At 71.0% G+C, this 55,747-nt stretch carries 53 protein-coding genes and 3 pseudogenes (2 of these 56 only partly in view); 32 read left to right on the top strand and 24 right to left on the bottom strand.

Features of this window, described 5'->3' with window-relative positions; translation table 11 throughout:
• Nucleotides 1-373 carry the final stretch of an alpha/beta hydrolase gene (locus ABZ915_RS17100; protein WP_361802765.1) on the top strand. 1,226 nt of this gene lie to the left of the window's left edge, so only the last 373 of its 1,599 coding nucleotides appear in the window; the start codon falls outside the window, past its left edge; its stop codon occupies nucleotides 371-373.
• A gap of 7 nt (nucleotides 374-380) precedes the next feature.
• Here ABZ915_RS17100 and ABZ915_RS17095 read toward each other — a convergent pair whose 3' ends face one another.
• Nucleotides 381-956 carry an adenylosuccinate lyase gene (locus ABZ915_RS17095; RefSeq protein ID WP_361802762.1) on the bottom strand — a complete coding sequence of 192 codons (576 nt, stop codon included), beginning with the start codon at nucleotides 954-956 and terminating at the stop codon, nucleotides 381-383.
• A gap of 409 nt (nucleotides 957-1,365) precedes the next feature.
• On the opposite strand from ABZ915_RS17095, the gene ABZ915_RS17090 reads away from it, so the two are divergent.
• From ABZ915_RS17090 to pssA, 9 genes are all read left to right on the top strand, one after another.
• On the top strand, nucleotides 1,366-3,171 hold the full coding sequence (locus ABZ915_RS17090) for a 3-hydroxyacyl-CoA dehydrogenase family protein (protein WP_361802759.1): 1,806 nt from the start codon (nucleotides 1,366-1,368) through the stop codon (nucleotides 3,169-3,171).
• 139 nt (nucleotides 3,172-3,310) lie between these two features.
• A complete protein-coding gene (locus ABZ915_RS17085; RefSeq protein WP_361802756.1) occupies nucleotides 3,311-4,126 on the top strand; it encodes a TetR family transcriptional regulator in 816 nt (271 codons plus the stop codon).
• A 440-nt stretch (nucleotides 4,127-4,566) separates the two neighbouring features.
• Entirely contained in the window at nucleotides 4,567-5,904 is a 1,338-nt protein-coding gene (gene ccrA / locus ABZ915_RS17080; protein ID WP_361803856.1) for a crotonyl-CoA carboxylase/reductase, read from the top strand.
• A gap of 18 nt (nucleotides 5,905-5,922) precedes the next feature.
• Entirely contained in the window at nucleotides 5,923-7,950 is a 2,028-nt protein-coding gene (locus tag ABZ915_RS17075) for a protein meaA (RefSeq protein WP_361802753.1), read from the top strand.
• On the top strand, nucleotides 7,947-8,912 hold the full coding sequence (locus ABZ915_RS17070; protein ID WP_361802750.1) for a CoA ester lyase: 966 nt from the start codon (nucleotides 7,947-7,949) through the stop codon (nucleotides 8,910-8,912). Before ABZ915_RS17075 ends, ABZ915_RS17070 begins: the two co-directional genes overlap by 4 nt.
• Nucleotides 8,913-8,917: 5 nt before the next feature.
• On the top strand, nucleotides 8,918-9,442 hold the full coding sequence (locus ABZ915_RS17065) for a MaoC family dehydratase (protein ID WP_361802747.1): 525 nt from the start codon (nucleotides 8,918-8,920) through the stop codon (nucleotides 9,440-9,442).
• Nucleotides 9,442-10,647, top strand: a complete 1,206-nt coding sequence (locus tag ABZ915_RS17060; protein WP_361802744.1) for an acyl-CoA dehydrogenase family protein — start codon at nucleotides 9,442-9,444, stop codon at nucleotides 10,645-10,647. Before ABZ915_RS17065 ends, ABZ915_RS17060 begins: the two co-directional genes overlap by 1 nt.
• 170 nt (nucleotides 10,648-10,817) lie before the next feature.
• A complete protein-coding gene (locus tag ABZ915_RS17055) occupies nucleotides 10,818-11,474 on the top strand; it encodes a phosphatidylserine decarboxylase (RefSeq protein WP_361802741.1) in 657 nt (218 codons plus the stop codon).
• A gap of 22 nt (nucleotides 11,475-11,496) precedes the next feature.
• Nucleotides 11,497-12,315: a CDP-diacylglycerol--serine O-phosphatidyltransferase gene (gene pssA / locus ABZ915_RS17050; protein WP_361803853.1), complete on the top strand. Its 819-nt coding sequence runs from the start codon at nucleotides 11,497-11,499 to the stop codon at nucleotides 12,313-12,315.
• A 283-nt stretch (nucleotides 12,316-12,598) separates the two neighbouring features.
• On the opposite strand, the gene ABZ915_RS17045 is transcribed toward pssA, so the two are convergent.
• The gene (locus ABZ915_RS17045) at nucleotides 12,599-13,717 is read right to left on the bottom strand and encodes a glycerate kinase (RefSeq protein WP_361803850.1); all 1,119 of its coding nucleotides are present in this window, start codon (nucleotides 13,715-13,717) and stop codon (nucleotides 12,599-12,601) included.
• A 190-nt stretch (nucleotides 13,718-13,907) separates the two neighbouring features.
• Between ABZ915_RS17045 and ABZ915_RS17040 the strand changes: the two genes are divergently transcribed.
• From ABZ915_RS17040 to ABZ915_RS17025, 4 genes are all read left to right on the top strand, one after another.
• Nucleotides 13,908-14,984: an ADP-ribosylglycohydrolase family protein gene (locus ABZ915_RS17040; protein ID WP_361802739.1), complete on the top strand. Its 1,077-nt coding sequence runs from the start codon at nucleotides 13,908-13,910 to the stop codon at nucleotides 14,982-14,984.
• Nucleotides 14,985-15,008: 24 nt separating this feature from the next.
• Nucleotides 15,009-15,503 (top strand): NUDIX hydrolase, encoded by a 495-nt coding sequence (locus ABZ915_RS17035; RefSeq protein ID WP_361802736.1) that lies wholly within the window; start codon nucleotides 15,009-15,011, stop codon nucleotides 15,501-15,503.
• A 128-nt stretch (nucleotides 15,504-15,631) separates the two neighbouring features.
• A complete protein-coding gene (locus ABZ915_RS17030; RefSeq protein ID WP_361802733.1) occupies nucleotides 15,632-16,021 on the top strand; it encodes an SseB family protein in 390 nt (129 codons plus the stop codon).
• A 58-nt stretch (nucleotides 16,022-16,079) separates the two neighbouring features.
• Nucleotides 16,080-16,820 (top strand): Sir2 family NAD-dependent protein deacetylase, encoded by a 741-nt coding sequence (locus ABZ915_RS17025; protein WP_361802730.1) that lies wholly within the window; start codon nucleotides 16,080-16,082, stop codon nucleotides 16,818-16,820.
• Here the strand turns inward: ABZ915_RS17025 and ABZ915_RS17020 are convergent.
• Genes ABZ915_RS17020 through ABZ915_RS17010 form a run of 3 tightly spaced genes read right to left on the bottom strand, consistent with a single transcriptional unit; the run spans nucleotide 16,817 to nucleotide 19,450 of the window.
• Entirely contained in the window at nucleotides 16,817-17,302 is a 486-nt protein-coding gene (locus ABZ915_RS17020; protein WP_361802727.1) for a methylated-DNA--[protein]-cysteine S-methyltransferase, read from the bottom strand. The two genes, ABZ915_RS17025 and ABZ915_RS17020, sit on opposite strands and share 4 nt — an antisense overlap.
• 49 nt (nucleotides 17,303-17,351) lie before the next feature.
• On the bottom strand, nucleotides 17,352-18,833 hold the full coding sequence (locus ABZ915_RS17015) for an AlkA N-terminal domain-containing protein (protein ID WP_361802724.1): 1,482 nt from the start codon (nucleotides 18,831-18,833) through the stop codon (nucleotides 17,352-17,354).
• Nucleotides 18,834-18,883: 50 nt separating this feature from the next.
• Nucleotides 18,884-19,450, bottom strand: coding sequence for a hypothetical protein (locus ABZ915_RS17010; protein ID WP_361802721.1), 567 nt, complete (start codon nucleotides 19,448-19,450; stop codon nucleotides 18,884-18,886).
• Nucleotides 19,451-19,471: 21 nt separating this feature from the next.
• Between ABZ915_RS17010 and ABZ915_RS17005 the strand changes: the two genes are divergently transcribed.
• Both ABZ915_RS17005 and ABZ915_RS17000 read left to right on the top strand, forming a co-directional pair.
• Entirely contained in the window at nucleotides 19,472-20,392 is a 921-nt protein-coding gene (locus tag ABZ915_RS17005; RefSeq protein WP_361802718.1) for a histidine kinase, read from the top strand.
• A pseudogene (locus ABZ915_RS17000) lies at nucleotides 20,380-21,025 on the top strand (response regulator transcription factor). Before ABZ915_RS17005 ends, ABZ915_RS17000 begins: the two are co-directional and overlap by 13 nt.
• 292 nt (nucleotides 21,026-21,317) lie before the next feature.
• Here the strand turns inward: ABZ915_RS17000 and ABZ915_RS16995 are convergent.
• Complete coding sequence (locus tag ABZ915_RS16995) at nucleotides 21,318-21,989, bottom strand: carboxylesterase family protein (protein WP_361803846.1); 672 nt, start codon at nucleotides 21,987-21,989, stop codon at nucleotides 21,318-21,320.
• Nucleotides 21,990-22,023: 34 nt separating this feature from the next.
• The gene (locus tag ABZ915_RS16990) at nucleotides 22,024-22,434 is read right to left on the bottom strand and encodes a RidA family protein (RefSeq protein WP_361802715.1); all 411 of its coding nucleotides are present in this window, start codon (nucleotides 22,432-22,434) and stop codon (nucleotides 22,024-22,026) included.
• A 77-nt stretch (nucleotides 22,435-22,511) separates the two neighbouring features.
• Between ABZ915_RS16990 and ABZ915_RS16985 the strand changes: the two genes are divergently transcribed.
• The 5 genes from ABZ915_RS16985 (at nucleotide 22,512) to ABZ915_RS16965 (ending at nucleotide 25,661) form a co-directional block, all read left to right on the top strand.
• Nucleotides 22,512-22,874, top strand: a complete 363-nt coding sequence (locus tag ABZ915_RS16985) for a helix-turn-helix domain-containing protein (protein WP_361802712.1) — start codon at nucleotides 22,512-22,514, stop codon at nucleotides 22,872-22,874.
• A gap of 479 nt (nucleotides 22,875-23,353) precedes the next feature.
• Nucleotides 23,354-23,977: a hypothetical protein gene (locus ABZ915_RS16980; protein WP_361802709.1), complete on the top strand. Its 624-nt coding sequence runs from the start codon at nucleotides 23,354-23,356 to the stop codon at nucleotides 23,975-23,977.
• 232 nt (nucleotides 23,978-24,209) lie between these two features.
• Nucleotides 24,210-24,434 carry a hypothetical protein gene (locus ABZ915_RS16975; RefSeq protein ID WP_361802706.1) on the top strand — a complete coding sequence of 75 codons (225 nt, stop codon included), beginning with the start codon at nucleotides 24,210-24,212 and terminating at the stop codon, nucleotides 24,432-24,434.
• A gap of 314 nt (nucleotides 24,435-24,748) precedes the next feature.
• Nucleotides 24,749-25,276, top strand: a complete 528-nt coding sequence (locus ABZ915_RS16970; RefSeq protein WP_361803843.1) for a SigE family RNA polymerase sigma factor — start codon at nucleotides 24,749-24,751, stop codon at nucleotides 25,274-25,276.
• Between the two features lie 64 nt (nucleotides 25,277-25,340).
• Entirely contained in the window at nucleotides 25,341-25,661 is a 321-nt protein-coding gene (locus ABZ915_RS16965) for a hypothetical protein (protein WP_361802704.1), read from the top strand.
• On the opposite strand, the gene ABZ915_RS16960 is transcribed toward ABZ915_RS16965, so the two are convergent.
• Nucleotides 25,619-26,167 carry a GAF domain-containing protein gene (locus ABZ915_RS16960; RefSeq protein WP_361802701.1) on the bottom strand — a complete coding sequence of 183 codons (549 nt, stop codon included), beginning with the start codon at nucleotides 26,165-26,167 and terminating at the stop codon, nucleotides 25,619-25,621. The genes ABZ915_RS16965 and ABZ915_RS16960 overlap by 43 nt on opposite strands.
• Before the next feature lie 173 nt (nucleotides 26,168-26,340).
• Between ABZ915_RS16960 and ABZ915_RS16955 the strand changes: the two are divergent.
• Nucleotides 26,341-26,907: pseudogene (locus tag ABZ915_RS16955) on the top strand (FAD-dependent monooxygenase); the annotation flags it as partial.
• Entirely contained in the window at nucleotides 26,873-28,006 is a 1,134-nt protein-coding gene (locus ABZ915_RS16950; protein WP_361803840.1) for an FAD-dependent monooxygenase, read from the top strand. The pseudogene ABZ915_RS16955 and the gene ABZ915_RS16950, both read left to right, overlap by 35 nt.
• Here ABZ915_RS16950 and ABZ915_RS16945 read toward each other — a convergent pair.
• The 6 genes from ABZ915_RS16945 to ABZ915_RS16920 all read right to left on the bottom strand — a co-directional run bounded on the left by ABZ915_RS16945 (nucleotide 27,913) and on the right by ABZ915_RS16920 (nucleotide 34,454).
• The gene (locus ABZ915_RS16945) at nucleotides 27,913-28,878 is read right to left on the bottom strand and encodes a formylglycine-generating enzyme family protein (RefSeq protein ID WP_361802698.1); all 966 of its coding nucleotides are present in this window, start codon (nucleotides 28,876-28,878) and stop codon (nucleotides 27,913-27,915) included. The two genes, ABZ915_RS16950 and ABZ915_RS16945, sit on opposite strands and share 94 nt — an antisense overlap.
• 85 nt (nucleotides 28,879-28,963) lie before the next feature.
• Nucleotides 28,964-30,472, bottom strand: coding sequence for a sulfatase-like hydrolase/transferase (locus ABZ915_RS16940; RefSeq protein ID WP_361802695.1), 1,509 nt, complete (start codon nucleotides 30,470-30,472; stop codon nucleotides 28,964-28,966).
• Nucleotides 30,469-31,470 carry an aliphatic sulfonate ABC transporter substrate-binding protein gene (locus ABZ915_RS16935; protein WP_361802692.1) on the bottom strand — a complete coding sequence of 334 codons (1,002 nt, stop codon included), beginning with the start codon at nucleotides 31,468-31,470 and terminating at the stop codon, nucleotides 30,469-30,471. The genes ABZ915_RS16940 and ABZ915_RS16935 overlap by 4 nt, the downstream gene beginning before the upstream one ends.
• A 32-nt stretch (nucleotides 31,471-31,502) precedes the next feature.
• Entirely contained in the window at nucleotides 31,503-32,336 is an 834-nt protein-coding gene (locus ABZ915_RS16930; protein ID WP_361802689.1) for an ABC transporter ATP-binding protein, read from the bottom strand.
• Nucleotides 32,333-33,202 carry an ABC transporter permease gene (locus ABZ915_RS16925; RefSeq protein ID WP_361802686.1) on the bottom strand — a complete coding sequence of 290 codons (870 nt, stop codon included), beginning with the start codon at nucleotides 33,200-33,202 and terminating at the stop codon, nucleotides 32,333-32,335. Before ABZ915_RS16925 ends, ABZ915_RS16930 begins: the two co-directional genes overlap by 4 nt.
• Complete coding sequence (locus ABZ915_RS16920; RefSeq protein ID WP_361802683.1) at nucleotides 33,189-34,454, bottom strand: ROK family transcriptional regulator; 1,266 nt, start codon at nucleotides 34,452-34,454, stop codon at nucleotides 33,189-33,191. Before ABZ915_RS16920 ends, ABZ915_RS16925 begins: the two co-directional genes overlap by 14 nt.
• 176 nt (nucleotides 34,455-34,630) lie before the next feature.
• Here ABZ915_RS16920 and ABZ915_RS16915 point away from each other — a divergent pair, with 176 nt between their 5' ends.
• The 3 genes from ABZ915_RS16915 to ABZ915_RS16905 are packed head-to-tail and all read left to right on the top strand — an operon-like array spanning nucleotide 34,631 to nucleotide 37,505.
• Complete coding sequence (locus tag ABZ915_RS16915) at nucleotides 34,631-34,963, top strand: hypothetical protein (RefSeq protein WP_361802680.1); 333 nt, start codon at nucleotides 34,631-34,633, stop codon at nucleotides 34,961-34,963.
• Nucleotides 34,960-36,279, top strand: a complete 1,320-nt coding sequence (locus ABZ915_RS16910) for a family 43 glycosylhydrolase (RefSeq protein WP_361802677.1) — start codon at nucleotides 34,960-34,962, stop codon at nucleotides 36,277-36,279. Before ABZ915_RS16915 ends, ABZ915_RS16910 begins: the two co-directional genes overlap by 4 nt.
• The gene (locus ABZ915_RS16905; protein WP_361802674.1) at nucleotides 36,279-37,505 is read left to right on the top strand and encodes a hypothetical protein; all 1,227 of its coding nucleotides are present in this window, start codon (nucleotides 36,279-36,281) and stop codon (nucleotides 37,503-37,505) included. Before ABZ915_RS16910 ends, ABZ915_RS16905 begins: the two co-directional genes overlap by 1 nt.
• Nucleotides 37,506-37,585: 80 nt before the next feature.
• Here the strand turns inward: ABZ915_RS16905 and ABZ915_RS16900 are convergent, their stop codons facing one another.
• From ABZ915_RS16900 to ABZ915_RS16875, 6 genes are all read right to left on the bottom strand, one after another.
• The gene (locus tag ABZ915_RS16900) at nucleotides 37,586-38,233 is read right to left on the bottom strand and encodes a TetR/AcrR family transcriptional regulator (RefSeq protein ID WP_361802671.1); all 648 of its coding nucleotides are present in this window, start codon (nucleotides 38,231-38,233) and stop codon (nucleotides 37,586-37,588) included.
• Nucleotides 38,234-38,330: 97 nt separating this feature from the next.
• The gene (locus ABZ915_RS16895; RefSeq protein ID WP_361802668.1) at nucleotides 38,331-39,833 is read right to left on the bottom strand and encodes a bifunctional 3-(3-hydroxy-phenyl)propionate/3-hydroxycinnamic acid hydroxylase; all 1,503 of its coding nucleotides are present in this window, start codon (nucleotides 39,831-39,833) and stop codon (nucleotides 38,331-38,333) included.
• The gene (locus ABZ915_RS16890; RefSeq protein WP_361802665.1) at nucleotides 39,830-41,719 is read right to left on the bottom strand and encodes an acyl-CoA synthetase; all 1,890 of its coding nucleotides are present in this window, start codon (nucleotides 41,717-41,719) and stop codon (nucleotides 39,830-39,832) included. The genes ABZ915_RS16895 and ABZ915_RS16890 overlap by 4 nt, the downstream gene beginning before the upstream one ends.
• Nucleotides 41,719-42,675, bottom strand: coding sequence for a fumarylacetoacetate hydrolase family protein (locus tag ABZ915_RS16885; protein WP_361802662.1), 957 nt, complete (start codon nucleotides 42,673-42,675; stop codon nucleotides 41,719-41,721). The genes ABZ915_RS16890 and ABZ915_RS16885 overlap by 1 nt, the downstream gene beginning before the upstream one ends.
• Nucleotides 42,676-42,677: 2 nt before the next feature.
• Nucleotides 42,678-43,832: a VOC family protein gene (locus ABZ915_RS16880; protein ID WP_361802659.1), complete on the bottom strand. Its 1,155-nt coding sequence runs from the start codon at nucleotides 43,830-43,832 to the stop codon at nucleotides 42,678-42,680.
• Nucleotides 43,832-44,704 carry an MBL fold metallo-hydrolase gene (locus ABZ915_RS16875; protein WP_361802656.1) on the bottom strand — a complete coding sequence of 291 codons (873 nt, stop codon included), beginning with the start codon at nucleotides 44,702-44,704 and terminating at the stop codon, nucleotides 43,832-43,834. The genes ABZ915_RS16880 and ABZ915_RS16875 overlap by 1 nt, the downstream gene beginning before the upstream one ends.
• 114 nt (nucleotides 44,705-44,818) lie before the next feature.
• On the opposite strand from ABZ915_RS16875, the gene ABZ915_RS16870 reads away from it, so the two are divergent.
• From ABZ915_RS16870 to ABZ915_RS16845, 6 genes are all read left to right on the top strand, one after another.
• Entirely contained in the window at nucleotides 44,819-45,532 is a 714-nt protein-coding gene (locus tag ABZ915_RS16870; protein WP_361802653.1) for a DUF3159 domain-containing protein, read from the top strand.
• Nucleotides 45,529-46,842: an alkyl sulfatase dimerization domain-containing protein gene (locus ABZ915_RS16865; RefSeq protein ID WP_361802650.1), complete on the top strand. Its 1,314-nt coding sequence runs from the start codon at nucleotides 45,529-45,531 to the stop codon at nucleotides 46,840-46,842. The genes ABZ915_RS16870 and ABZ915_RS16865 overlap by 4 nt, the downstream gene beginning before the upstream one ends.
• Before the next feature lie 133 nt (nucleotides 46,843-46,975).
• A complete protein-coding gene (locus tag ABZ915_RS16860) occupies nucleotides 46,976-49,219 on the top strand; it encodes an MMPL family transporter (protein WP_361802647.1) in 2,244 nt (747 codons plus the stop codon).
• 7 nt (nucleotides 49,220-49,226) lie between these two features.
• Nucleotides 49,227-50,552: a histidine kinase gene (locus ABZ915_RS16855; RefSeq protein WP_361802644.1), complete on the top strand. Its 1,326-nt coding sequence runs from the start codon at nucleotides 49,227-49,229 to the stop codon at nucleotides 50,550-50,552.
• Nucleotides 50,549-51,289 carry a response regulator transcription factor gene (locus tag ABZ915_RS16850; RefSeq protein WP_361802641.1) on the top strand — a complete coding sequence of 247 codons (741 nt, stop codon included), beginning with the start codon at nucleotides 50,549-50,551 and terminating at the stop codon, nucleotides 51,287-51,289. Before ABZ915_RS16855 ends, ABZ915_RS16850 begins: the two co-directional genes overlap by 4 nt.
• Before the next feature lie 303 nt (nucleotides 51,290-51,592).
• Nucleotides 51,593-52,060 carry a nuclear transport factor 2 family protein gene (locus tag ABZ915_RS16845; RefSeq protein ID WP_361802638.1) on the top strand — a complete coding sequence of 156 codons (468 nt, stop codon included), beginning with the start codon at nucleotides 51,593-51,595 and terminating at the stop codon, nucleotides 52,058-52,060.
• Nucleotides 52,061-52,155: 95 nt separating this feature from the next.
• Here ABZ915_RS16845 and ABZ915_RS16840 read toward each other — a convergent pair.
• The 4 genes and pseudogenes from ABZ915_RS16840 to ABZ915_RS16825 form a co-directional block, all read right to left on the bottom strand.
• Nucleotides 52,156-52,708 (bottom strand): annotated as a pseudogene (locus tag ABZ915_RS16840) (TetR/AcrR family transcriptional regulator); the annotation flags it as partial.
• A 313-nt stretch (nucleotides 52,709-53,021) separates the two neighbouring features.
• A complete protein-coding gene (locus ABZ915_RS16835; protein WP_361802635.1) occupies nucleotides 53,022-53,531 on the bottom strand; it encodes an O-acetyl-ADP-ribose deacetylase in 510 nt (169 codons plus the stop codon).
• A complete protein-coding gene (locus ABZ915_RS16830; RefSeq protein ID WP_361802632.1) occupies nucleotides 53,528-54,937 on the bottom strand; it encodes an NAD(P)/FAD-dependent oxidoreductase in 1,410 nt (469 codons plus the stop codon). The genes ABZ915_RS16835 and ABZ915_RS16830 overlap by 4 nt, the downstream gene beginning before the upstream one ends.
• Nucleotides 54,938-55,046: 109 nt before the next feature.
• Nucleotides 55,047-55,747 carry the 3' portion of an inositol monophosphatase family protein gene (locus ABZ915_RS16825; RefSeq protein ID WP_361802629.1) on the bottom strand. It continues 157 nt past the right edge of the window, so 701 of the gene's 858 nt are visible here — the last part of the coding sequence; its start codon lies beyond the right edge, outside the window; its stop codon occupies nucleotides 55,047-55,049.

The following is a 55,747-nucleotide window of genomic DNA, read 5'->3' as shown; positions in this document are numbered from 1 at the left end:
CGCGTTCTGGCCGACGGACTCCCTGCGCCCGGTGGACGTGACCAACCGCGAACTGCCGCCCGCCCTGCTGTTCCAGGCGACGCACGACGCGGCCACCACCTACCAGGGCGGCGTGACGGTCCACCGCCTCCTCGCCGGCTCCAGCCTGGTCGTCGAGCAGGGCGGCGGCAACCACGGCATCACGCTGAGCGGCAACACCTGCCTGGACACCTATCTGGCCGCCTACCTCGCCGACGGTGAGGTCCCGCACGGCGGCGGCGAGGCCGACGCGCTGTGCCGGACCCTGCCCGACCCCAAACCGCTCGCCGCCAGAACGGCGTCCACCTCCTCCCGCGGCGCGCGCCTGCACCGGCTGCTCGGCTTCGGACGCTGAGGCGGGCTCACCGCTGCTTGGGGATCCGCGCCAGCGCATGCACCGCGGCCTCGGCGAGCGCCGGGTGCGCCAGGGACTCGTTCAGTACCCGCCTGGCCCGGTCGTCGCCCAGCTCGCCGAGCCCCTCCACGCAGGCGAGGGCCACCCGGCGGTAGGGGTCGTGCGGGCGCAGCCGCCGCTCCAGGGTGGTGATCAGCGCGGGCACGGACTCCGGCGCGCGCAGCTGAACCAGGAGCCGTACCGGGTGCAGGGCGTAGGCGACGCGCAGTTCGTTGGTGGCCAGCGCCGCGGCGGCGCGGGCGGTCCGCGGGTCGCCCAGGCGGGCCAGGGCGTGGGCGGCGGAGGCGCAGCGCGGCGGGTCGCGGTGGTTGAGCAGCAGCACGAGGGACTCGAAGGCGCGCCGGTCGCCCGCCAGCCCCAGCCTGAAGGCGGCCAGTTCCCTGGCCCACAGCGGCTGTCCGGGCGCGGTGAGCACTTCCCCCAGTTCGTCGGGGTCGCCGGTCGCCGCCAGGCGCTCGTACGCCGCCGAACCGCCGGACTCCCGCCGTAGACGCTCCGTGAGCGATCGCAACTCTTCGTCCACGAAGCCCAGCGTAGGGGTGTTGCGCGACGAGAGGGACCTACATCACAAACTCAGGGGGCTGGCGTGCTCGTTACCGGCGAGTTAAGCTCAGACGAGCGAGTTACCCACTCGCACTTCCGCTCGCGACGGTTTGGTGACGCGGCCGTCGTGAGCGCTGGTCGGTTCGGTACACCGTGTTTTCGGTGCACCGTGTTTCGGTACGTCGTGTACCGCAGTACGACTCGGCTTCGGGACAGAGCCGGTCGGATCCGCCGTTCCCGCGGGCGTTCGCGCCCGCCGCGACGGCACCGGGCGTGTGCGCTTGGCAGCCCGGCGAACACCCGCATTCACGCAGCTCTGTACGCCCCGGTGTGCGCCCCTCGGCGCACCCGGCGCGTTCTCGTCGTCACCCTCATTCCTGGAGTCCGCGATGGCCACTCCCCTGTCCGACACCCCTCTGTCCCAGCTCAAGACCGTTGCCGTCGTCGGCCTCGGCACCATGGGCACCGGCATCGCCGAGGTCCTCGCCAAGGCCGGCCGCGAGGTGATCGGCATCGACATCAGCGAGGCCCAGGCCGCGAGGTCCGTCGCCGCGCTGGAGACCTCCACCGCCCGCGCCGTGCGGCGCGGAAAGCTCACCGAGCAGGAGCGCGCCGAACTCCTCGGCCGGGTGCGCACCGCGACCGACCTCACGGCCGCCGCCGACGCCGACCTGGTCATCGAGGTGGCCCCGGAGTCGTACGAGGTCAAGCACCAGATATTCCGTGAACTCGACGGCGTCGTGCGGCCGGAGACGATCCTGGCGACCGGCACCAACGCCCTGTCGGTGACCCGCCTGGCGGCCGACTCCGCCCGCCCCGAGCGCGTGCTGGGCCTGCACTTCTTCAACCCGGCCCCGGCGATGAGGCTGGTCGAGGTCGTCTCCTCCGTGCTGACCGCGCCGGCGGCCGTCACCGCGGTCACGAATCTCGCCCTCGACCTGGGCAAGGAGCCCGTCGCGGTCGGTGACCGCCCCGGCTTCGTCGCGGACGGCCTGCTGTTCGGCTACCTCAACCAGGCCGCCGCGATGTACGAGGCGAAGTACGCCTCCCGCGAGGACATCGACGCCGCGATGCGGCTCGGCTGCGGCCTGCCGATGGGCCCCCTCGCCCTGCTGGACCTGATCGGCGTCGACACCGCACGGACCGTCCTGGACGCCATGTACGCCGAGTCCCGCGACCGGCTGCACGCCCCCGCCCCGATCCTGAAGCAGCTCAGCGAGGCGGGCCTGACCGGCCGCAAGTCGGGGCGCGGCTTCTACACGTACGAGGCGCCGGGCAGCGCGACCGTCGTGCCGGACGCCCTGACGCCCGGTTCCGCCGGCTCCGGGTCCTCCGGCCGTCCGGTCCGCTCCGTGGGTGTCGCGGGCTCCGGCACCATGGCCTCCGGCATCGCCGAGGTCTTCGCCAAGGCCGGGTACGACGTCGTCCTGGCCGCCCGCAGCGAGGAGAAGGCACAGACCGCGAAGGCCCGTATCGGCAAGTCGCTGTCCCGCTCCGTCGACAAGGGCCGGCTGACCGCCGAGGCCGCCGCCGAGACCCTGGACCGGATCACCCCGGCGGGCTCCTACGAGGCCTTCGCGGACGTGGACCTGGCCGTCGAGGCGGTCGCCGAGGACCTGGAGGTCAAGCGGCAGCTGTTCGCGACGCTGGACAAGGTCTGCAAGCCGGGCGCGGTCCTGGCGACCACGACCTCCTCGCTGCCGGTCGTCGCCTGCGCCCGCGCCACCTCGCGTCCGCAGGACGTGATCGGCATGCACTTCTTCAACCCGGCGCCGGCGATGAAGCTGGTCGAGGTGGTCCGTACGGTGCTGACGGCCGAGGACGTCCACGCCACGGTCCGCGAGGTGTGCGCCACGATCAGGAAGCACGCGGTGGACTGCGGTGACCGCGCCGGCTTCATCGTGAACGCGCTGCTGTTCCCGTACCTGAACAACGCGGTCAAGATGGTGCAGGAGCACTACGCGTCCCTGGACGACATCGACGCGGCGATGAAGCTGGGCGGCGGCTACCCGATGGGCCCCTTCGAACTCCTGGACGTGGTCGGGCTCGACGTCTCCCTGGCGATCGAGAAGGTGCTGCACCGCGAGTTCCGCGACCCGGGGCTGGCCCCGGCACCGCTCCTGGAGCACCTGGTGGCCGCGGGCTGCCTCGGCCGCAAGACCGGCCGCGGCTTCCGCGAATATGCCCGCCGCTGACCGTCCCGGCGACTGGGGCGGACTGCTCGACTCGGCTGCTTCTCCCCCGCCCACCCGACCCGGCGGCCCCCCGCCCCCGGAGGGCGGGGGAAACCCCGGACCTGCGCATCGAGCTGCGCACATGCAGTACGTTCGGGTCATGTCCCAGCCCGCCAAGTCCTCCCGTACACCAGCTACGCCCGACGCGCCGGAAAGTGCCGCAGGCGGCCGTGCCGCCGCCCAGCGGCTCAAGATGCGCCGAGAACTGGCGGCAGCCGCGATGGAGTTGTTCGCGACCAAGGGGTACGAGGCGACCACCGTCGACGAGATCGCGGCCGCGGCCGGGGTCGCGCGCCGCACCTTCTTCCGCCACTTCCGCTCCAAGGAAGAGGCGATCTTCCCCGACCACGACGACACGCTGATCCGCGCCGAGGCGGTCCTCAACGCCGCCCCCGCGCACGAGCACCCGCTCGACACCGTGTGCCGCGGCATCAAGGAAGTCATGAAGATGTACGCGGGCCGGCCGGAGATCTCGGTCGCCCGCTACAAGCTGACCCGCGAGGTGCCCACCCTGCGTGAGGCGGAGATCGCGTCGGTGGCCCGCTACGAGCGTCTGTTCACCCGCTATCTCCTCGGCCACTTCGACGAGCACGCGCACGACGACGACGCCAACGACGACCCGCTGCTGGCGGAGGTCGCCGCGTCCGCCGTGGTCACCGCCCACAACCACGTCCTGCGCCGCTGGCTCAGGGCCGGCGGGCAGGGCGACGTCGAGACCCAGCTCGACCACGCCTTCGCGATCGTGCGGAAGACCTTCGGCACCGGCATCGGTGCCGGGCGCGACACCGCCCCCAGGCAGGCCCCCTCCCCTGCGGCGGTCGCCGCGCACGGCGAGGTGCTGGTGACGGTCGCGCGCACCGACGCCCCGCTGGACGAGGTCATGCGGACCATCGAGGAGGCCCTCAAGGACCGCTGAGTGCGCCCTCCGCACCCTTCGCCACTGTGATGACGGCCACCCCACCGGGTGGCCGTTTTGGCATGTCAGAGCACCTTTTCGCGCGGATTTCAGAGACCGTTCGATCGATCATCGCTCATTTGTTACGTAAAGATTTCAGGTGAGAGGAAGTTCTGGCACTCAGTGCCTTGCGACATGACACGGGGTGTCATACGTTGAAGGAGTCCGGGCGGCCGGCGCGCAGCGACCTTTCGCGCGTCGGCTGTCCCCGCAAGCCGGACGGCCTGCGCGCCCGGACGCCTGCGTCACAGGCAACCTCCCGCGCCACAAAGCGCTGCCGAAGCACCACCGCCGAACCGACGGCAATCCTCACCCACCCCTCAGCAGCACTCATCGCAGCACCGACGAACCCTCAGCGCCCCTCCCTCAGGGCGCTCACCGCCGGAGGCAACACCGTGACCGTGAAGGACATCCTGGACGCGATCCAGTCGAAGGACGCCACGTCCGCCGACTTCGCCGCTCTGCCGCTCCCCGAGTCGTACCGCGCGATCACCGTGCACAAGGACGAGACGGAGATGTTCGCGGGCCTCACGACCCGCGACAAGGACCCGCGCAAGTCGATCCACCTCGACGAGGTGCCGCTGCCCGAGCTCGGCCCGGGCGAGGCCCTGGTGGCCGTCATGGCCTCCTCGGTCAACTACAACTCCGTGTGGACGTCGATCTTCGAGCCGCTGTCCACGTTCGGCTTCCTGGAGCGCTACGGCCGCACCAACGAGCTGGCCAAGCGCCACGACCTGCCGTACCACATCATCGGCTCCGACCTCGCGGGCGTCGTCCTGCGCACCGGCCCCGGCGTCAACGCCTGGAAGCCCGGTGACGAGGTCGTCGCGCACTGCCTGAGCGTGGAGCTGGAGTCGAGCGACGGCCACAACGACACCATGCTCGACCCCGAGCAGCGCATCTGGGGCTTCGAGACCAACTTCGGCGGCCTGGCAGAGATCGCACTTGTCAAGTCCAACCAGCTGATGCCGAAGCCGGACCACCTCAGCTGGGAGGAGGCCGCCGCGCCCGGCCTGGTCAACTCCACCGCCTACCGCCAGCTGGTCTCCCGCAACGGCGCCGGCATGAAGCAGGGCGACAACGTGCTCATCTGGGGCGCGAGCGGCGGCCTCGGCTCGTACGCCACGCAGTTCGCGCTGGCCGGCGGCGCCAACCCCATCTGTGTCGTCTCCAGCCCGCAGAAGGCGGAGATCTGCCGCTCGATGGGCGCCGAGGCGATCATCGACCGCACCGCCGAGGACTACAAGTTCTGGAAGGACGAGCACACCCAGGACCCGAAGGAGTGGAAGCGCTTCGGCAAGCGCATCCGCGAGCTCACCGGCGGCGAGGACATCGACATCGTCTTCGAGCACCCCGGCCGCGAGACCTTCGGCGCCTCCGTGTTCGTCACCCGCAAGGGCGGCACCATCACCACCTGCGCCTCGACCTCGGGCTACATGCACGAGTACGACAACCGCTACCTGTGGATGTCCCTGAAGCGGATCATCGGCTCCCACTTCGCCAACTACCGCGAGGCCTGGGAGGCCAACCGCCTCATCGCCAAGGGCAAGATCCACCCGACGCTGTCGAAGGTGTACGCCCTCGGGGAGACCGGCCAGGCCGCCTACGACGTGCACCGCAACCTCCACCAGGGCAAGGTCGGCGTCCTGTGCCTGTCCCCCGAGGAGGGGCTGGGCGTGCGCGACGAGGTCAAGCGCGCCCAGCACATCGACGCCATCAACCGCTTCCGGAACATCTGAGGACCGCGGAGGCCATAGATGACTGAGCGTCAGAAGGACCGGCCGTGGCTCATGCGCACGTACGCCGGTCACTCCACCGCCGAGGCGTCCAACGAGCTGTACCGGCGCAACCTCGCCAAGGGCCAGACCGGCCTGTCGGTCGCGTTCGACCTGCCGACGCAGACCGGCTACGACTCCGACCACATCCTCGCCCGCGGCGAGGTCGGCCGGGTCGGCGTGCCGGTCGCGCACCTCGGTGACATGCGCCGGCTGTTCCAGGACATCCCCCTGGAACAGATGAACACCTCGATGACGATCAACGCCACGGCCATGTGGCTCCTGGCGCTCTACCAGGTCGTCGCCGAGGAGCAGGGCGCGGACATCACCAAGCTCCAGGGCACGACCCAGAACGACATCGTCAAGGAGTACCTGTCCCGGGGCACCCATGTGTTCCCGCCGGGACCGTCGCTCCGGCTGACGACCGACATGATCGCGTACACGGTCTCCCACATACCGAAGTGGAACCCGATCAACATCTGCAGCTACCACCTGCAGGAGGCGGGCGCCACGCCGGTCCAGGAGATCGCGTACGCGATGTCCACCGCGATCGCCGTCCTCGACGCCGTGCGCGACTCCGGGCAGGTGCCGCAGGAGCGCATGGGCGATGTCGTCGGCCGTATCTCCTTCTTCGTGAACGCGGGCGTCCGCTTCGTCGAGGAGATGTGCAAGATGCGCGCCTTCGGCCGGATCTGGGACCGGATCACGCGCGAGCGCTACGGCATCCAGGACCCCAAGCACCGCCGCTTCCGCTACGGCGTCCAGGTCAACTCCCTCGGCCTGACCGAGGCGCAGCCCGAGAACAACGTCCAGCGGATCGTGCTCGAGATGCTGGCCGTGACCCTCTCCAAGGACGCACGCGCCCGTGCCGTGCAGCTGCCCGCCTGGAACGAGGCCCTGGGCCTGCCCCGGCCCTGGGACCAGCAGTGGAGCCTGCGCATCCAGCAGGTGCTCGCGCACGAGAGCGACCTGCTGGAGTACGAGGACATCTTCGCGGGCTCGACGGTGATCGAGGCGAAGGTGGGCGAGCTCGTCGAGGAGTCCCTCGCGGAGATCGAGCGGATCCAGGAGATGGGCGGCGCGATGGCCGCCGTCGAGTCCGGCTACCTCAAGTCGCAGCTGGTCGCCTCGCACGCCGAGCGCCGGGCCCGGATCGAGTCCGGCGAGGAGAAGATCATCGGTGTCAACGCCTTCGAGGGCACCGAGCCGAACCCGCTGACGGCCGACCTGGACACCGCGATCATGACGGTCGACCCGGCGGTCGAGGCCCGCGTCATCGCCTCGCTCCAGCACTGGCGCGACACGCGGTACCAGCCGCCCTTCAACCACCCGCGCCCGTGCAAGGCGCTGGAGCGGCTGAAGGAGGCCGCCAAGGGCACCGACAACCTGATGGAGGCCACCCTGGAGTGCGCCCGCGCCGGCGTCACGACCGGTGAGTGGGCGGGCGCGCTGCGCGAGGTGTTCGGGGAGTTCCGGGCACCCACCGGGGTGTCGTCCGCGCCGGTGGCGGTCGCCGCCGAACCGGGCTCCGCGCTCGCCGACGTCCGCGCCAAGGTGGACGCCACCGCCCGTGAGCTGGGCGTGGGCAAGCTGCGCTTCCTGGTCGGCAAGCCCGGTCTGGACGGGCACTCCAACGGCGCCGAGCAGATCGCCGTACGGGCCCGTGACGCCGGCTTCGAGGTGGTCTACCAGGGCATCCGGCTCACGCCCGAGCAGATCGTGGACGCGGCCCTCGCCGAGGACGTGCACGCGGTCGGCCTGTCGATCCTCTCCGGTTCGCACGCCCAGTTGGTCCCGGACGTGCTCGAACGGCTGCGTGTGGCCGGTGCCACAGATATACCGGTGATCGCCGGTGGCATCATCCCCAACGGTGATGCCGAGCAGCTCAGGGCCGCCGGAGTGGCCGCGGTCTTCACCCCGAAGGACTTCGACATCACCGGAATCATCGGCCGCATCGTCGACGAGATCCGGAAAGCGAACAAGCTCGACCCCCTGGAGGTCCCCGCATGACCACGCCCGTCAACCGTCTGCGTCCGCGACGCTCCTGCCTCGCGGTCCCCGGAAGCAATCCCCGCTTCCTGGAGAAGGCGCAGGGCCTCCCCGCCGACCAGGTCTTCCTGGACCTGGAGGACGCGTGCGCGCCGCTCGCCAAGCCCGAGGCGCGGCACACCATCGTCAAGTTCCTCAACGAGGGCGACTGGACGGGCAAGACGCGGGTCGTGCGCGTCAACGACTGGACGACCGAGTGGACGTACCGCGATGTCGTCACGGTGGTCGAGGGCGCCGGCCAGAACCTCGACTGCATCATGCTGCCGAAGGTGCAGACGGCCCAGCAGGTCGTGGCGCTGGACCTGCTGCTGACGCAGATCGAGAAGACGATGGGCTTCGAGGTCGGCAAGATCGGCATCGAGGCGCAGATCGAGAACGCGCAGGGCCTCAACAACGTCAACGAGATCGCGCAGGCCTCCCCGCGCGTCGAGACGATCATCTTCGGCCCGGCCGACTTCATGGCGTCGATCAACATGAAGTCGCTGGTCGTGGGCGAGCAGCCGCCCGGCTACCCGGCGGACGCCTACCACTACATCCTGATGAAGATCCTGATGGCCGCCCGCGCCAACAACCTCCAGGCGATCGACGGCCCCTACCTCCAGATCCGCAACATCGACGGCTACCGCGCGGTCGCCCAGCGTGCCGCGGCACTCGGCTTCGACGGCAAGTGGGTGCTGCACCCGGGCCAGGTCGAGGCGTCCAACGAGATCTTCTCGCCCTCCCAGGAGGACTACGACCACGCCGAGCTGATCCTGGACGCGTACGACTACTACACGTCCGAGGCGGGCGGCAAGAAGGGCTCCGCGATGCTCGGCGACGAGATGATCGACGAGGCCAGCCGCAAGATGGCCCTGGTCATCTCCGGCAAGGGCCGCGCCGCCGGCATGCAGCGCACCAGCAAGTTCGAGATCCCGGAGGCCTGAGGACCATGCAGTTCGGGCGCACCTACGAGGAGTTCGAGGTCGGGGCGACGTACAAGCACTGGCCGGGCAAGACGGTCACCGAGTACGACGACCACCTGTTCTGCCTCCTCACCATGAACCACCACCCGCTCCACATGGACGTCAACTACGCCGAGAAGACCACGGACTTCGGCAAGAACGTCGTCGTGGGCAACTACATCTACTCCCTCCTGCTCGGCATGTCCGTCCCGGACGTCTCCGGGAAGGCGATCGCCAACCTGGAGATCGAGTCGCTCAAGCACGTGGCGCCGACCTTCCACGGCGACACGCTCTACGGCGAGACGACCGTCCTCGACAAGTGGCCGTCGAAGTCGAAGAACGACCGCGGGATCGTCTACGTCGAGACCAAGGGCTACAAGCAGGACGGCACCCTCGTGTGCGTCTTCCGCCGCAAGGTGATGGTGCCGACCGAGACGTACATCAAGGAGCGCGGCGGCGAGCAGCCGGGCCGCCCCGAGCTGAACGCACCTTCAGAAAAGACGGAGAAGTAATGGCGCGCCTCGCCCAGACCGCCGGTCTGACCGACGTCCAGCGGGAGATCCTCTCCACCGTTCGGGACTTTGTCGACAAGGAGATCATTCCGGTCGCCACCGAGCTGGAGCACCGCGACGAGTACCCGCAAGCGATCGTGGACGGCCTGAAGGAACTCGGCCTCTTCGGTCTGATGATCCCCGAGGAGTACGGGGGCCTGGGCGAGTCGCTCCTCACCTACGCCCTGTGCGTGGAGGAGATCGCCCGCGGCTGGATGTCGGTCTCCGGCATCATCAACACGCACTTCATCGTGGCGTACATGCTCAAGCAGCACGGCACGCAGGAGCAGAAGGACCACTTCCTCCCCCGGATGGCGGCCGGTGACATCCGGGGCGCGTTCTCGATGTCCGAGCCGGGCCTCGGCTCCGATGTGTCGGCGATCACGTCGAAGGCGGTCAAGGACGGCGACGAGTACGTCCTGAACGGCCAGAAGATGTGGCTGACGAACGGCGGTACCTCGTCGCTCGTGGCCGTCCTGGTCCGCAGTGACGAAGGACACCCTGAGGGTACGGCGCCCCACAAGTCGATGACGACCTTCCTGGTGGAGAAGGAGCCCGGCTTCGGCGAGGTCCGCCCCGGCCTCACCATCCCGGGCAAGATCGACAAAATGGGCTACAAGGGGGTGGACACCACCGAACTGATCATGGACGGGCTACGGATTCCGGCCAATCGGGTGCTCGGTGGCGTCACCGGCCGAGGTTTTTACCAAATGATGGACGGCGTGGAGGTCGGCCGCGTCAATGTGGCGGCCCGTGGCTGCGGCGTCGCACAGCGTGCGTTCGAACTGGGCGTCCAGTACGCCCAGCAGCGGCACACCTTCGGCAAGCCGATCGCCCAGCACCAGGCGATCCAGTTCAAGCTCGCGGAGATGGCTACCAAGGTCGAGGCCGCGCATGCCATGATGGTCAACGCGGCCCGCAAAAAGGACTCCGGTGAGCGAAACGACCTCGAGGCAGGGATGGCGAAATACCTCGCCTCCGAGTACTGCAAGGAGGTCGTGGAGGACTCTTTCCGGATCCACGGCGGCTACGGCTTCTCCAAGGAGTACGAGATCGAGCGCCTCTACCGCGAGGCTCCGATGCTGCTCATCGGTGAAGGCACCGCCGAGATCCAGAAAATGATCATCGGTCGCAGATTGCTCGAAGAGTATCGGTTCCAAGGCTGATTGTCCGGATGCGGGGTGTTTTCTTCGAGAAGAAGATCACACCCCGTCAACGCTCTTCGGCCGCCGACTCGGCTTCCTGGCTTGCCCAGTTGCGGCCCGCGACCGGTACGATCCCGGGAAAGCCGCCGTCCCCCGTTCCAGCGCGGCATCATCCGCTACGAAGGTCATCCATGCCCCACAGCCAAACCTCTGCACCTCGCGACAGCCGAGCCGGCGTACGCCTTGCGCGCGGAGCATCGCCGTGGCTTCTCCCGACCGTCGCCACCGCAGCCCTCAGCCTGGCCCGCGCACGCCGCTCCGGCGCCGCCAAGGCCGTTGCCGTGCCCGCCACCGCGCTCGCGGCGGGCATGCTGTGGTTCTTCCGCGACCCCGAGCGCGAGATCGCCCCGGGCCTGGTCATCTCGCCCGCCGACGGTGTGGTGCAGAGCATCATGCCGTGGAAGGACGGGCGTACCCGCGTCGCGATCTTCATGAGTCCGCTCAACGTCCACGTCAACCGCGCGCCCCTGTCGGGCACGGTGACGTCGGTCGAACACATCCCCGGTGGCTTCGTTCCCGCCTTCAACAAGGAGAGCGAGAACAACGAGCGCGTAGTCTGGCATTTCGACACCGAACTCGGCGACATCGAGATGATCCAGATCGCCGGCGCGGTGGCCCGCCGCATCGTGCCTTACATCCCCCAGGGGACGAAGGTCGAGCAGGGCGACCGTATCGGTCTGATCCGCTTCGGCTCGCGTGTCGACCTCTACCTGCCCGAGGGCGTGGAGGTCGCGGTCGAGGTCGGCCAGAAGACCGTGGCTGGGGTGACTCGCATTGACCGTGATTGATCCGGAGACACAGGCGGGCTGGGTGCCTGAGGCCGACGAGGTGGACGAAGAGGAGGAGATGCCGCTCTCTCTCCGCCTCTCGATAGCGGACACCCTCACCCTCGGCAACGCCACGTGCGGGTTCATGGCGGTGTACTTCACCACCACCGGCATCCTGATCCCGCACCTCACGGGTGACCAGGAGACCGGCATGGCCCGCCACAGCGCGGCCACGGCGGTCATCCTGATGCTCTGCGCGGCGGTCTTCGACCTGTTCGACGGCCTGGTGGCGCGGAAGCTGCGCTCCTCCCCGATGGGGGCGGAGCTGGACAACCTCTCCGACCTGATCAGCTTCGGGCTGGCGCCGGCGTACTTCGTGCTGGTCTACGGCATGGTCGCGGACGACGCGCACCAGAGAGTGGCGGCGCTCGGGGCAATCGTGGTGCTCCTGGCCGTCGTGCTCCGCCTGGCCCGCTTCTCGTGCGTGACACCGGCGAACGGCATGTTCCAGGGCATGCCATCCCCGTTCGGCGCGCTGACAGTGGTGTCGATCGTCCTGCTGGAGCTCCCCTTCGTGGCGACGCTCCTCGCCATCCTCGGCACGGCGTGGCTGATGGTGAGCCGTGTGGAGTACCCCAAGCCTCGGGGGCGCCTCGCCGCGGCGATGCTCTCCTGGATCGTCCTCTCGATGGGCCTCCTGGCCGCCTGGGCCTTCGACGCCCCCAGCGGCCAGCTCCTCCTCCAGACGGGCTGCGCCCTTCAGCTCGTCATGGGCGCGGTGATCCCGCTGTTCGCCACGGCCCGCCGGGTGAACAACTTCCGCGACAACCGGCGAGAGGCACGAGCGGCCCAACTGCCGTAACGCCCACCCTGACGTCGGCCCCGGACCTCCCCGGTCCGGGGCCTTCCGTCTTTCCACCCCCAGGCACGACCCCACCACCCGCTGAGGCTCCGCCCCAGCCCCCTCCGGAGGGGCCGACCCCGGCCGAGCACCCCCACGAGGGCCGCACGGGCGGGTTCCCCACAGGGCCCGGGACGCAGTCCCCGCCCGGAGGCCCGGGGGGGGGGCGGAGCCTCCGGTGGGGTTGGAGGGGCTGAGCCCCTGGGGTGGGAATGGGTAGGGGTGGCGGGGGCGAGAGTCGTGGTCAGGTCAGGAAGTCGCGGGCGATGGACTCGGCCACCCGCTCCAGGATCGGGCCCGCGTCCGCGATGCACGCGGCGACGTCCGGCTCGATGCCGGTCAGCGGGTAGGCCCGCCGGATCCCGGCCCGCCCGAGCGCCTCCGGCGGCAGGGCGAGCCGGCCGCACACCGCGACGACCTCCTTGCCCGCGGCCCGCGCCGCGGCGGCCACCCCCGCGGGCGCCTTCCCGTGCAGGGTCTGCTCGTCCAGGGAGCCCTCACCGGTGATCACCAGCTCCGCCCACGCCAGCGCCGGCGCGAAGCCGAGCACGTCGAGCATCACCTCGATGCCGGGGCGGAACACCGCACCGAGGAGCAGAGCACCGTATCCGATACCGCCCGCGGCACCCGCCCCCGCGGACGCCGCGTACTCCGCCGCCTCCGGCCCGACCGCGGCCTCCAGCACCTTCGCGTAGTGCGCCAGCGCCGCGTCCAGCGCCGCCACGTCGTCCGGCGAGGCCCCCTTCTGCGGCCCGTACACCGCGGGCGCCCCCTTCGGCCCGGTCAGCGGATTGTCCACGTCGCTGGCCAGCACGAACTCCACCGAGGACAGCCGCGGGTCCAGACCCGACAGGTCCGCGCGCGCGAGATCGGCCAGCCCGCCCCCGCCCGGCGGCACCGGCTCCCCCTCCTCGTCCAGGAACCGCGCCCCCAGCGCCGTCAGCATCCCGGCCCCGCCGTCCGTCGTCGCGCTGCCGCCGACACCGAACACGATGGTCCGCGCCCCCGCGTCCAGCGCGGCCCGCAGCAGCTCCCCGGAGCCGTACGTGGAGGCCGTGAGCGGCGCGAAGACCCCGGCCGGCAGCCGCTGTAGCCCGCTCGCCTCGGCCATCTCCACCACCGCGGTGCCGCCGCGCAGCGCGAACGCGGCGGTCACGTCCTGTCCCAGCGGCCCCGCGACCCGGACCTCCCGCCGCTCGAACCCGGCGGCCACCGCGGCGGCCACCGTCCCGTCACCCCCGTCGGCGACGGGCAGCGCCTCCACCTCGACGTCCGGCACGACCCGGCGCAGACCGGCCGTCACCCGCTCGGCGACCTGCACGGCCGTCAGCGAGCCCTTGAACTTGTCCGCGGCGACGAGCACCCGTCGGGTCCCGTCCACTGCACCGTCCGCCACCTTGTACCCCTTGCTCTCGGGGCCCGTCGCACGTCAGGGCCAGTCGCGCCGCTGTGACCTTAACCGGCGAAGCCCCCCGCCGTCATGCCCCGCCGGAACCCTGGGAACCTCCTGGCATCCGGCTGTGCGCGCCCCGTAAACCGGGTACATCTCAGCCATGACAGCTGTGGGAACCGAGCCGGAACTCGCCGACCGCATCCTGGGCGGCTGGCTGGGGCGGATCGCCGGGAACATGCTCGGCAAACCCGTCGAACAGGGCGAGGTGTGGACGCGCGACCGCATCGACCGCTATCTGCGGCTGGCCGCCGCCCTGCCGCTCACCGACTACCTCCCGGAACCGGCCGACGACACCGACGCCCTCGAACTGCGCCCCGAGTGGCGCCAGTGCGTGCGCGGCCGTATCCACGGCAGCTGCCGCGACGACGACGTCGACTACGCGATCCTCGGCCTGCACCTGCTGGAGACCCACGGCTTCGACTTCAGCACCGAGCAGGTCGGCGATCTGTGGCTGCTGCGGCTGCCGTACCTCCAGACGTTCACGGCGGAGCGGGCCGCGTACCGCAATCTCGCCAACGGGCTCAAGCCGCCGCTGACGGCCACGTACGACAACCCGTACCAGGAGTGGATCGGCGCCCTGATCCGCGCCGACGTCTACGGCTGGACCTGTCCGGGCGCCCCGCGCCGCGCCGCCGATCTGGCCCGCCGGGACGCGGTGCTGTCCCACACCGGCAACGGCGTGTACGGGGCGATGTTCGCGGCGGCGCTGATCTCGGCCGCGTTCACCGCTCCGACCGTGCGCCACGCCCTCGACACCGCGCTCACCGTCGTCCCGGCGAGCAGCCGCCTGGCCCGTACCGTACGGCGGGTCGCCGCCCTGCACGGGACCCGGATGACGTGGCAGGACACCCTCGCCACGGTGTCCGAGGAGACGGCCGGGCTCGGCTGGATCCACACCGTCCCGAACGCGGCCGTGCTCACCGCCGGCCTGCTGTACGGCGACGGCGACTTCACCCGCACCATCGCCCTCACCGTCCGCGGGGGCCTGGACACCGACTCCAACGGCGCCACGGCCGGCTCGGTGGCCGGGGTCCTGAACGGTGCGGCGGCCATCCCGGCCCAGTGGAAGGACCCGCTGGAGGACACCGTCCGCAGCGCGGTGTTCGGCTTCGACGGCGTACGAATCAGCGCGCTGGCGGAACGCACCCTGCGCCTGGCCACGGCGGACGGCCGGTAGGCGGCGTCCGGATACCCTCCCTGGATGACCACCACGCCAGACTTCGCCACGTACATCGCCGGCCTGCCGCGGGTCCTCGCCGGTGCCGCCGCCCTCTTCCGGGACGCCGAGGGGCGGGTACTGCTCGTCGAGCCGAACTACCGTGAGGGCTGGGCCCTGCCGGGCGGCACCGTCGAGTCGGACGACGGGGAGACACCGCGCCAGGGCGCGCGCCGAGAGACGCTGGAGGAGATCGGGCTCGACGTGGAGCTCGGCCGGCTGCTGGCGGTGGACTGGGTGCACGGGACGGGACGGCCGCCGCTGGTGGCGTACCTCTACGACGGCGGAGTGCTCACCGAGGACGACTTCAAGGCGATCCGCCTCCAGGAGGAGGAGCTCCTGTCCTGGCGCCTCGTCCCCCGCGAGGAACTCACCGCCCGCCTGCCCGGCTCCTCGGGCCGCCGCGTCCTCGCCGCCCTGGACGTGCTGGCGGAGGGTGCGGGGACGGTGGAGCTGGAGAACGGCCACCGCGTCGCCTGACCATTCCTCCGATATATCCTATTTGTCGGCCAAGGGCGGTTTAAGGGCGGCCCACGCAGGGACTCGGGCCGCCAGGCGCGCGTACGGACGCAGGCGCGCACATGGACGCATTGGAGGAGGACGATCCCATGAGCACCCCGCATCCCGGAGACGACGCACAGGTCGACGCGACCGCCGCAGCCGAGGACACCCAGGCCGCGCTGATCGATCTCGCGAACAGCGTCGCCCTCGTCCCGCAGGCGCTGCCTCCCGAAGGGGAGCAGCCACCCGAAGGCGCTCTCGCCCTGCCGGTGATCGAGCAGGACGGCAACCGGTACGTCCCCGTCTTCACGTCGGACGACTCGCTGGCGGCCGCCGGGGCCGACCCGGCCACGGCGATCAGGATCCCGGTCGTCGAGCTGGCCGTGAACTGGCCCGACGACGACCTGTGGCTCGCGGTCGACCCGTCCACCGAGGACGGCATCGCCCTCCCCTCCGACCTGGTACGGGCACTGCCCCGGTACACCGGGCTCACCTGACCGCCGGCCCCCGATAACCGTTCGCCGCGCCGAGTCCCCCCGCCCTACCCTCGGTCCCATGACCAAGCCCCTCGTCGCCCTCCTCAGCGGCGCCGGTATCTCGACCGACTCCGGCATCCCGGACTACCGCGGCCCGAACGGGCTGTGGCGGCGGGATCCGGAGGCCGAGAAGCTCGTGACCTACGAGTACTACATGGGCGATCCGGAGATCCGGCGGCGGTCGTGGCAGATGCGGCGGAAGAACCGGACGCTGGAGGTGGAGCCGAACGCCGCGCACCGGGCGGTGGCGGAACTGGAGCGGGCCGGGTTCCCGGTGCGGGTGATCACGCAGAACGTGGACGGGCTGCACCAGCTCGCCGGGCTGTCCGCCCGCAAGGTGCTGGAGCTGCACGGGACGGCACGGAGCGTGGTGTGCACCGAGTGCCGTGCCCGGGGGCCGATGGAGGACGCCCTCGCCCGGGTCGAGGCCGGTGAGGAGGATCCGTCGTGCCGGGAGTGCGGCGGGATTCTGAAGTCGGCGACCGTGATGTTCGGGGAACGGCTCGACCCGGTGGTGCTGGGCGACGCCCTGGCGATCGCCAAGGCCTGCCAGGTGTTCATCGCCGTCGGCAGCAGCCTTCAGGTGCAGCCGGCCGCCGGGCTGGTCGGCGTCGCCGCCGACCACGGTGCCCGGCTGATCATCGTCAACGCCGAGCCGACGCCGTACGACGACCTCGCCGAGGAGGTCGTACGGGAACCGATCGGCACGGCGCTGCCGCGGCTGCTGTCCGCGATGACGGAGGAGTACGGCGAGGGTTAGAACAGTGCCGTTCCCCGCTCGAAGTCCAGCAGGCGCTTCTTTCGGTCGAGGCCGCCGCCGTAACCGGTGAGGGAGCCGCCCGCGCCGATCACCCGGTGGCAGGGGACGATGATGCCGATCGGGTTCTTGCCGTTGGCCAGGCCGACGGCCCGGGAGGCGCCGGGGTTGCCGAGGGCGTCGGCGAGCTCGCCGTACGAGCGGGTCTCGCCGTAGGGGATGCGGCGCAGCTGGTCCCAGACGCTGCGCTGGAACGGGGTGCCGTTCAGGCGCATTTCGACGCTGAAGTCCTTCAACTCCCCGGCGAAGTAGGCCTTGAGCTGCTCCTGCGCCTCGGCGAAGGGCGTGTCGTCGCGGTCGCCGAAGGTCTCCTCGGGTGGGCGGTGGCGCTGGTCGGTCATGTAGAGGCCGCACAGGACGCCGTCGTCTTCGGCGACGAGGGTGAGCGGGCCGTAGGGGCTGTCGATGACGGTGTGCTGCTTCATCAGAGGTCCTTGGTGGTCCTTGCGTGGGATCGTACTGGCTTGTACGGGCTTATACAGGGAGGAAGTTGATCGGGTGACTGTCCGTCGCCCACAGGTACTGGACGGCGTACGCCCGCCAGGGCCGCCAGGCCGCCGCACGGGCGGTGAGGGCGGCCGGGGTGGAGGGCAGGCCCAACTCCTGGGCGGCGCGCCGGATTCCGAGGTCGGTCGGGAGGAAGGCGTCGGGGTCGCCGAGGGCGCGCATCGCGATGACGTCGACTGTCCACGGGCCGAAGCCGGGGAGGGAGAGCAGCCGGGCGCGTGCTTCGGCCCAGTCGCTCTCCAGGCCCAGGTGAAGTGATCCGTCGGCGAGTTGGCGGATCAGGTTGGTGAAGGTGGTGCGCCGGGTGCGGGGCATCGCCAGTGCCTCCGGGTCGAGGGCCGCGAGGGCCTCCGGCGGCGGGAACAGGTGGGTGAGGCCGCCTTCGGGGTCGTCGACGGGCTTGCCGTGCGCGATGACCAGGCGGGCGGCGTGGGTGCGGGCGGCGGCCGTGGAGACCTGCTGGCCCAGCACGGCCCGCATGGCGAACTCCGCCTCGTCGACGGTCCGTGGCACGCGCCGGCCCGGGGCCTTGTCGACCAGGGGCGCGAGCAGCGGGTCGCTGCGCAGCTGGTCGTCGACGGCCACCGGGTCGGCGTCCAGGTCGAGCAGCCGGCGGCAGCGGCTGATGGCGACGGTCAGGTCGCGCAGGTCGCTGAGGGTGAGGCGGCAGGCGATGTGGTCCGGCGCGGGGGTCAGCGCGACGATGCCGTGGCCGTACGGCAGCCGGAGCGTGCGCCGGTAGGCGCCGTCCCGCCACTCCTCCACGCCGGGTACGGCGGTGGCCGCGAGGTGCCCGAAGAGGTTGTCGGGGTTGAGCGGGGCGCGGAAGGGCAGCCGCAGCGAGAGGGTGCCCGGTGTGCCGGGGGTGTTCCGCTTCGGTACCCGGGCACGCAGCTCGCTGGGCGCGAGGGCGAAGACCTCACGGACGGTGTCGTTGAAGGTGCGGATCGAGGAGAATCCGGCCGCGAAGGCGATCTCCGCCATGGGCAGCGGGGTGGTCTCGATGAGCAGGCGGGCGGTCTGGGCGCGCTGGGCGCGGGCGAGCGCGAGCGGGCCGGCGCCCAGCTCGGCGAGGAGCTGGCGCTCGACCTGCCGGGTGCTGTAGCCGAGGCGGGCGGCGAGGCCGGGTACGCCGTCGCGGTCCACGACCCCGTCGGCGATCAGCCGCATGGCGCGGGCCACCAGGTCGGCGCGCTGGTTCCACTCGGGGGAGCCGGGGCTGGTGTCGGGGCGGCAGCGCTTGCAGGCCCGGAAACCGGCCTGCTGGCAGGCCGCCGCGCTCGGGTAGAAGGTCATGTTCTCGGGCTTGGGCGGCACGACCGGGCAGCTGGGCCGGCAGTAGATACGGGTGGTCAGGACGGCGGTGAAGAACCAGCCGTCGAAGCGGGCGTCCTTCGACTGCACGGCGCGCACACAGCGCTCCCGGTCGGCGTGCATCCCTGTCTGCATGCGTCCAGGATCGCGCACCCACCCCGGGCCGGGCTGGCGGGAATCCGACATCAACCTCGTGTGTGCTGCGTCTGCCCGGATCGGATCGTCCAGGTGCCGATGGTCGCACGGATGACGCGGGCGGGCGGCCCGGGATGCCGGGCCGCCGCCGCGCACACGGCGTCGTCGCCGTCGTCGAGGAGCCGTACCGCCGAGGCGGCCGACAGCCGGGGGTCGGTCGCGGCCCGGTACCGTACCTCGGGGCCGGCGTCCGTGCCGAGCCGTTCGACCAGGGCGGTCGTCGACTCCGGGTCGTCCAGCGCCAGGCGGCGCAGCCTCGGGCTGGGGTCGTCGGCGTACCGCCGGTCCACCACCGCCACACCCCCAGGAACATGTCGGCGGGCGCGGGCGACGCTGCGCCGGACCAGGGGGCGGACGCGGCCGGACGGCGCATGCGTCGGGGTCGTCGTGGAGCGCCACGACCCAGTCGAGCGGGTGGCACATGAGGCCCGGGTCTCGAAGGCGTGCCGGACGCGGGCCCGCTGGTCCTCGGTGAGGTCGGGGCGCACGGCCACCTCGCCCCGGACGTCGTCGTCGGGGTCCTCGGCGAGTTCGGCGGCGCGGCCGGGCCGGTCCACCCGTGCGACGGCGGCCGGCTCGTGCGCCCTGGACGTCAGGTGGTGCCGAGCGGCCTGGGGCGCGAGCAGGTTGCCGCTCTCCCATGGCTGACCGCGCCCGTCTGGTGGAAGCTCCTTCCCGGTGAACGTGACGCGGTCATCGCGTTCGACGTCGACTCCTGGGGCAGGGCGATCGCCGCTCTGTTCGCGGGGCTCCGGTTGGCCGTCGTGGCGATGGCGATCACCTCGCTGCTGGCCCGCGCGCACGGCGCCGTCGCACGCCGGCTGCTGACCGCGCGGCCGAAGGTCCGACTGGCCGAGCGCGTCCGTGAGCTGGCGGTCACCCGGGCCGAGGCGCTGGACGCCCACGACGCCGAACTGCGGCGCATCGAGCGCGATCTGCACGACGGCGCCCAGGCTGGGATGGTCGCCGTGTCGCTGCGGCTCGGCATGATCAAGCGGGCACTCGCCCAACGGCCGGAGCAGGCACCGGAGATGGTGGACGCGGCTCAGCAACTGGCCGAGCAGGCCCTTCAGTCGCTGCGCCGGCTGGTCCGCGGCATCTATCCGCCCGTGCTCGCCGACCGCGGTCTGGTCGACGCGGTGCGGGCGGTGGCGGGACTGTGCGAGGTCCCGACGAAGATCGACGTCGATGACGCGGACGGCCCACCGGCCCGGGCGCCGGCGGCGGTGGAGGCGGCCGCCTACTTCGTGGTGTCCGAGGCCCTGACCAATGTCGCCAAGCACAGTGGCGCGCGGACCGCCCTGGTATGGCTGCGCGTCACCGACAGCACGATCTCCATCAGGGTGGAGGACGACGGCCGGGGTGGCGCGTCGGAGGACGCCGGGGGCGGCCTCCTCGGTCTCAGGCGCCGGGTGGCCGCGTTCGACGGCAGCACCGAGCTGTTCAGTCCGCCCGGTGGGCCGACCGTACTGAAAGTGGAGATTCCATGCGGATCCTGATCGCCGAAGACAACGCCCTCCTGCGGGAGGGGCTGGTGCTGCTCCTCGCCGGTGAGGGGCACGACGTGTGCGCGACGGTCGACAACGCGGACGACCTGCCGGCCGCTCTGCTGGAGCACCGCCCCGATGTGGCCGTGGTGGACGTGCGCCTCCCCCCGGACTTCCGGGACGGCGGTCTGCGGGGGGTGGTGGAGGCCCGTAGACACCTGCCGGACCTGCCGGTCCTGGTGCTCTCCCAGTACGTCGAGCGGGCCTACGCCGCCGAGTTGCTCGCGCAGAGCGCCTCGGGCGTCGGCTACCTCCTCAAGGACCGGGTGGGCCGCACCGACGAGTTCCTGGACACCCTGGAGCGCGTCGCCGAGGGCGGGACCGTGATGGATCCCGAGGTCATCTCCCAGTTGATGATCCAGAAGGTGGGCGACGATCCGCTCTCCTCGCTGACGGGGCGGGAGCGCGAGGTGCTGGCCCTGATGGCGGAGGGGCACAACAACAGCACCATCGGCCGGATGCTGTTCATCCACGGAGAGTTCCGTGAACAAGCACATCGGGAACATCTTCGCCAAGCTCGGCATGCCCACGCCGGAGAGCGGTCACCGCCGGGTGCTGGCGGTGCTGGCCTGTCTGCGGGCATGACGGCGCGGTGTGCCGCGCCACGAGGTGCAGAGAACTGCACCTGGAGAGGCGCAGCCGGCCCCACTGTGATGCGCGCGTGCGCGGTCCACGATGGAGGCGGCGCACAGACGCCGCACCTGCGGGACGAGCCCGCCGTCACTCGGCAAGCGAGGAGCAACCGTGCCAGATTCGACCGGATGGAAGCCGCCCACGGAGCGTCCCATGTGGCCCTGGGTGGGTCCTGGCGGCGGTCGCGATCGGCGTCGTCATCAACGTCCTTCTCACCGTCTGAGGGTCTCCGCGGTTCTGGCCCTCACCCATTCAAAAACCCTCGGCCGACAGCTGCGTCACCCGTCCGCAGCCTCCTGGGACGGAATGCCTGGCGCATACCGTCCCAGCCGCGACGCTCGTCGCCCGCGGGATCGTCGACCACGCGGATCTTCTCCGAGATCAGTGCCGTGGGGCGGCGGGTCGTGTCGTAGGGCTCCCAGCCGGGCGTGCCCTCCCGGGCGAAGGACACCCACGCCTCGTGTGCTGTGGCGGCTGCCGTCGGCGAGGGGGCGTCCCCCGTGAGCGCCCGTACGCTGTCATGGCCCTCGGTCCGGAAGACGAACGGCACCTCCGACGCGTGGCAGGCGCCGAAGCCGTTGTTGTCGGTCGGCTCCAGATGGTCGAAGCGGTACACCCAGGTGGGCCCGGCGCCCCCGGCGATGCGGGCCTCGGCGTACCGGAGGGCCGGCACGGCGTAGGACCAGTCGGTACTGACCGCCGCGAGCGGATCGCCGGGGGTCGCGCCGGGTCGCGCGGCGCGGTAGATCTCCACCGCTTCCGGTCCGAGCCCGTAAGCCCGCGCCGCGTCGAGCAGGGCGGGCTCGTCCATCGCGTCGAGCATGTTCGCGGCCACGAGGAACAAGCGGTCCTCGTCGCGGTTCCAGCCCGTGAGCAGCGGAACCGGGGCGCTCATCCCGGTGCGGGCGGCGTCCAGCGGATGGACCGGCAGGACGGTGCCGTCGCAAGGGTCAGTCGAGCAGTGCAGTCGCTTCGACTTCTACGAGCACATCCGGCTCGAAGAGGTGGTCGACACCGATCAGGGAGGCCGGCGGCATGGGGAGCTGGAGCCCGATCTCGTCGGCGACGGCCTCCACACCGGCCATGAAGTCGCCGATCTTCTCCGGGCTCCACCGGGTCACGTAGAACGTCAGGCGCAGCACGTCCGCGAACGACGCGCCCGCGCCCGCCAGCCCGACGGAGGTGTTGCGCAGTGCCTGGGCGACCTGTCCGGCCAGGTCGCCGGGTGCGACCGAGGTCCCGTCGGCCCGGCGGGCGATCTGCCCGCTGACGTGGATGTGTGTGGCGCCGGTGCCTACGGCCACGTGGTGATACGGAACCGGTTGCAGCATGCCTTCCGGGGTGAAGTGCTGGACAGCCATCAGTGTTCTCCCTCTGATCTAGGTATTCGTAAGATACTTAGTGCAAGAAGGACACTTCAACGAGACCAGGTTTCTCCATGGACACCATCCCCCTCACCCCTCCGCATCGCGAGCTGCTCGACCAGGTCCTCGACAAGTGGTCGCTGAGCGTTCTCAGTGAACTGTGCGAACGCCCGTGTCGCTTCAACGAGTTGCGCCGAGCCATTCCGCAGGTCACGCAGAAGTCGCTGACCGCGACACTTAGGCGACTCGAGCGAAACGGTGTGATCGAGCGCGAGGTCGTATCCACCCGCCCGGTGGCGATCAGGTATCGGATCACGCCACTCGGCAAGACCCTGCGGCCTCCCATCGACGTGTTGCTCACGTGGGCCTCGGAGAACATGCCCGCCATCACACGCGCCCGTGAAGCCTTCGACACGCGGGAGGAAGCAAGCCTCTGAAGGCGGTCGAAATCGTCGGTGTACCGCGAGGTCGTCGGACAGCCGCAGTTCGCAGCGCGCGGCACTTGAACCGGCATACATGCAGGATCATGACGAAGCGACCGCCGAGGACCAGGCCGAGCGGCGGGGCTCAGCCGTCGCGGCCTCATCGGACTCGCCGGCGGTTCCGCCCTGCTGCTCGGGGGGTTCGGTCTGACGGCGAACGCCGTTTCCGGCCCGCGCAGTGGCGGGGCCGAGCGTCGAATCCGCACGGCCCGTGCCGACCCGAAGGGCGCACTGGGCGCGAACTTCAACGAGGAGCCCCGTGGCATGACCACCACGGTCCTGGACGACCTGCGCACCAGCTGGGTGCGCGGCTTCGTCGCGATGCCCGGACTCGACAGCACGCAGGCTCCCGAACAGCCCACCACGCGGTCGCCGCGCATGTGATCGCCGAGCGCGGCAAACTCTGCGCACGCGGCTGCCGTACGCGCTTGTACATGGGCGCCCTGAACCACCTGGAGGACCCGGCCCGGCGCACCCCCGCCGCCGACGACTGGCTGGCCCATGTGAAGGCCACACCCGAGATCGAGGGCGTGGACATCCACCCGCACGTCGCAGCCGTCGAGGACACCGAGGCGTACACGGACTTCGTGCTGAAGCGCATGCGTCCCGAACAGCGTTTCCTGGCCACCGAGTTCTCCTTGGTGCACTGGTGGAAGCAGCACTGGAGCGACCCAGTGCCCGCCGCCTACGCCGACCGCTACGACGTGCCGGCCGGCACGGTCGTGTGGGAGGCGGTACGGGACGCCGCCGCGCACCCGGTCCCCCAGCAACGGTGGCACGACCTGCTGATGAAGAGCTCCTGGTTCGCCTCGCACCGGAACTGTCCGACCCGTCAGGTACGGCAGTTGCGTGCGACGGGCCGGCTGGCGGTCGCGACCTACGGCACGCTCCAGCAGCCCGCCATGGTCCGCGACATCAGGCCGGCGAAGACGCCGTGGCTGCTGAACAGTCTGTACACCAATCTCGTCGCCCGGTCTTCGGCGAACGGCGACATGGCGCACAACCCCGCATTCTTCGACGACTTCCGTGCCCTCCAGGACTCTGCCCAGGGGTCCTGAGCGGCCCGGGGGCCTGGCCGACCGTACTTCCTGCGATCCGTCCCGCTCGACCTGCAACCCCCAGGGCCTTTGAACGTCTGTCGGGGTGGATGCGCCTCCAGCACGGGGCCGCCGGGAGGGAAGCCACCCCTGACGGACGGCCGGCAGATCGAAACCGATGATTCGAGGACCGAAGATGTCAGTACGTCACACCCTTGTCCGCCGCCTCCGTGCGGGTCGAGTTCGCGCCGCTGTGGGCGCCACCACGGTGGGCGTCGCACTGGCCCTCGGCGGAGCCTTCACCGCCCACGCCACCTCCACCGCCCCGGCTGCTCCCGCCGTATCCGGGTCGGAGCAGCCGGGTGCGAGCTCGGAGACGGACGTTCCGGCGGACGCCAAGCCCGCGCAGACCGCCCCGTCCTGCCCCGGAGGGGCCGACGTCTGCGACACGGTGGAAATCACGGCTCCGGCCAAGTGAGGCTCTTCGGCATTCCGGCCCGCTGACCGACTACAGGTCGTTCGGCGACACCCCGTGAATGCATGCCGCACGGCTCAGACCCTGCGGTACCGGTCAGCCCGCCCGGAGCACCGGGCGGGCGGACCGGTACCGCGACGTCCAGGAGACATGTGAGAACAGCGACCATCCCTGCCGCCGCGCCGTCGGCTCCCCGGTGGCGGAACAGGCGCAGGCCGGTGCCCCTCTTGTTCCACGGCGGCGTGGACCTGCTGCGCCGAGTGCGGGAGGGACTCGGCCGGCACTCATCGGCGAGCCGGCGGGACGGTGGGAGACGGCTGTCCGAAGCCGTCTCCCCCGGTGCCGCGCCGGCAGGAGACGCGTACAGCTTTCATGAGCTCTACCACCATCGTCGGCTGGCACTGGTGCGGATGGCATTGCTCCTCGTGGACGACCTCCCGACAGCGGAGGACGTGGTGCAGGACGCCTTCACCGCGCTTCTGCGCCGCCACGGCCGTCGGCTCGCGGGCCTGGACGACCCCGAGGCGTACCTGCGCACCAGTGTGGTCAACACGGCCCGCTCGGTTCTGCGCCGACGCCGTACGGCACGCGCCCACGTTCCTGAGCGTGAACGCCATGTCCCGTCCGCCGACAGCAGCGTGCTCCTTGCCGAGACCCATCAGGAAGTGATCGACGCGTTGCAGCGCCTCACCCGCCGGCAGCGCGAGGTCCTGGTCCTGCGTTACTGGTCGGAGCTCACCGAGGCCCAGATCGCCGACACCCTCGGCATCTCGCGCGGGACGGTCAAATCAACCGCCAGCCGGGCCCTGGACGCTCTCGGCAGACAACTGGAGGTCCCTCGATGACCGAGCACCCCCCGAAGCCGCGCCCCTGTCCTTGCCACAGCCGGCGGTCCGCGGAGATCCGGTGGTGAGCCGCGGCCACGCCGACCACGAGGCGATCGAACAACGCTTGCGCGACGCCTTGTCGGTCCGGGCCGACAGCGTCGAGCTGAGACACCTGCGGCCCCCCGCCCTCCCGGCCGTACCCAGCCGGTCCCTCCTTCCGTCCCGTCCGACCGTCATGGTGCTGCTCGGCCTGGCCGCAGCCGCTCTGTGCGTACTGCTCGCCGTCATGGAAGGCGGTTCCGGCACCCCGGTCCAGCCCTCCGACACACCCTCGTTCTCACCGACCCCGTCCACCTCCCCCTACCCTGCCCCGGCCTCCCCCGTCGTCCCGGCGCCGTCCTGAACCGCTCCGGAGTGCGTCCGGCGCGCGCTCACGTCGCCGAGCCGGTCGAGCAGATCCAGTTCCGTGGTCGTGACGCGGTGCGAGCCGCGCCAGCCCACGAGCAGCACCGCGCGCACCCCACCGGACGAGCGCAGGGGGATCCCGACCACGGAAGCGATCCGCCCGGGTGTGGCGCGCGGATCCGGCAACCACCTGCGGTCGGTGCCGGCTTCGGCGGGGCACAGCGCCCGGTGCGGCCTCGCGGACTCGAAGACGGAGGCGGACAGGGCATCCGCCAGCGGCATACGAACGCTCGCCGGGGACCCGGTGGCCGCGCCGGTCATCGCGGCGACCCGGATCTCCTCGCGCTCCGGATCGAGCATGTCCAGGTGCGAGGTGTCCGCGCGGACCAGCGTCCGGGCCCGGTTCACCAGAACGTCGAGCAAGCCCTGGACGTCGTCCTGGCCACTCAGTTGCAGGGTGGCATCCAGTAACTCCTCCAGCTCCCGCTCGCGGGACGTCGTCATTTTCTCCTCCAACACTTCCAGCGGGGGGATGTCCTCGCAGTACACGCGGGTGCGCAGACAGTGTGTGCGGCGGCCATTGGCGCGGTGATCACCGACGGGCAGGCTCATCCCGACGGCGGCAATCGTCAATGAGCGAGGAACTCACATGGACACGCAGGTGATCGAAACGATCGATGTGGACGTGCTCGTGGTGGGACTGGGCCCCGCCGGGCAGGTCGCGGCCGGCGCGCTCGCCCGCGCCGGGCACCGGGCACCGGGTGGCTGCGATCGACCGCTGGGCGGCGCCGTATTCCTTGCCGCGGCTGGCCTCGGTCGACGGGGAGACCGCCCGCATCGTGCAGTCGGTCGGCGACGTCGACGAGGCACTGCGCGAGGCGGCCCTCATCGACCGGACGATGTGGTGGGGCGCCGACGGCGAATTGTCCATGACCCAGGACATGACGGGCCGGATGGCCGGGTTCGCCGCTGCCTACAGCATCTTCCAACCGCACATCGAGGAAGCGATCGAGAATCGGCTCACCACGTTCCCGAACGCCCTGCTGCTGCGGAGCACCGCGCTGATCGATCTCCGGCAGGACGACTCGGGCACGACCGCGACGGTCGGCACCTGGCGCGGGTCGCGGGAGGGCACCGACCCCGCGACGCACCGGACGATCACCGCACGCTACGTCATCGGCTGCGACGGCGCGCGCAGCACCGTCCGGGATCTGCTGGGCGTCGAGGTCGACGACCTCGGCGTCAACGAGCGCTGGCTCAACTTCGACACCGTCGTCAAGCGCCCGCTGCCCGCTCCCGCCCCGGACCGTCGAGTTCCGGATGCAGCCGGAGCGCCCGTACATGTGGATGCCGGTCGGCCGGACGCGGCACCGCATCGAGATCCGGCTGCACGAACACGAGGACGCCACCGAGATGGAGCGTCCCGAGGTCGCCTGGGAGTGGCTCTCGCAGACCTGGGGCCTCGGTCCGGACGACGTCGAGATCATCCGCCAGGTCGTCTACCCGTTCCTCACCCGTATCGCGCGGTCGTGGCGTGTGGGCCGGACCTTCCTGGCCGGGGATGCCGCCCACACGATGCCCCCGTACACAGGGAAGGGGGCCTGCGCCGCCATGCGCGACGCCAAGAACCTCGCCTGGAAGCTGGACCTGGTGCTGCGCGGCCTGGCCGACGACGAACTGCTGGACACCTACCAGCAGGAGCGCGAGGCACACAACAACCAGCTGCTGCGCGTCTCGATCGAACTCTGCGACGTCGTCAACCTGACCGACCCCCGTGCGGCCCACGCCCGCGACCTGGCCATGCGCGGCCGACCGCCGGCACCGGACATCTTCCCGGGCCCCAAGACCGGCTTCCTGCACCACGACGCCGGCGGCCGGGTGACAGGCGTCCTCGGCGACGCGAGCCCGCAGGGCGTGATCCGCCGCGGCGGTGTGACCGGGCGCTTCGACGACGTCGCCGGGGGCGGCGGGTTTTCGGTGGTCGCGGCATTCGACCCGGCGGCGGTGCTGTGCGGAGAGCAGCTGGCCCACCTGGCCCGGATCGGCGTCACCATCGGCAGCCTGGACCCTGCGTCGCCGCATCACATCGAAGACGCCGACGGCACCTACCGCGAGTTCTTCACGGCCAACGGGGTCTCCGCGTTCGTCGCCCGGCCCGACTTCCTGCTCTACGGCCTCGCCCGGGACGAGGACGACCTGCGCGAGCTGATCGGCGAGATCCTCCAGAGGCTCAAGGCGCCGACGCCCGTTCAGGATCCCGGGAGAGCGTCGTTCGCGCACCGGAAACCCAGGTTCCCGCTGGACGAGTCCGGTGTGTTCGAGGAACGGGCAGCCACCCGGTAGCGGTTGCAGTACGAGTCGTGGCACAGATAGGACCCGCCGCGCAGCACGCGCGTCGTGCCCGCCTCGGGCCCGCGCGGGTCGTCGACCGGTGCCTGCGCGTAGTAGGTGGGCGAGAACCAGTCGGCGCACCATTCCCATACGTTGCCCGCGGTGTTCCACAGCCCGTAGCCGTTGGGCCGGTAGGACCGGACCGGTGCGGTGGTCAGATAGCCGTCCTCGGCCGAGTTGTGGTCGGGAAACCGGCCCTGCCAGATGTTGCAGCGCCAGCGGCCGCCCGGGGTCAGCTCGTCGCCCCACGCGTAGCGCCGGCCGGCCAGACCGCCGCGGGCCGCGAACTCCCACTCGGCTTCCGTGGGCAGTCGCTTCCCGGCCCACCGCGCGTATGCCGTCGCATCGCTGAAGGAGACATGGACGACCGGGTGGTTGCGGCGGTCCGCGATGCCGGAGCGCGGCCCGTCCGGGCAACGCCAGTGCGCGCCCCGCACGTTGATCCACCACGGGGTGCCGGCGGCTCTGCCGAGCAGATCGGCCGGTGCCGCGTCGACGGCGAGGTGGAAGACGGCGGAGGAGCCGTAGCGCTCGGCGTCCGTCACATGGCCGGTGGCCTTGACGAACGCGGCGAACTGGGCGTTGGTGACCGCGGTCTCGTCGATGTGGAAGGGCTTCAGGCGCACCTGGTGGACCGGGCCCTCCCCATCGGCGGGATACCCCTCCCCGAAGGCGTCCCCCATCGCGAACTCGCCGCCCTGGAGGTGGACTTGTCCCTTCGTGGACCGTGACCGGACAGCCTGCGCCGGTGGCCCGGCCCGGCCCGGCCCCGCGATGACGGTGGTGGCGCTCGGCGTACAGCAGGGGCGGTGATCGCTGGTCATCCTCGGTCCTCGTTGTGCGGCCGGTGCGGACCTCCCCTCGAGATCCGCACCGGCTGATCGTGTCCGCCCTTGCGGGCGGGGCCGGCTACGACTGGTAGGTGGACTCGTCGAGCCCGCTGAGCGTCGGGTCGTGCCCGACCTCGCCGACGTCGTACATGGACGTCATCCAGTGGTAGAAGTTGTCGCCGCGTTCACGCAGCACCTCGTAGAGCCGGCGCATCATCCGGCTGCGGACCTCGGCCCGTTCCGGATGCTCGTAGACGTTCTGCAGTTCGTCCGGATCACTGTGCAGGTCGTACAGCTCGTTCACCGAGTCCGGGTTGACCACCAGCTTGTAGCGGTCCTCGCGCAGCATCCGCTGGGGATACGGGAAGTGGTGGCCGTGGAACTCGCAGACGATGTCCTCTGCCCACTCCGTGTCCTCGCCGTGCACCAGCGGCAGCAGACTGCGCGAGTCGACCGCCGGTTTCGGGTCGATGCCCGCGAGCGCCAGGATGGTCGCCGTGCAGTCGAGGAGGCTCACGAACTCCGAGCGCACCACCCCGCCGGGCGCGCCCGGGACCCTCAGCAGCCCTGGTGTGCGGTAGATGTCCTCGTACATCGCGGGACCCTTGTCGTGCAGCCGGTGGGAGCCGGTGAACTCGCCGTGGTCGCAGGTGAAGAACACCGCTGTGTCGTCGGCCAGGCCGAGCCGCTTCATCGCGTCCATGACGCGGCCGATCTGCCGGTCGATCAGGGCGACATAGCCCCAGTAGACGGCGATGAGCTTGCGGGTCGTCTCGATCGGCATGGTGTCGAAGGTCCAGTGCGCGCTGTAGTTGCGCTGTACCGGAGGTTTGCCCTGGAACGTCTCGGAGATGGACCGGGGCAGTTCGACGTCCGCCGGGTCCACGAGGTCGAAGTACTCGTCGGGAAGGATGTACGGCAGATGCGGCCCGTAGAAGTGCAGGGCGAGGAAGAAGGGCTGCTCGCGCTCGCGGTAGTCCGCCGCGTACTTCTCGAGGTGCTCGATGGTCCGCGTGGCGAGGTAGTGCTCGAAGGTGGCCTCGACGGGCTGATGCAGCCGGGCGGCCAGCAGATTGCCGGGGCCGCCGTTGGGCAGGGTGCCTCGGATGCGGTCGCTGATCTCGTACGGCGGGAGCCCGCGCTCATCGAGGTACGCGAGGTAGTCGGGGTTGTCCACCGGGTTGTGCCAGCCGGGCAGTTCGGGCCCGTCGAAGCCGTAGTCGGCAGCGGTGCGCCGGTGGCCGGCGTGCCACTTGCCGATGAGGCCGGTGTTGTAGCCCTCTTCGCGCAGGGCCCTCGAGAAGGTGAACTGGTCCTCGGGGAGGTCCTCGAGATAGCCGACGTTGCGCTCGTGGTTCGCGAGGACCCGGTGGCGGAACGGCGCCTGTCCGGTGAGCAGGCTGGCGCGGGCGGGGGTGCAGATCGCGGTGGGGGTGTACCAGCGGTCGAACCGGGTTCCGGTGGCGGCGAGTTCGTCGAGAACCGGCGTGTGCGCCGAGGTGTTGCCGTACGAGCCGAGTGTGTCCGCCCGGTGCTGATCGGTCATCAGGAAGAGGATGTTCTTCCGGTCGGTGCGCGGCTCGCTCACTTGCCGGCCTCCGTGAAGAGGTCGCCGGTGTAGTACGACTTCGGGTCGACGGGCTGCTTGAGTTTGCCCGCCTCGACGAAGTAGTCGTTCATGCCCTTGAGCCACTTGTCGACCGTGCCGTCCTTGGTCAGGGCGTCGAGCTGCGCGACGTCGAGCAGTTTGTTGTTGGCGGCGTCGGCCTTCACCTGGTCCACGGGGATCTTCAGCTTGGCGGCGGTGAGTTCGATGGCTTCGTCGGTGTGCTGGGAGCGGTAGTCGATGGCGTCGCGCAGCACGGCGAGTACCTTCTTGACCTTGCCCGGCTGCTCCTTGACCAGCTTGTTGCCGGCCACGAAGGCGGTGGGGAAGGAGACCTCGTCCTTGAAGTCGCTGTTCTTGGCGAGCTCGACGAGACCGGGGACCTGCTTCTTGATGGTGGCCGCCGCCGGGTACCAGAAGCCCGCCGCGTCGACCTTCTTGGAGGAGACCGCGGCCACGATCGTCGACGGGTCCATGGGGACGGCCTTGATGTCGCTCTTGGTCATCCCCGCCTTCTTCAGGGCGAGCGAGAGGATCATGTCCCCGGAGGTGCCCTCGGGTACCGCGACGGTCTTGCCCTTGAGGTCCTGCATGGAGTTGATGCCGGGCTGGGCGATGACCCGGTCGGAGTTGCCGAGGGTGTTGAGCGCGATCACCTTGGCCTTGCCGGAGGCGGGCAGCCACATGGCACCCGGGCCTATATAGCCGAAGTCGAGGTTGTTGGTGCCCAGTGCCTGGATCTGGAGCGGGCCGTTGGTGAAAACCGTGCTCTCGGCCTTCAGGCCGTGCTTCTTCCACAGGCCCTTGGCGTCGGCGATGGCGATCAGGCTGGCGCCGTTGAAGTCGCCGATGTAGCCGAAGCGCACCGTGTCGCCGCCTCCGCCGCCGGACGAACCGCTGCCGCAGGCCGCCAGCAGGGCCATTGCCGCAATACCCGCGGCGGTGGTGAAGAGGTGTCTGCGGGTGAGAGTGGGTGCCATGACGACCGTTCCTTTACAGATCAGATGGTGGTTCAGTGCGCGGCGGTGAGAGCGGCGGTCGCGCCGTCCTGGTGGTACACGGAGTGCCATACGCGGTTGCGCAGTTGGGCGAATTCGGCGCTGAGGCGGAAGTCCTCGTCGCGTTCGACCGCGGGGACGTCGATGACGTCGTAGATCCGTCCGGGGCGGGCTGCCATGACGATCACGCGACTGGCGAGGAAGACGGCCTCGTCGACGTCGTGGGTGATGAACAGGACGGTGCGTTTGTCCTGGCTCCAGGTGTCGAGGAGCTGTTCCTGAAGCTTGACGCGGGTGAGTGCGTCCAGAGCGCCGAAGGGTTCGTCCATCAGCAGGATCGAGGGGCCCACGGCGTACGCGCGGGCGATGGCGCAGCGCTGGCGCATGCCGCCGGAGAGCGTCTTGGGCAGGGCGTCGGCGAAGCGCTCGAGTCCCACGAGCTTGATGAAGTGCTCGGCGCGCCTTCGGCGTTCGTCCTTGGCCATGCCCATGGTGCGCAGCCCGAACTCGACGTTCTGGCGCACGGTGAGCCAGGGGAAGAGCGCGTACTGCTGGAAGATCACCCCGCGTTCGGGGCCGGGCCCGCTGACCTCTTCTCCGTCCACGAGCGCCTGGCCCTCGGTCGGGGTCTCCAGGCCGGCGAGGATGTTCATCAGGGTGCTCTTGCCGCAGCCCGAGGGGCCGACGACGGTGACGAACTCGTTGTCCGCGATGTCGAGCGAGACGTCGTCGAGCGCGGTGAAGGTGTCGCGGCCCAGGGCGAAGGTCTTGGTGACGCCGCGGACGGAGATCTTCGCGGGCTTGGACGGTGCGGCGGGCTGTGCGGTCACGGCGGGCTTGCTGGTCATCGGCGTTCCTGCCATCCGGTGAGCTTGCGTTCGGCGAGGAGCAGGACCCGGTCCATGAGCAGGCCGAGGATCCCGATCGAGATGAGCCCGACGAAGATGGTCGGGAGGTCGTAATAGAGCTGGGCGTTCTGCATGCGGTAGCCGAGCCCCTCCTGGGCGGCGATCAGCTCCGCGGCCACGAGCGTGGCCCAGGCGGAGCCGAGCCCGACCCGCATGCCGACGAGGATGAACGGAGTGGAGGCCGGCACCACGACCCGGGCGAAGATCCTGCCGTCCTTGGCTCCGAGCACACGGGCCGCGTCGATCAGCGTGCGGTCGACGTTCACCACACCCTGGTAGGTGGAGATCACGCAGGCCAGGAACGCGGCGAGGAAGATCACGAAGATCTTGGGTGTCTCGTCGATGCCCATGACCACGATGGCCAGCGGGATGATCGCGAGCGGCGGGATCGTACGGAAGAACTGGATCCAGGGCTCGACGAGCGCACGGGCGGTGGCGTACCAGCCCATCAGGAAGCCGACGGGTATCGCCACCGCGGTGCCGAGCACGAAACCGATCAGCACCCGCGTCAGAGAAGCGAGTACGTCATCGGCGAGCGTGCCGTCGCTGATCAGCTCGCCGGCCCGGGAGACGACCTCCGGTGGTGTCGGCAGCTTGAATCCGCCGGCGGCGAGGACCCACCACAGGACGATCCCGAAGACCACGGACAGAGCGTTGAGCAGCAGCATCCGCCCGCGATTGCGCGAACCGGCCGACGTCCTGGGGGACTTGGCCGACGCGCCGGACGACGCCTCGGGCGTCCCGCCCGGCTCCTTGTCGGGCACGGCATCCCTTGGAGCGGCGCCTTGCGTGTCAAGAACGGGCATGGGCGGCTCTTTCTGCGATGGAGTCGGGTGCATCCGTACGGCCCTTCACGTCAGCGGTTTCTGGGTACTTCGCGAGCAGCGGGGAACTGTGGAAGACCGCCGCGAGCGCACCGAGCGCTCCGTCCTCGTCCGAGAGACGGGCGGCCTCGACCACGGGTCCGGCCGACGCGGTGGGGAAGACTTCGGCGGCGAGGGTGGCGGCGGCCTGCTCCACGATCACGGGGGCGAGCCGGGTGATCTCCCCGCCGATGACGACCTTCGCCGGGTTCAGCGTCATCGCGGCCGCGCCGACGACTCGGCCGAGCGCCGCCGCGGCCTCGCGCAGCACCCGGTCCACCACGGGATGGGCGCGGGACACCGCGGCCGCGAGGGCGTCCAGGTCTTCCAGGGGAAGGCCGAACTCCCAGCATTTGGCGAGGATTCCGGGCACCGAGACGACGGTCTCCAGACAGCCTCGTTTGCCACACCGGCAAGGGCGGCCCGCCGGATCGACGGTGACATGCCCCAGTTCGCCCGCCAGCCCTCCGGATCCGGTGACCAGCTGACCGCCGACGACCAGGCCGCCGCCGACACCGTCCGAGAGGCGTACGTACACCAGGTCGGCGACGCTCGTCGCGCCGTTGATCGCCTCGGCGAGCGCGGCGAGACGGGTGTTGTTGTCGACGATCACGGGTGCGTCGAAGCGTTCGGCGAAGGCGACGTCGACGCCTTCGGGTGCCGGGCGCAGCACGGTGGTGCCGGCCGAGGCGCGCGGCCAGGACGCGCCCTGGGGCGCCGGATAGGGGCCGGGTACGCCGATGCCGATGCCCTGTAGCGCGCCGTAGTGGACGCCCGCCTCGGCGCTCAGCCGGTCGAGCAGGGAGAGCGCGAGCTCCAGGCGTTCGGGCCAGGAGGCCGAGTCCTCGTAGCGTACGGAGCCCGAGACCATGATCTCGTGGGAGGCGTCGGCGACCGCCACGTGGACCCGTCGGTGCCCGAAGTCGACCCCCATGAACTGCGCGGACGCCGGGTCGAGCGCGAGGCGTTCGGCCGGGCGGCCGCTGCCCGCGCGCCGAGCGGCGTCGGTGTCGACGACGACGATGGCGCCGCGCTGCAACAGGCTCCCGACGATGTCGGACAGCGTGGTGCGGGACAGGCCCACGACCCGGGCCATCTCTCCCCGGCTCAGTGCGCCGTTCTCTTGCAGCGCACGCAGGACGCGGTCCTCATGGGTCCGTCGGACCAGGGCGTGCACTCCGGTGGGCATCTGCATGCCGGTCAAGGTAAGGAGGCTCGATTATTCCGTCAACAGTCCGACAGAATTAGCCGACGGTCGAATCACGGATCCTGTGCGGACGGGGTCCGCACTACCGTGGCGTGACTCATGTCATCCGGATTATTTATCCGACCTGTTGACGAAAATCGACGGACGTTCCCATGCTGTGCCGCATGCCTGAAAGTGATGGCACCCCGATACGAACCGGCCGACGGCACGAGGCCGTCGTGCTGGAACTGCTGCACCGGCACGGCCCGCTCAGCAGAGGTGGACTACAGGACCTCAGCGGCCTGTCCAGAACGACCGTGTACGACGCGGTCGCCAGGCTCGTGACCGACGGCGCCGTGGTGATCGGCGGCGCTCCGCTCGCGTGGCGCAGGCGCGGCCGCCCCGTGGAGCTGCTGACCGTCAGCACCCGGACGGTGGCGAGGGTGCGCCGCGAAGCGGTCCCCGGGTCCGGCGGAGCCGACAGTACGGATGACGACAAGGGAGATCGCACACGATGACTTCACATTCCCTGCCCCGAAGGTCGCTGCTGGCCGGAGCGGCCGGGCTCACGGCCGCCGCCGCCCTGCCGCTGACCGCCGGCCCGGCCCGCGCCGCCGCGCCGCGGCACCACCCGGCGAACTGGCCGGCCCCGGAGCCCTACGGCCTCGCCGACAACCGCGTGGACCTCTGGCCGCGCGAGGACAACTCCTTCGTGCTGCCACTGGAGTTGCGTCCGCGCGACCGGGAGCGCGGGTCGGTGTGGATGCGTGACACCTATGTCAACTGTTTCGTGGTCGACGGCCGCCCCCTCTATGTCGCCACGGGCACGACCCGTGTACCCGGGCTCGAGGCGGCCGGCCCCTGGAACGACGGCATCTTCGTATGGCTGGCCCCTTCCCTCGCCGGGCCCTGGCGGCTTGCCGACACGAGCCGTATCCGCCCGGACGCGGAGAAGGGCAAGGTCTGGTCGCCGGAGTTCGTCACGGAGAACCGGCCGGGACGCACCGTGGTCGCGCCCTGGCAGGAGTACTGGTACGACGACCGCTTCGGCAAGCGCGGCCAGGTGTGGGCCCCCGAACTGCACTACTTCCACGGCAGTTGGTATCTCGTGGCATGCATGGGCGACCACTCCCGCAAGGTCGGCTCGTTCCTGCTCAAGAGCGAGGGCGGGGTCGCGGGCCCGTACCGGCTGATCGAAGGCAATCTGGACAAGCCCTTCGGAGACCCCGTCGCCGGCGGCCCGGCATTCATCGAGCCCGGCGCCTATCACCACATCGACGGCGGCCTGTACACGGGGGACGGCAAGGTCCGGCTCGTCCTGCACAACAATCTGTACGCGGACTTCCGGGACGACATGGAGGACATCGTCCCGTCCACCGGGCTGCCCCTGTTCCAGCAGGCCCCCTACACGCCGGAGCCCTATCTGGAGGGTGCTCACGTCTTCAAGCACGAGGGCAAGTACTACCTCGTGCACGCCGCCTGGGACCGTACGTCCGCACAGGCGGACGGCAGCACGCGGCATGCGTACGATCCGCCGGGACCGGGGCGCGTGCAGTACCAGTACAACGCCATCGCGGCGGTGGCCGACCGCTTCGAGGGACCGTACTCGCAGCGCTGGACCGCAGGGGTCGGCGCGGGCCACAACAACTTCTTCACCGACCACCGGGGCCGCCTGTGGGCCACGTTCTTCCGCAACCCCAACTTCGGCTACTGGGCGGATCCTTCCCGTATCGCCCAGTCCGCGGTCCCGGGTGTGGTCCGGCTGGAGTGGACCGGCCCGACGGGCAGCAGGCTCTACGTCGCGCGCCGCCGCAACGCCTCCGGGAGGCCGTGATGCACCGCCGCCCGTCCCGCCGCCTGTTGCTCACCGCGTCCGGCTCGGCGATGCTCGCCGCGCTCGGCGGTCGCGCGCTGGCGAGCGGGGTGACCCAGCAGCAGGAGTCCGGACCTGACGCACAAGAGCGTGGCGCGGGCCCCGAGTCCGCCGCCGCGCCGTCGGGAGCCCTCGGGGTCAACTTCAATGAGGATCCCTCCGACCTGGGCTTCTCCGAGCTGAAGGCACTCTCGGCAAGCTGGCTGCGCGGATTCCTCCCGATACGCGAGAGCGATCAGGGCGACCCGGCACGGCAGCCGGCCGTCGCCACCCTGCTCGAAGCGGCGCAGCGCGGCTACAGAACGGTCCTGTCGCTGAAGTTCCCGTACACCGGCAAGCCGCTCCCCCAGGCCGGGAGCACCGCCATGGCCGCGCTCCTCGCCCGCGTGGACGCGGTGCTCGGCGCCGTGATGGGCAAGGCGGACATTCTCACCATCGGCAACGAACCGTTCCTCGAGACGATGCCGGCGGAGCGCGACAGCACACTCAACGCCTTCTACGAGCGGCTCGCGGCGCACGTCATCGCGTACCGCTCGGCGCACTGCGGCGGCTCGGCGTGCCGGACCCGCCTGTACATGGGCGCTCTGAACCGTCTCGACGACCCGGCGCAGCAGACCCCGGCGACCGAGCGCTGGATGACGTACGTCCGCACCACTCGGGCCATCGACGGTGTCGACATCCATCCGCATGTCAGCCGCATAGAGGCGGCCGGCGAGTATCTCGACTACGTCCTGCCCCGGCTGCGTACCGGCCAGAAGTTCCTGGCCACGGAGTTCTCCCTGGTGCACTACTGGGATCAGCACATGGAGGACGTGGTGCCGGCGCAGTTCGCCGGCCGGTACGGCGTCGCCCCGGACACCCAGGTGTGGCAGGTCGTCGCCGATGCGATCCGCAGCCCGTTCCCGCAGCAGAAGTGGGACGACTTCCTGGCCCTCAGCCCGTGGTTCGAGACCCGGAAGACCTATCTGACCAACCAGATGCGGATGTTCCGGGAGACGGGAAGGCTGGCGGTGGCCACCTACGCCGGTGTGCAGATCCAGTCCATGGCACAGGACTTCGGCCCGGACAAGATGCCGTGGATCCTCAACCCCGCCTACGCGAACCGAACCGTCCGTCCGGACTCGGACGGCACACCCGGGCGGAACTACGCCTGGTTCGAGGCCTTCCGGGCACTTCAGCAAGCCTGAGACCCGGGAGCGTCATGCGGACGAGGATGGCGTCCGCAGCAGGGAGCGGGCCGGGCCGCAGGAGAGCGTGATCGCCGATGTCAGAGCGACGGATCCTGCGGCTCGGCGGCGGGGAGCGGCAGCGACACGATCTGGGTCACATCGGCGTCGTTCATACCGAACATCCGCAGCACGTTCCGTACGGCCTGGTCGGCGATGGAGTCGACCGTGTCCGGCGGGGCGCCGGTGCACAGGTGCATGGTGGCGATCAGGCACCCGGCCGTGCAGGCGAGGGCGACATCCACGTCCTCGATCACGAACCGCCCGGCGGCCATCGCCGCCTCGATGTCGCGCCGGGCGTGCACCGCGTGGCCGAACGGCGCGTCGAGCAGCGCGCCCCTGCTGTTCATCATCACCTTCGCCAGCCGGGGGCGGGTGCGAACCAGCCGCCCGGTCAGCCGCATGGACGTCGCGAAGACCACGGCCGGGTCGTCGACGTCGGCGAGCAGGTCCTCCAGCCAGGCGGCGTGCGCCTCGAGAGCCTGACCGATGGCCGTGTCGAGCAGTTCGGCCTTGGAGGAGAAGTGGTTGTAGAACGTCCCGAAGCCGACGTCGGCGGCCTCGGTGATCTGCTGGATGCTGACGTCGAAGTCCCCGCGCCGGGCGTAGATCTCCTGCGCGGCCTCGATCAGCGCTGTGCGGGTGCGCAGCTTGCGCCTCTCCACACGTGTGGGCAGCCGTTCTGACATGGTCAGAATCGTATCGGGGCCGTCCCCCATCCCGCTCATCCGGCTTCCGCAGCCGCCACGCCCGTGCGTGGCTCCAAGGTGCGGGCCAGGCCGTCGCTCACCGCGGCAGCCTCGTCCGCCCGGCGGCCCTGACCACGCGGTCGGGGTCGACGCTGACCCATCCGACGCCGGCGTCCCGCAGCCAGCGGGCGAGAAGGCGCTCGCCCTCGCTGCCCTCCGGGTCGACGGTCAGCCAGGCCGACGGCAGGGCGCCGGGGACGGCCGCGAGATCGGTGCCGGGCAGTGCGACGACGGCGGTGCGGTCACCGAGCACGCGGTCGACCAGTACGGGTGCGCCGTCCGGTCCGGGCAGGCGGACGAGCGGGAGGAGCGCACCGCGTACGGTGCGCGGGGTGGAGCGCTGTACGCGGTGTCCGGGCGTGAGTGCCGGAGTGCGGCTGTCCAGCAGTTTCCGCCTGATCGTCCGGGAGCGTGCGAGGGCAGGGACGAGGCGGCGGCGGACGAGGGACGCGGCCCGGCCGCCGCCGGTCATCAACCGGCCCATGCCCTTCGCCCGCCTGATCATCGTGGTCGCGTGCGGGCGGCGCTCGGCCTCGTAGGAGTCCAGGAGTTCCGGCGCGGCGCGGCTGCCCAGCACCGCGGCCAGCTTCCACGCGAGGTTGTGCGCGTCGCGCAGGCCGGCGCACAGGCCCTGGCCGATGAACGGCGGAGTGACGTGGGCGGCGTCGCCGGCGAGGAAGACCCGGCCGGCGCGCCAGCGCCGTGCGACTCGGGCACGGAAGGTGTACTCCGTGGACCGCACCAGCTCCAGCCGGTCGTCCGGGATGCCGCGGACCCAGGGTTCGATGAGCGGGCGCAGCGCCGGGAGGCTCGCGAAGCCGTCGGCGGTCTCGCCGTCGAGCAGCTGGAACTCCCAGCGGTAGCGGTCCTCTCCGACCCGCATGTACGTGCCGGCCCGGCGGGTGTCGCACACCTGGTGCACTCCGTCCCAGGCGTCGAGGTCGAGCGTGCAGCGGACGTCGACGACCAGCCAGCGCTGGTCGAAGCCGAGGTCGTCGCTGTCGATCCCCAACTGGGCGCGGACCGTGCTGTTGGCGCCGTCGCAGGCGATCACGTAGGGCGCGCTCAGGTCGACCGTCGTACCGTCCGGGCCGCATACGTGCGCGGTCACCGATCCGGCTTCCGCGGTATCGAGACGCCACAGCTCATGGCCGCCGAGCACGGACACCTCGGGGAGGCTCTCGAGATGGTCGCGCAGCAGGCGTTCGAGGTCGGGCTGGTCGAACATGTTGGCGGGCGGAAGGCCCGCTGCCGTCACGCCATGGCGGGTGAAGGTGGCCAGCACGCGGTGACGTTCGTCGACCAGCCGCAGGCCCGCCGCGGGGCGGGTGTGGGAGGCGAACTCCTCGCCGACGCCCATCTGGTGGAGGATCCGGTAGACCTCGTCGTCGAGATGGACACCCCGCGGCAGCGGGTACACCTCGCGGTGGCGTTCGACGACGGCGACGCGCAGGCCGCACTGCCCCAGCAGGGTCGCCGCCGTCAGACCGGTCGGTCCGGCACCGATCACGATCACGTCCCAGGGTCCGGTCGACGTCACTGGTGCGCCTCCTCGGCATCGGTACGGATCACCACGTCGTAGCCCTTGAGCGCGGCGGCGGCCCGGACGGCCGCGTCGCCGGACAGGAACACGACCAGCCGGCCGGCTTCATGGCCGGTGCGCACCTCGACGTCGTCGATGCCGTGCTCGGCGAGCTCGTGGCGGAAGTGCTGGGCCGCCGCCGCCTCGCGCAGCGCGGGCTTGAACGGCTTCCCGATCTCGGTGAGCGGGATCGCGTCGAGCACCGTGATCGATTTCGGCCGGGCGGCCGGTTCGCTGATGTGCCGTGCCGCCCAGTCCGACAGCTCCTCCACGGTGACCTCCGACGTGGTGAGCGTGACGAAGGCGACCGGGATCTCGCCCGAGGTGCGGTCGGGTCGGCCGACGGCTCCGGCCGCGGTCACGGCGGGGTGGTCGAGCAGGACGTCCTCGATGACGGCGGGGTCGATGTTGTGCCCGCCACGGATGATCAGGTCCTTCTGCCGGCCACGCAGATGGACCCGCTCGTCGCGTACGAAGCCCAGATCACCCGTGCGCAACCAGCCGTCGACGACGACGCCGCTGTCGTCCACCGATCTGCGGTCGCCGTCGCGCCGAAGATAGCCCGCGAACACGGTCGGGCCGCTGATCAGCAGCTCGCCGACCTCACCCGCCGACAGCGTCCGTATCCGGCCGCTGGTCGGGTCGACGTCCGCCGCCACCACCTCCTGGTAGGGCAGTCGCTGCCCGACCGACCCCGGGCGGACGTCTCCGGGCAGGGTCGCCGATGTCGCGCAGGTGCCCTCGGTGAGGCCGTAACCCTCGTGCAGCTCAAGGCCCGTGGCCTCGGCGAAGGCGCGTCGCACGCTGTCGGGCAGCGGCGCGGCGCCGACGACCGGCAGCTCCAGCGCGCTGATGTCGGCGTCGACCGGCATGGCCGACAGATAGGCGTAGACGGTCGGCACCGCGGACATCGCGCGGGGCCGGTAGTGCTCGACGAGCCGCCAGAACGCGGCGTAGAGCTTCGGGTCGCGGTAGCCGAGCGGGCTCGGCCAGATCGACCGGGCGCCGGTCACCATGGGCGCCAGGGCGGTCACCAGAAGGGCGTTGACGTGGAAGAGCGGCAGGCCGGCGACGATGCTCTGGCCGGTGCCCGCACCGCCGGCGAGCGCGAGGCTCCATGCCATCACCGCCTGATTGCGGTGGGTGTGGGCGGCCACCTTGGGCGTGCCGGTGGTGCCGCCGGTGTGGAAGAAGGCGGCCAGGTCGTCGGGCGCCGGCGGTACGTCCGGGAGTCCGGCGGGAGCGGGCGGTGCGCCCTCCACCAGGTCGTCGAGCCGTACGGTGCGAAGCCCCGGGCGCGCCTCCAGCGCGGCCGCCGTGCCCTTCTCGCCGCCGTCGGGCGAGAGCGCGACGAGGACCTCGATCCCGAGGTCGCCGGCGGAGTCCAGGAGCCGTTTCCACAACGCCTCGTCGAGCTCGGGACCGGCGGTGACCAGCACGCGGGAGCCGGTCAGGCGCACGAGGTGCCTGAGATGACGCACGTCGAGGGCGGCGTTGACGGGCGCCGCGATCCCGACGGCCTGCGCCGCCAGGGTCGCGGCGAGGAGGTCACTGCAGTTGGGCGCCATCAGCGTGACGGCGTCCTCGCGGCCGACACCCAGCCGATGCAGTCCGTGCGCGATCCGGCGCACGGACTCGTGCAACTCCCCGTACGTCACTGCCACGTTGTCCTCGACCGCGGCCGCGTCCGGGATCCACAGCGAGCACGGTTCGTCGTGCCATCGCCGCGCGGCACGGCTGAGCAGCTCGTACGTGGTGAGCGCGAGGTCGCGCCGGGCCAGCGGGACCTGCTCGATGTCGCGGAGGTCGTCCGCCGATGACAGCGGGGGCAGTTCGGCCGGCATCACAGCGCGGCCCGCACGGGCTTGCGCACGATGTTGGTCTGCTGTCCGAGGTCGATGCCGCGTACGGGGTCGGTGATGGTGGCGGCGACGACGTCGCCGTCCTTGAGGTAGTACGGGTTGTCGGCCTGCCGCTTGAAGAACGCCCGCCACTTCACCGCCGGCGGCAGCAGGGCGCCGATCTTCTCGACCAGCGGGCGCGGTGCCTTGAGGGCGGTGCCGCCGGGTGTGCCGGTGAGCAGCAGATCGCCGGGGTCGAGTGCCTGGAAGCGGGCGAGCAGGGTGAGTGCGCGGGCGGGCTTGACGATCATGTCGGCGACGGTGCTGTTCTGGCGCACCTCGCCGTTGACGCTCAGGGTGAGCCGGAGCCGTTCGAGGGCGCTGAGCTCGGCGCCGTCGAGCAGGGTGAGGAACGGGCCGACCGGGGTGAAGGTCGGGTAGGACTTGGACTCGTAGAACTGGGTGCGGGTCAGTTGGATGTCGCGAGCGCTGACGTCGTTGGTGATGACGACGCCCGCGACCACCTCGGCGAGGTCGTCCTCGGCCACCGCCGAACCGACCTCGATCCGGCGGCCGATCACGAGGCCCAACTCCACTTCGTGGTCGAGGAATCCGACGTGGTCGGGGCAGCGGATGTCGTCGGTGGGCCCGCAGACCGAGCCCGACGCCTTGCGGAAGAACGCCGGTGGCACCGTGTCCGGGTCGAAACCGGAGTCGTGCGCGTGGCTGCGGTAGTTGACCATCTGGGCGACCACCCGGGCGGGGGTGGTGACCGGGGAGAGCAAGCCGGTGCTTTCGAGCAGCGGACCCTCGGGGTCGGGTGCGCCGGCGGCCTTGTCGATCGCGGGCCGGTCGGCGAGGAGTTCGCGGGTGGTGGTTGCCGCGGTCCGGATCCGGGTCAGCCGGCCGTCGTTCTCGACCCACCAGCCGTCTTGCGTGCGTGCCACGTTCGTACTCATGCTTATGCCGCCATCGCTTTCGCCAGTGCCTTCAGGACGTCTTTGTCGATGTCGTTGGTCTTGTCGCCCAGCGCCCTGAGCAGGGCGGTGACCATGCCGGGGGTGGGTTTGCTCCCCAGGAAGTCGCGGGACACGGGCGGGCCCCACTGGGAGAGGCCGCTCGCGCTCATCGGCGCCCAGCCGGGTTCGAGGGTGCTGTCGAAGAGATCGCCGTCGGCGTAGTGCTCGAGCATCATCCGGTCCGGGTCACGCCAGTAGTCGAAGATCTGGCTGCCCTGGATGTGCCGGCCGATGCCCCACACGCGGTGGTAGCCCTGGTCGGCGAGGTGGGCGCCGCCCGCCGCCACCGCGTCGAGGTCGGTGACCTGGTAGGCCGAGTGCACATAGCCCGCGCGCGGCCCGAGGTGCATCGCGAGGGTGTGGTGGTCGGCCGGCACCGGGCCGAGGTCGCAGCGCAGAAAGGCCATCGTGGGCCCGCGGTCGCGGAGTTCGTCCAGGTACAGGAAGTCGCTGACGATCAGGCCGAGGGCTTCGAGGTACCACTCCAGCGCGTTCCTGAACCGCGGTGTCTCCAGTACGACATGCCCGAGCCGCTGCACCTCCGCCGCGGCTCGCGGGGGTCGCTGGGTGGTGCGCAGCCGGATCGGCTTCGTACCGAAGTTGAAGTCGAGCGGGTCACGCTCGGGCAGGGCCGGCAGGCGGTCCAGGCCGGCTGCGACCCGCACCGGGAAGCCGCTCGGATCGGTGAGCTGGACGGCTTGGCCGCTGCCGAGCGGGAGCGCGTTGGCGCCGGCCCAGCGGGCCAGTCGCCGCACGTCGGCGACCGACTCGGCGACGAACGTGGGCCCGGCGAAGCGGGCGTGCCGGCCGCGGCGGATCACCAGGCACGGCAGCGCCGACCAGGTGCCGCGCAGGCTGAGCCGGTCCGGGGTGCGGTCGTGGACGACGAAGCCGAAGTCGCGGGCGAAGTGCTCGGCGCGGTCGAGGTCGGGCTTGACGAACTCCAGCCAGCCGAGCTCCACCACCTTGATCACCGGGTTCCGGGCGCGGCCCGGGTGCTCGCCGCGCAGGGCGCCGAGCTCGCTGTGCAGGCCGTGGTGGACGTCGGCGTCGGCCGGGCCGGGGGCGGTTCCGGCCGGTATTTCGATCTCCCTCATCAGTGGACTCCCTTCTCGAGCGTGACCGACAGCAGGTCGTGGCCGACCGACACCTGTCCCTCGTAACCGCCTTGGCGCACCTCGTCCTCGAACTCGGCCACCTGCTCGGGCGAGGCCGGTTCGGGGATCAGGTGGGTCAGCACCAGGTGCGGCACGCCGAGGCTCTTGGCCATGGCGCCCAGCGCGACGGTGTCGGCGTGGTAGCTGAAGATCGTCTCGAAGGGTGTGCCCCGGACGAACTCGGCCAGCGCCGTGCTCCGGCACGCCTCGTGGACCAGGACGTCGGCGCCGGCGGACAGCTCCGCGACCTCTTCGCAGACCCGCGTGTCGCCGGATACGACGACCACCCCGTCCGGAGTGGTGATCCGGTAGCCGACGGCCTGCTCGACCGGCTCGTGCCGCACCCGGACGGCCTCGACGCACACCCGGCCGCAGGGGCTGCGCCACACCTCGGCCGGGGTGTCCGGGAGCGCGAACCAGTGGCCGGTCACCTCGGGCGGGCCGTCCTGCACGTGCTGCACCCGTACGTCCACGTCGTAGGCGTTCGCCGCCAGCACCCGGCGTACGAACCCGGGGGCGTGCCCGTCGACCGCCACCACCGGGAGCGGTCCGGTGCCGTGCATGTGGTCCTGCACCCACCGGGTGTGCGCCAGGTCCGCGACATCGCTGACGTGGTCGCTGTGCAGGTGCGTGAGCAGCAGGGCGGACAGCTGGTGCGGGCTGATCCCGGCCTGGGTCAGCCGCATCAGCGTCGAGCGGCCGGCATCGATCTGGAGGTGGACGTCGTCGTGGCTCACCAGCACTCCGGGACCGGCCCGCTCCGCGCTGGGGAAGGGGACGCCGGTACCGGTCAGCGTCACGGTGGTGGTCATGTGCGGCTCCGTCCGTCGGACCTGATCTCGATTAGATGATTGATTTATCAGTTGTGATGTGTCAACCATTACTGAGCCATGGATCAATCATCGTCGACACGAGAACGGCTCCCGATGACCGGTCACGACGCAGGCAGCACACGACATCCACCGACTCCCGCCCCGCCGCGCCGCGCGGCCGACATCGCGCGGCACGTCATCGACGGAATCTCCGCACCCGCGGCCTTCCTGATCGTCGAGTCCCGCCACGGCCCGGAGTGGGGAGCGCTCGTCGCGCTTCTGGTCGCGCTGGTGATCGCGGCCGTCCGCCGCCGGCGCGGCGACTCCCTGCTGGTCGTCACGGTGGCCACGGCGATCGTGGCCTTCCACGGCGTGAGCGCCATCGGCTTCGGTGAGGGACGCGCCTTCTACTTCCCCGAACTCATCGTCAACGGCGTCGGCCTGCTGGTGTGCGCCGGCTCGATACTGCTGGGGCGCCCGATCACCGAGCCGGTGTGCCGCAGGGCCGGGGTCGAGCCGACGCGCACGGCCGGCGACCCGGCGGCCCGCAGCCGTCATCGCCGTCTGACCGCGGGCTGGGCCCTGCTGTGGATCAGCCATCTCGTACCGCTCGGCTACTTGTACGCGGTCGACTCACTCATCGGGCTCACCCTGCTCAGCGCTCTGTTCGCCAAGCCGACGATCCTGGCGATGGCCGTCTTCACCGTCGTGGCCGTCCGCCGCGCGGTACGGCCCCACCCCGCGCCCGCCGGCACTCCGCTGAACCAGGACGCGACCACCGCCGCGCTTCTCGACCTTCCCGCACCGCACCGAAAGGACGTGTCGTGACCACTTCGATCCTCCAGCTGACAGCCGAGATGTGGACCGGCAGGCGCGAGCCGGCCTCCCTCCTCGAACCCACCATGACCAAAGCCGAGGAGATCGCCGACGGGGTGCTGATGGTGCCCGGCTTCGGGCACGCCTTCGCCCTGCGGCACGCTCACGGCCTCGTGCTCTTCGACACCGGTGTCAAGCTGCTCGCCGAGGGGCTGCACCAGCAGGTCACGGCCTGGGACTCCGGCCCGCTCACGCACGCGGTCTACTCCCACGGCCACGTCGACCACGTCGGGGGCCTGGAGCACTTCGACTCGGACGCGGAGGCCCGCGGACTGCCGCGTCCGGAGGTGGTCGCGCACGAGAACGTTCTCGCGCGTTTCGGGCGCTACGCCGATACGCAGGGCTACAACACGGTCATCAACCGCCGCCAGTTCCGTCGCCCCGACCTCGTCTGGCCGGCCGAGTTCAGGCAGCCGGACGTCACCTTCGCCGACACCCACGTCATCGAGACGGGCGGTCTGCGGCTCGAACTCACCCACCACCGCGGCGAGACCGACGACCACGTGGTCGGCTGGCTCCCCGACCGGAAGATCCTCCTCCCCGGAGACCTGTTCCTCGGCGTCGCCCCGAACGCCGGCAATCCGCAGAAGGTGCAGCGCTACCCGGTCGACTGGGCCGCCGCCCTGCGCTGGATGGCCTCCCTCGGCGCCGAGTTGATGCTCGGCAGCCACGGCGTCCCGGTCGTCGGCGCCGACCACGTACGCGAAGCCCTCCAGAACACCGCGCGCTACCTGGAGACCCTCGTCGATCAGACGCTCGCCTGCCTCAACGACGGCGCGACGCTGACCGAGACCCTGCACCGGGTGCGGGTGCCGGACGACCTTGCCGCCCTGCACTACCTGCAACCGCTCTACGACGAGCCGGAGTTCATCGTCCGCAACGTCTGGCGCCAGTTCGGCGGCTGGTACGACGGCAACCCCGCCCACCTCAAGCCGGCCACGGACGAGGCGCTGGCGACCGAACTCGCGGCCCTGAGCGGCGGCGCCCAGATCCTGGCCGACCGGGCGCTCGAACTGGCCCGGGCGGGATCCCACCGCCTGGCGTGCCACCTCGCCCAGTTCGCCGGCGACGCGGCACCCGATGACCGCGCCGTGCACACCGCCCGCGCCGAGGTCTACGCCCTGCGCGCCGCCCAGGAACGCGGCACCATGTCGGACGGCATCTTCACGTGGGCAGAAGCCGAATCCCGCGGCGTACTCGCCGGCACCGACGCCATGACCGAACTGACTCGGTCTGTAGTGCGCGGGCACCAGGACACGTGAGTGGCTGGTCCGGTCGCACCAGGGGAAGACGGCGGCTGGGGACGATGCCCGGCGGGGCGCCGGAGGGAAGTGTGGGAGCCGCGTGAATCTCACGCGTTCCCCTTTGCCTAGCGGTGTCTGGAGTGATCAACAGGTGGCGACATTTCTTTACCGGATCGGACGGTGGGCCTTCCGGCGGCGCCGGCTCGTGGGTGGTCTGTGGCTGGGTGTCCTGGTGCTGGCCGTCGCCGCCGCCGTCCTGGCGCCGGCCGGAGAGGAAGAGGACCTCTCCATGCCCGGCACGGAGTCGCAGAAGGCGTTCGACCTGCTGGACGAGCGCTTCCCCCGGAGCAACTCCCAGGGCGCCGAGGCCCGCTTGGTGTTCCGGGCCCCGGACGGGCAGTGGGTGACGGCCGGGGAGAACAAGGCGGCCGTCGAGGACACGCTCGGCTCGCTGCACGGGGGCGATCAGGTCGCGTCGACCACCGACCCCTACGAGACCGGCGCTGTCAGCGAGGACCGCACCATCGCCTACTCCACGATCACCTACACCGCGGACGCCGTCGACCTGACCGGGCCGACGAAGAGCGCCCTCGAGGACGCCGCGAGCCGGGCCCGGGACGCGGGACTGACCGTGGAGATCGGTGGCTCGGCCCTGGACTCGGAGGAGGAACCGGGCGGTACGACGGAGATCATCGGCGTGGCGGTGGCGGCGGTGGTGCTGGTCCTCGCCCTCGGCTCGCTGGTCGCGGCCGGATTGTCGCTGCTGACCGCGCTCGTGGGCGTGGCCACCGCCTTCGGCCTGGTCTCCGCGCTGGCCGTTCCGCTGGGCCTGACGTCCACCGTCGCCATCCTGGCGCTGATGCTGGGGCTCGCGGTCGGCATCGACTACGCGCTCTTCATCACCTCCCGCTTCCGCGACGAGCGCGCCCAGGGCAGTGAGCCGGAGGAGGCCGCCGGCCGGGCGGTGGGCACGGCCGGATCCGCCGTCGTCTTCGCCGGCGCGACCGTCTTCATCGCCCTGGTCGGGCTGGGGGTCGTCGGAATCCCCGAACTCACCAAGATGGGCGTGGGCGGCGCGGGCGCCGTGGCCCTTGCCGTACTCGTCGCACTGACCCTGGTCCCCGCGCTGTTCGGCTTCTTCGGCCGACGGATGTCGTCCCGCGCCGTCCGCAGGGCCACCCGGCCAGGAAGCGAGCGCCCTCAACCGGTGCCCACCGCGGCCGGCCGGACCGGGCTCGGCACCCGCTGGGCGCGGTTCGTGCTGCGCCGGCCGATGGTGGTGCTGTTGATCGCCGGACTCGGTCTCGGGGCCGTCGCCCTACCGGCGCTGAGCCTCGAACTCGGGCTGCCCGGAGACGAGTCCAAGTCGGTGGAGACCACCCAGCGCCGTGCCTACGACCTGCTGTCGGAAGGCTTCGGCCCCGGCTTCAACGGCCCGTTGACCGTGGTCGTGGACACGTCGGAGTCCGGAGACATCCGAGCCACCACGGACCTGGTCGTCAAGACCGTACGGGGAGTGGAGGGGGTCGCGTCGGTCGGTGATCCGGTTCTCAGCCGGGCCAAGGACACTGCCGTCCTCACCGCCGTCCCCCGGTCCGCGCCGAACAGCGGCGAGACCAAGGACCTGGTGCACGCGATCCGGCACGCGGTCTTGGGTGTCGAGGCCGACACGGGCGCCGCCGTCCTGGTGACCGGCACCACCGCGATGAACATCGACATCTCCGAAGCCATGTCCGACGCCCTCATCCCCTATCTGACGGTGGTCATCGGCCTGGCGGTGCTCCTGCTGACGGTGGTCTTCCGCTCGGTCCTGGTCCCGGTCAAGGCCGCGCTCGGCTTCCTGCTGTCGGTCGGTTCCGCCTTCGGCGTTCTCGTCGCCGTCTTCCAGTGGGGCTGGGCGGCAGACCTGCTCGGCATCGAGCAGACCGGACCGGTCATGTCGCTGATGCCGATTCTCATCATCGGCATGGTCTTCGGCCTCGCCATGGACTACGAGGTCTTCCTCCTCACCCGGATGCGAGAGGCCTACGTCCATGGCGCGTCCCCCGGCGAGGCGATCGTCAGCGGTTTCCGGCACAGCGGACGTGTGGTGGCCGCGGCGGCGATCATCATGATCAGTGTGTTCGCCGGATTCGTCGGGATGAGCAGCCCGACCATCCAGACGATGGGCGTCGGGCTCGCCGCCGCCGTCGCCTTCGACGCCTTCGTGGTCCGGATGGCGATCGCCCCCGCGGTCCTGGCACTGCTCGGCCACCGGGCCTGGTGGCTGCCCCGTATCCTGAACCGCGTGCTGCCGAATGTCGATATCGAGGGTGAGGCACTGAGCAGGCATGTCCCGTCCTCCGCCGTCGAGTTGGACGCAAGGGTGCGGCGGCTCCCCGTCGGCCGGGACTGAGCCGGCCATGACGAACACGGGGGGCGGTGGCCCGCGGCCACGCGGCACGTGGTGGCGGGAAGCAGCGATCACGGCGACGGCGTTCGCCCTCTGTCTGCTCGGCGGCGTGGTGCGGGTCGACGACACGTTGTCACCGCCGCCTGCCGCCGCCTACTTCATCGCCGTGGTGTCCTGTGCCCTGCTGCCGGTGCGGCACCGGGCACCCCTCGCCGCCCTGGCGGCCACCACCGCGGTCGGCGTGCTGGCACCGCCCCTGGGCCTCCTGCTCACCCCGCTCATCGTGGCCCCCGCCGTGATCACCGCCTACTTCTACTCGCTCGCCGCGCGCACCGAACGGCGGGCGGCGGGCGCGGTGTTGCTCACTTCCGCGGCGCTGGTCGCCTGCATCCCTCTGTTCGGAGACGTCTCGTGGAAGGACGCGAGCAGAATGGGGGTGGTGGCGGTGGTCCCGCTGGTGGCCGGCGTACTCGGTCACTCGGTGCGGAACCGGCGGGCCTACCTGGCGGCCGTGGAGGAGCGGGCCCGGCGGGCCGAGCAGAGCCGGGACAGCGAGGCGCGCCGGAGAGTGGCCGAGGAACGGGTGCGCATCGCCCGTGAACTGCACGACCTCGTGGCCCATCAGATCACCCTGGCCAACGCGCAGGCCACGGTCGCCGCCCACCTCTTCGACGCCCGCCCGGAGCAGACCCGCAAGAGCCTGACGGAGCTCGTCGAGACCACCGGCCACGCTCTCGACGAACTGCGGGCCACAGTAGGCCTGTTGCGTCAGTCCGGGGACGCGGCCACGCCCCCGGAACCGGCCCCCGGGCTGTCCCGGCTTCCCACGCTCCTCGAGTCCTTCCACCGCGCGGGTCTGGAAGTGTCGGTGCACCAGGAGGGCACGGCGAGGGCGCTGCCGCCGGGAGTGGACCTCACCGCCTACCGCATCGTCCAGGAGGCCCTGACCAACGTGACCAAGCACGCCGGTACCGGTAGCGCCCATGTGAGACTCGTCTGGAACCGCGAGCGCGTGACCATCACCGTCGCCGACGACGGAGGGGGCGCCCGTACGGCGCCGACCGCGTCCACGGGACCGAGTGTGTCCACGGTGCCGGACCGTCCGCCCGGTTACGGTCTGATCGGGATGCGGGAACGTGCCACCGCGGTCGGGGGCCATCTCTCCGCGGGCAGGCGCCCGGAGGGCGGCTTCCTGGTCTCCACCCAACTGCCCCTCCCGCCCGCCAAGGACACGGCGCGCAGGACTGACGGAGCAACAACCGTCGAGGCACGGATGACCGACGCAACGACAGGCGACGGACGGACGGGCGACGGAGAGGCCGGGGATGCGCCGTGACGCTCCGGGTGCTGCTCGCGGACGATCAGGCCCTGCTGCGGGGTGCCTTCCGGATGCTTCTCGACAGCGCCGACGACATCACCGTGGTCGGCGAGGCCGGCGACGGCAGGGAGGCGGTGAGACTCACCCGGGAGCTGCGCCCCGACGTGGTCATCATGGACATCCGTATGCCCGAGGTGGACGGTCTCGCCGCCACGTCGGAGATCTGCGCGGACCCGGAACTGCGTGCCAGCCGCATCCTGATCCTCACCACGTACGAGACCGACGAGTACGTCGCTCAGGCACTGCGTGCGGGGGCCGGCGGCTTCATCGGCAAGGGTATCGGGGCCGAGGACCTGCTGGACGCCGTGCGTACGATCGCCGACGGCGACACTCTTCTGTCCCCCGCCGCGACCCGCTCCTTGGTCGCCCGTTTCCTGGCCACACCGGACAACGCCTCGCCGCACCACGCCGAACGGCTCGCCGTGCTCACCCCGCGCGAACGCGAGATGGTGGCTCTGGTCGCGACCGGCCTGTCCAACCAGGAGATCGCCGAGCGGATGTTCCTCAGCCCCTTCACCGTCCGCGCCCACGTGCAGCGCGCCATGACGAAGCTGGAGGCCCGCGACCGGGCGCAACTCGTCGTCATCGCCTACCGGACGGGCCTGGCCCACGCCGCCCCCGACGGCGGCACCTCGGCCTTCCGGCAGCCCCCCGACCAGCCCGGCGACCGCGACCCGAGACCTGAAAGGAGCTGAAACCCTCACCGAACACGTCCGCCTGAAAGAGCAGCACGGCGTTGCGTTGCTCCAGGGCCCGCACCGTGGTCCCGCAGTACTGCGGGGCGCCATCTCGCCGCTGTCGTGCTGGGGACGACCGAGGCGCCGACCGGACTCTGGGATGCCGCCGAACGGTGCACGACGGCCTTCGTCGGCTGAGCGCTGAGCCACGCTCCGCTGTGGCGTACGGCGTCGAAGACGGCCGTGGGCGGTGTTCACCACTGCCGTGGGTGGGTGTGGCACACCCTTCCTGTGCCTCTTCCGTGAACCTAGCGTCGAATCATGGACGATGAGCGATTGATCGCGGATCTGCACGGCAGATGGGTGCTCGGCTGGGAGCGCGACGAGGGAGACCCGCCGTTCGACTTCCGGCGCGCCTTCGGTGAGTTCTACGACTTCGGTTCTCCGGACCTCCGCCTTTATGACGATTTCGACCCCGGGCAGCGTGTCGCGACGACAGCCGCCGGCTACGGCTCGATCTGGGAGCCCCACTTCGATCGGATGGTTTCCGCTCACCATGCCGTGGACGACGGCCCGCATGTCATCGCGTGCCCCGATCTGGCCGCGTCGATGTTGGTGTTCGTCGCGCGGATCACCACGCCTGACGGTGCCACGGACATCCGTACCACCACCTCGCTGGTCTGGCGTCGAGGGCCGGACGGTTGGCGGATCGTCCGCGAACACAACTCGACCCGGGTGCTGCCCGCCGGGGACCTGGACGGAAGGCTGCCGGTGTACGAGGCCGACTGACCGTCCGCCAGATGCGCGCTGCGCGGGCCATCCACTTCGCACCTCGCCGGTGGCGGCTGACCTGCCCACCTTGCCCACCACGCCGACCGGTGGCCGTCTGCCTGGTGTTCGCCGATGAAGGAGGTGTGCCCGAACACTTCCAGGACGACCATGCCGTGCATATGGCCCCATGCGCCGAGGAGGAGCGCGCTCGCAGGAGGCGGCAGGGTTTCCAGGCCGTGCGGGAAAAGGGGTTCCAGGTGTGCCTGGAGAGCCGGCGAGAGCCCCCGGGTGTCGGCCGCGGCCATCTGTGCCGTGGTGAACCCGTCGAACATCTCGCGCTGGAATATCTCGCACATCCGGCGCATCGCCTGAGTGGTCGGACCCTCGTGGGATGCCGCGTAATGACGCAGCGGCCCTCCACACAGCATCGGCCAGGTCCCGGTACGCCTTGGTGACGAGAACGGTGACGAGGGCGTCCCGGTTCGGAAAGTAGTGGTAGAGCCCCTGGACCGTCATGTCGAGGTTGCGGGCGACCCCTTTCAGGGAAAGAGCGTGCGGTCCGTGCTCGGCGATGTAACTCTCGGCGGCCTCCACGATCTCCCGGGTGGCGACGGCCCGGCGTCGCTGGCGCTGGTACGCGCCCGGCTTCCTGCGCAGACTCCACATGCGGTACGGCCTCGGCGAAGCCGGCCCCGAGCCGGCCTCCGCATCCGAGGTTCGGCGGGCCGCCACCGGCTCATTGCCGCCGACGAACGCGGGATCGCCGGGATGACGCCCCTGCCGCAGACAGTTCGGCCGGCCTCGGTGACATATGTTCAACTCGGTTACCGCCACGCGGGGCGCCGTAGGTGCCCGATCGCCACGCACTCCACATGCGAGGTCATCGGAAGCACATCGACGAAGCCGGAGCTTCACGGACCGCACCGGCGACCCGCACGGTGACCTGCGGTCGCTTGAAGCCCGGCGCCCGAACCGTGCGTCAGCGAAGCCGGGCGGCGAACGCCTCGTACGCCCGCTCGTCGAAGAGCACGAACCGGACCTCCTCGACGGTCGTGTCCGTGGTGCGGACCGTCTCGACCGCGATCCGGGCGCCGTCGTCCATCGGCCAGCCGTAGACGCCGGTGGAGACGGCCGGGAAGGCGACCGTGCGGGCGCCGAGTCCGCCGGCCACCCTGAGCGATTCGCGGTAGCAGGAGGCGAGCAGCGCGGAGCGGTCCTCGGTGGACGACCAGACCGGGCCCACGGTGTGGATCACCCAGCGGGCGTCCAGGTCACCGGCCGTGGTGGCGACCGCCTGGCCGGTGGGCAGGCCCTTGCCGTAGTGGGAGGCGCGGAGTCTGCGGCAGTCCTCGAGGATCGCGGGGCCGCCGCGGCGGTGGATCGCGCCGTCGACACCTCCGCCGCCCAGGAGGGAGGAGTTGGCCGCGTTGACGATCGCGTCGGCGCTCTGCCGGGTGATGTCGCCGCGCACGAGGGTGATGGTCGTCATGACTGCCGCAGCCTCCTCCACACGGCCTTGGCCGCGTTGTGCCCCGACATGCCGTGCACGCCGGGCCCCGGCGGGGTGGCCGACGAGCAGATGAAGACGGCCGGGTGCGGGGTGTGGTAGGGGAACAGGGACAGTTTGGGGCGCAGCAGGAGCTGGAGCCCGGAGACCGCGCCGGAGGCGATGTCGCCGCCGACGTAGTTGGCGTTGCGGGCGGCCAGTTCGGGCGGGCCGGCGGTGGCGCGGGCCAGGACGCGGTCGCGGAAACCGGGAGCGAAGCGCTCCAGCTGGCGTTCTATGGCGTCCGTGAGGTCTCCGGTCCAGCCGTGCGGCACATGGCCGTACGCCCAGAAGACCTGTTTGCCGTCGGGGGCCCGGCTGGGGTCGGCGACGCCGGGCTGCACGGTGATGAGGAACGGCGGGTCGGGCGCGCGGCCCTCCCGGAACACCGCGCGCAGGGCGGTGCCGATCTCCGCGCTGTTCGCGCCGATCTGCACGGTGCCGGCCCGGCGCGCCTCGGGCGCGGTCCACGGCACCGGGCCGTCCAGCGCGTAGTCGATCTTGAAGACGCCGGGGCCGTAGCGGTAGCCGTCGTAGTAGCGGCCGAAGCCGGCGATGCGGGCCAGTGCGGTGGGCGAGGTGTCGAAGACGTACGCGCGGGCGGGCGGCAGGTCGTCCAGGCGTTTGACCTCGTAGTCGGTGTGCACGGTGCCGCCGAGGTCCTCGAGGTAGGCGGCGAGGGCGTCGGAGACGGACTGGGAGCCGCCGCGGGCCACGGGCCAGCCGCGGGCGTGCGCGGCCAGCGCGAAGACCAGCCCGATGGCGCCGGTGGCGAAGCCGTCGAGGGGGGCCATGACGTGGGCGACGAGACCGGCGAAGAGGGTCTTGGCGCGCTCGTCCCGGAAGCGGCGCATCAGCCAGGTGGAGGGCGGCAGCCCGGCCAGGCCGAACCGGGCGAGGGTGACGGGGTCCCGGGGCAGCGCGGTGAGCGGCAGGGACATGAAGTCGCGGGCCAGGGTGTCCCACCGGCCGAGGAACGGCTCGACCAGCCTGCGGTACGCGCCCGCGTCCCGCGCCCCGAAGGAGGCGGCCGTCTCGGCGACGGACCGGGCCAGCACGGCGGCCGTGCCGTCCGGGAAGGGGTGCGCCATGGGCAGGTCGGGCTGGAGCCACTGAAGCCCGTACCGCTCCAGGGGCATCGCACGGAAGGCGGGCGAGTTGATGCCGAGGGGGTGGGCCGCGGAGCAGGGGTCGTGGCGGAAGCCGGGCAGGGTGAGCTCCTCGGTGCGGGCTCCCCCGCCCACGGTGTCGCGGGCCTCGAAGAGGGCGACGGAGAAGCCGCGCCGGGCCAGTTCCACGGCGGCCGTCAGGCCGTTCGGTCCCGCACCCACCACGACCGCATCGAGCATCGACGGCACCTTCGGACCCCTTCGTCAGCCGATGGCCACTCGGCCTCAGCATATGCCGGGCCACCGACAGTCCCCGGCGTGGGTGGGTTCGGCCGGGTGACGGGCCGGGTCAGACCGGGGTGCGCAGCAGCTCCACCACACGGCGGGCCGTGGCCGCGTCCCGGGCCGCGGTGAAGGGCAGGGCGTTGCCGCCCGTGATGCGGAACGGCTCGCCCGCGAGCGTACGGTGGTCGCCGCCCGCCTCCTCGACCAGCAGCAGGCCGGCCGTGTGGTCCCAGGCCGCCTCCCAGGAGAAGGCGGTCGCGTCCAACTCGCCGCGGGCGATGGCGAGGTACTCCAGCCCCGCGGAGCCGCACGGGCGCGGGGCCACGCCCGGGGCCCACAGGCCGAGCAGGGCGTGCTTCTGCTCGTCCGTGGTGTAGTCCGGGTGGGAGGTGGCGACGCGCAGGTCCCGGCCGGGGTCGGGGGTGCCGGCGTGCAGCGGCTCGCCGTCCAGGAAGGCGCCCCTGCCCCGTGCGGCGGTGGCCAGTTGGCCGCGGGCGGGTGCGTAGGTCCAGGAGGCGAGCGTGACGCCGCGGTGGGCGAGCGCGACCAGGGTGCAGAAGCCGTCGTCGCCGTGCACGAACTGCCGGGTGCCGTCGACGGGGTCGATGATCCAGACCGGCGCGTCGCCCTGGATCGCCTCGTACGTCGCCGGGTTGGCGTGCACCGCCTCCTCGCCCACGACGACGGAGCCGGGCAGCAGCGCGCCGAGCCTGTCCGTGAGGTACTGCTCCGCCAGGCGGTCGGCGTCGGTGACCAGGTCGTGCG

The organism is Streptomyces sp. NPDC046915, from assembly GCF_040644935.1.
GTDB lineage: Bacteria > Actinomycetota > Actinomycetes > Streptomycetales > Streptomycetaceae > Streptomyces.
Note: the sequence above shows the minus strand (reverse complement) of the source record. Positions and strands in the feature narration are given on the sequence as shown.

Excerpts from the sequence above, each read along its gene's own strand:
- ABZ915_RS16935 (WP_361802692.1), bottom strand. The coding sequence starts at position 31,470 with ATGGCACCCACTCTCACCCGCAGACACCTCTTCACCACCGCCGCGGGT.
- ABZ915_RS16905 (WP_361802674.1), top strand. The coding sequence starts at position 36,279 with ATGCACCGCCGCCCGTCCCGCCGCCTGTTGCTCACCGCGTCCGGCTCG.
- ABZ915_RS16845 (WP_361802638.1), top strand. The coding sequence starts at position 51,593 with ATGGACGATGAGCGATTGATCGCGGATCTGCACGGCAGATGGGTGCTC.
- ABZ915_RS16945 (WP_361802698.1), bottom strand. The coding sequence starts at position 28,878 with ATGACCAGCGATCACCGCCCCTGCTGTACGCCGAGCGCCACCACCGTC.
- ABZ915_RS17040 (WP_361802739.1), top strand. The coding sequence starts at position 13,908 with ATGACAGCTGTGGGAACCGAGCCGGAACTCGCCGACCGCATCCTGGGC.
- ABZ915_RS17035 (WP_361802736.1), top strand. The coding sequence starts at position 15,009 with ATGACCACCACGCCAGACTTCGCCACGTACATCGCCGGCCTGCCGCGG.
- ABZ915_RS16925 (WP_361802686.1), bottom strand. The coding sequence starts at position 33,202 with ATGCCCGTTCTTGACACGCAAGGCGCCGCTCCAAGGGATGCCGTGCCC.
- ABZ915_RS17070 (WP_361802750.1), top strand. The coding sequence starts at position 7,947 with ATGACCACGCCCGTCAACCGTCTGCGTCCGCGACGCTCCTGCCTCGCG.
- ABZ915_RS16900 (WP_361802671.1), bottom strand. The coding sequence starts at position 38,233 with ATGTCAGAACGGCTGCCCACACGTGTGGAGAGGCGCAAGCTGCGCACC.
- ABZ915_RS17085 (WP_361802756.1), top strand. The coding sequence starts at position 3,311 with ATGTCCCAGCCCGCCAAGTCCTCCCGTACACCAGCTACGCCCGACGCG.
- ABZ915_RS16885 (WP_361802662.1), bottom strand. The coding sequence starts at position 42,675 with ATGAGTACGAACGTGGCACGCACGCAAGACGGCTGGTGGGTCGAGAAC.
- ABZ915_RS16930 (WP_361802689.1), bottom strand. The coding sequence starts at position 32,336 with ATGACCAGCAAGCCCGCCGTGACCGCACAGCCCGCCGCACCGTCCAAG.
- ABZ915_RS17030 (WP_361802733.1), top strand. The coding sequence starts at position 15,632 with ATGAGCACCCCGCATCCCGGAGACGACGCACAGGTCGACGCGACCGCC.
- ABZ915_RS16835 (WP_361802635.1), bottom strand. The coding sequence starts at position 53,531 with ATGACGACCATCACCCTCGTGCGCGGCGACATCACCCGGCAGAGCGCC.
- ABZ915_RS16890 (WP_361802665.1), bottom strand. The coding sequence starts at position 41,719 with ATGCCGGCCGAACTGCCCCCGCTGTCATCGGCGGACGACCTCCGCGAC.
- ABZ915_RS17020 (WP_361802727.1), bottom strand. The coding sequence starts at position 17,302 with ATGAAGCAGCACACCGTCATCGACAGCCCCTACGGCCCGCTCACCCTC.
- ABZ915_RS17090 (WP_361802759.1), top strand. The coding sequence starts at position 1,366 with ATGGCCACTCCCCTGTCCGACACCCCTCTGTCCCAGCTCAAGACCGTT.
- ABZ915_RS17065 (WP_361802747.1), top strand. The coding sequence starts at position 8,918 with ATGCAGTTCGGGCGCACCTACGAGGAGTTCGAGGTCGGGGCGACGTAC.
- ABZ915_RS17025 (WP_361802730.1), top strand. The coding sequence starts at position 16,080 with ATGACCAAGCCCCTCGTCGCCCTCCTCAGCGGCGCCGGTATCTCGACC.
- ABZ915_RS16920 (WP_361802683.1), bottom strand. The coding sequence starts at position 34,454 with ATGCAGATGCCCACCGGAGTGCACGCCCTGGTCCGACGGACCCATGAG.
- ABZ915_RS16980 (WP_361802709.1), top strand. The coding sequence starts at position 23,354 with ATGGGCGCCCTGAACCACCTGGAGGACCCGGCCCGGCGCACCCCCGCC.
- ABZ915_RS17055 (WP_361802741.1), top strand. The coding sequence starts at position 10,818 with ATGCCCCACAGCCAAACCTCTGCACCTCGCGACAGCCGAGCCGGCGTA.
- ABZ915_RS17015 (WP_361802724.1), bottom strand. The coding sequence starts at position 18,833 with ATGCAGACAGGGATGCACGCCGACCGGGAGCGCTGTGTGCGCGCCGTG.
- ABZ915_RS16875 (WP_361802656.1), bottom strand. The coding sequence starts at position 44,704 with ATGACCACCACCGTGACGCTGACCGGTACCGGCGTCCCCTTCCCCAGC.
- ABZ915_RS16915 (WP_361802680.1), top strand. The coding sequence starts at position 34,631 with ATGCCTGAAAGTGATGGCACCCCGATACGAACCGGCCGACGGCACGAG.
- ABZ915_RS16830 (WP_361802632.1), bottom strand. The coding sequence starts at position 54,937 with ATGCTCGATGCGGTCGTGGTGGGTGCGGGACCGAACGGCCTGACGGCC.
- ABZ915_RS16985 (WP_361802712.1), top strand. The coding sequence starts at position 22,512 with ATGGACACCATCCCCCTCACCCCTCCGCATCGCGAGCTGCTCGACCAG.
- ABZ915_RS16880 (WP_361802659.1), bottom strand. The coding sequence starts at position 43,832 with ATGAGGGAGATCGAAATACCGGCCGGAACCGCCCCCGGCCCGGCCGAC.
- ABZ915_RS16870 (WP_361802653.1), top strand. The coding sequence starts at position 44,819 with ATGACCGGTCACGACGCAGGCAGCACACGACATCCACCGACTCCCGCC.
- ABZ915_RS17060 (WP_361802744.1), top strand. The coding sequence starts at position 9,442 with ATGGCGCGCCTCGCCCAGACCGCCGGTCTGACCGACGTCCAGCGGGAG.
- ABZ915_RS16960 (WP_361802701.1), bottom strand. The coding sequence starts at position 26,167 with ATGACGACGTCCCGCGAGCGGGAGCTGGAGGAGTTACTGGATGCCACC.
- ABZ915_RS17075 (WP_361802753.1), top strand. The coding sequence starts at position 5,923 with ATGACTGAGCGTCAGAAGGACCGGCCGTGGCTCATGCGCACGTACGCC.
- ABZ915_RS16990 (WP_361802715.1), bottom strand. The coding sequence starts at position 22,434 with ATGGCTGTCCAGCACTTCACCCCGGAAGGCATGCTGCAACCGGTTCCG.
- ABZ915_RS16855 (WP_361802644.1), top strand. The coding sequence starts at position 49,227 with ATGACGAACACGGGGGGCGGTGGCCCGCGGCCACGCGGCACGTGGTGG.
- ABZ915_RS16910 (WP_361802677.1), top strand. The coding sequence starts at position 34,960 with ATGACTTCACATTCCCTGCCCCGAAGGTCGCTGCTGGCCGGAGCGGCC.